Origin of the sequence: Bowmanella sp. JS7-9, assembly GCF_004329715.1 — a bacterium.
In the GTDB taxonomy this organism is placed as follows: domain Bacteria; phylum Pseudomonadota; class Gammaproteobacteria; order Enterobacterales; family Alteromonadaceae; genus Pseudobowmanella; species Pseudobowmanella zhangzhouensis.
This window is the reverse complement of the sequence record NZ_JXSY01000011.1, coordinates 1-57671: the sequence shown is the minus strand read 5'-3', so window position 1 is coordinate 57671 and position 57671 is coordinate 1. Positions and strand designations below refer to the sequence as shown.

Genomic DNA, 57671 nt, shown 5'->3' with positions numbered 1-57671 from the left:
AACCCGCGAGAGGTATTTTTGAGCATGCCATGCATAAGATGCAGCACAACAAACCTGACACCGTATTGATGGTGGGCGACAATCCGCATTCCGATGTGTTGGGTGGGCTTAACGCCGGCATGCACACTTGTTGGTACAATCCCGCTGGCCATTCGGCACCGGCAGAAATCACTCCGCATTTGCAGGTGAACTGTCATAGTCAGTTGCTTGCACACCTGACTCGTTGATCCGATAAGTAAAAGAATCAGTACTACACTGTCACCTTTGTCACAGAAACAGGAGCGTAATGTGAAAGTACTGATGGTGCTAACCTCACACGATAAGCTGGGTGATACCGGTGAAAAAACAGGGTTCTGGCTCGAGGAGTTTGCCGCCCCCTATTACGTATTACACGACGCCGGCGCGACGATTACGCTGGCTTCACCGGATGGCGGTCAGCCGCCGCTTGACCCAAAAAGCGACGACGAAAGCGCCCAGACTGATGCCACACGTCGCTTCAAAAGTGATAAACAGGCCCAGGAAAAATTAGCCAACACCTACAAGCTAAAAGATGTGCGCGCCAGTGATTTCGATGCGATTTTCTATCCTGGCGGTCATGGTCCGTTATGGGATTTAGCGACGCACCCATACTCTATAGAACTGATTCAGGGTTTTATCGGCCAGATGAAACCCGTCGCCGCGGTATGCCACGCGCCTGCCGTGTTGTTAAACGTTCAAATCAATGGCGAGCATTTGCTCAAGGGCAAAACCGTTACCGGCTTTAGTAACAGTGAGGAAGATGCCGTAGGTCTGACCGACATTGTGCCCTACTTGCTGGAAGATGAACTCAAAGCCCGCGGTGCGACTTATCAAAAAACCGACGATTGGGGTTCCCTGTCGATTGTGGATGGCTTGGTCATAACCGGCCAGAATCCCGGATCTTCTGAAGCCGTCGCGAAAGACTTGTTAGCTAAGCTGCGCTAGCCACCATTAAATTATGTGATTAAAAAAGCAGGCTTCAGCCTGCTTTTTATTTTTAACCTTTTCAGTTGCTGACAAACGCTGGCGCGGCATCTGATTCTCGTTATAAACCAAGCAGTTGCCTGGCCTTAGCCAATACAGGATCGGCACCGAAACTGTGGTTAGACAGCACAATCAATGTGTATTCCGTATCCTGATACATCTCCATCTGACTACTGACGCCAGGGAATGAGCCGTTATGCCCGACGACAGGTTTGCCCTTGCGATCCCATACGATAAAGCCGAAACCATAATTTTGCGCGCCAAATTCCGTTTTAGGCGTCATCGCCAATTGCGTTAATGACTTACCCAATAATTGATACTGCTGCAGGGCCCTGGAAAAGCGGAAAAGATCTGACACGGTAGAGTATCCGCCACCGGCGGGCCCGCCTTTTTTATCATGAATAAACAGATTATTGCGCCACTGATCATGTAATCCATCAAATGAATAACCAATTGCGGCATTTTCTACCGGAAACTGCAGATCCAGACTCTCAGTCAGGTTCATACCGGCTTTCGCAAAGACATTATCCCTTACCACCTGATAGTAAGACTGGCCCGTCAACTGCTCCAGCACCAGACCAAGAATATACATTCCCTCATTGCTGTAGCGGTATTGCGTGCCAGGGGTGAAATTGAGCTCAATGTCAGCCAATGAATTAAGGCACAACGATTTATCTGCGCTGACTGAGTCGTCGCCAACCGGGCAATTAAGCGCTCCAACGCCAGAGGTATGTGATAACAAATGCTGAATTTCCACCTGAGCCAGCAAGGTGTCCTGACGCTTAAGCGGCAATATATCGATGAGTTTATCCGTTAGTTTGAGCTTGCAGGATTCCACCAGTTGTAAAATCGCCACACTGGTGAACATCTTATTCATCGAACCCAGATTGAAACGGGTATCCAGATTAACCGGCACATTAAAACGCTTGGATGCCATGCCTACAGCCTTTCGCAGCAAAACCTCATCGCCTTGTGCAATCAATACTGAGCCGGAGAACACATCATTGGCTGCAAGAAAATCGACATAGGCAGCTAATTGCGCCATCGCCTCGGTTACTGTGGGTTTAACCTTGAACTGACTGTCATCCGTGTGGGCGCGGATGCGAATACGGGTAATTTTTTGTGGAAACGAGTCGGTATACGAAAGTTCAATACGATAGGGCATTTGCGTATTTGCAGATTGAACGTACACCTCCGCCGCGACAACCCCCTCATTCACCTCCAGGACACTGGCAGACAATAAATCAAAGCTACCGTGAAAGTGACTTTCTGCCGCCAGATAACCAGCATACATCTCCAAGCCAATCCTTTGCAGCGTGGGCTCGGCGAGTGTGGCGGCGGTAAATGCACGGATCTGGGAATAGTGATGAGAATTCATCGCCTCAAACAGGTGATTCGCCAGCATAACAGTCAGGCCTTGTCTTACCCCATTGCACCACTGGCAGACATTGCCTTCCGCCAGATCGAGTGCATTCTGGTAAAGGCGCTGGGCGTTGATTTGATCCCCCTGTTGCAACGCTTGCTGAGCGCGTTGAGCTAGCCTTTCTGGATCCTTGTTGTTTTCCTGCTGCGCAGCGGCAGATGCCATTCCACCGCTCACTATGGCAATGATCAGCATCACCTTGCTCAATAAAAAGGAGGATCTCACGCCTTCTTTCCTTTCCAATTATTTAATTCATTGATTATTAAGAAGGTTTTGGAAAAGGATTACAAGCAATTCGGAGATTTTAAGACTGCACGCTGGATTATCAGTCAATATCAATTGGCATCTCGTGAGTGCGGCAATCCCTGTGCTAGGCTGTAAATGAAACAACAATGTGAATAGCAACTATGCGACTAACGTTACCAAGCGTATTAATACTTTTTCTCACATTAGCGAGTGCGTCTGTCGTGCGGTCGCAATCTGTGCAACTTGTACCTGCTTATGCATATCATCTTAAACCTCCTTTCATTCTTGATATCACTGCTGAAAAAGGCCTGTATTTTGATCTGTCTACGGTGTTATCCACACCGGGAAAAATTGAATTTTATACCGTGTTTGTACCGCGCAAACGGATAGAGCGTATGTTGGAAAGTAAAAAGCTGGACGGGATTATTATTGGTGTTAATCCAACATGGTTTGGCGATCTAAACGAAAACAAATACCACTGGTCACCAGCCTTTTTCCATGATCGTGATGAATTTATTTCTCTACCGAAAAACCATTTCGAATACGTAGATGACGAATCACTCCAAGGGCACATATTGGCGGGTGTTCGCGGGTTCTACTACCACCATGTGGAGAGTTTAGTTCGCAACAACAATATGCAGCGCATAGACACAATAGGTGAGCACGAGGTATTGCAACTAATTTTGCGCGAACGAGCCGACATTGGCATTGTCAGCCGCTCCACCTTTGATTACCTGCGAACACACGAGCATCCCGAATTTAACTTACTGCATGTGTCAACCAAACCTCATGACAGCTTTGCCCGCCGCATCCTTATCATGCCAGAAAACAAAGAACTCGCTGAATATATCGATACAAGACTGCAATCAGAAGATTTCCGGCAACGATGGCAAGCCGTGCTGGACAGTTACGCGGTTAAAAACAATTATTAAGGCCAATTCGCAAAGTGGCGCGCACCACTGCCACAGAATCCTCACCAAAGCCATAGCGTTAAACTCAGAGGATAACCCACTGCCATGACAGCTAACCTTGAAGGATAGGTCGCTAGCTCTGTAACAGTTGCAGTTAAGCAGACATAAAAAGGCCCCGCAGTGCGGGGCCCTTATCAGTTACTTTCAGTCTTTAGAAGCTGAACGATACGGTCGCTTGAACGCGACGCGGATTTTCATGGCTACGGTATTCACCCAAAGCCGAACTGTTATAGCGTGGCTCAGGGTTGTAACCTGTTTGCTTATCAAATACGTTGAATACGTCCAAACGCAGTTTCAAAGCATAACCCTCTGAAATATCGATGTTTTGGGTGTAGTTCAAGTCCAATTGCATATGGCTTGGTGTTCTGCGGCTACCACGAGGCTCCAGATACTGGGTACTCGCCCACTGATGCTCCCAGGTGTGACCAGATTGGTAGTACGCCAGATAACCCAATGATGCATTCCATGGCAGCTCGTAAGCACCGAAGCTCTTTAACTGCCAGGTGCGGTCTGCGCGCAGATCGCCTGAAGTTAAGCTACCCCACAATTGGCCGTAAGAGGAGTCTCCAATGTTCGACGAACCAATGAATGTCCCTTGGTCATTATTGAAACGTGTGGAGTTGTCCTGGTCGAAGTTACCGTAGTAATGACTCCATACCAATGAGGTCGTTGAGAAGAACTTATCAGATTTGTAGTCAACTTCCAGACTTGCTTCCAGATACTTAGTGAAGGCACCATCCATCTGCGCGATAACATAGGTACGCTGGCCAACCAAGTTGTTAAGCGGAATGTACAGCTCTTTTGGATCGGGTGAGTCAAACGCTCCCGCATTGGCTGCAGCAACCAGGTCAGGATATAAATCTGCAAACCCGGCATACGCGCCCTGATAGTAGTCTGCATCATAAACGATGCGAGAGTCGTTGTTGGTATCTTCCCAATAATTCCAGCTACGACGATAGCGTAGGTGGTTACGAATGGTCCATGATTCGTCCAGCGCCATTTGGTGACCAACCATAATCTCCTGAATGGTTCTTGGATTCAGGTCATCTGCAAACAGCTTACCAGTAGAAGAAATGTTGGTTTCGGAATCAAGATAGTTGCCGCTTTCATCAAAATAAACCCAGGTAGTACTACCACCGGTATTACGATCCCACGAGGCTGCGCGAGCAAGTGAACTTACCGCTGGGTTATATCTTGCAAAGCTTGCAAACGCAGACGCATTTTCGCTGTATTCCCAGGTAGCGGTTAAGCGAGGCTGGAATGTCTCACCGAAGCCCACTTTTTTCATCACATAGGATTCACCGCGCGCCTCTTCCCAACCAGAGCTGGTGTCGGCTTTGCGTAAGCCCTGGCCAATAATCTCGTCTTGACTGATTAAGAAGCCAAGATCAAAAATCCAGTCTTGCCAATAAATCGTATCGTTAAACGCAATATTTTTTGACTTCGACTTTGACACCAGTGGGCCAGTCAGACCGCCAGCGCTGAAGCCGCGCGTTTGAACCGTCGCTCGATAAACCGTGCCAACAGGCGCAGATTCAGTGCCCGGTGCAACAATACCACCCGCGTCCTGATCTATGCCGCCCCAATAAGAAATCGTTCCCCAACCATTGGAGATACGATAAAGCTCTTCTGAACCTTCTTCAGCCTGAAAGCCAAAATACAGTTCATGGGTCATGTTGTCAGTTTCAATGACGTGATTCAGCGAGATTTCAAAGTTATTGCTTAAATAGGCGTTGTCGTTGATTGTCGAATTAGCACCAACTGCACCCAGCGCTTCACCATTGATACCATAGGCTGCAATAAGCGGCGCCGCACCGGCATTGTAAGCGTCGATCAGTGCTTGTTCGGTAGCATCAGCACCTGTTCTGGTTTCAAGAGACGGCACAACAAAGTAACCCTGGGATGCCAAGTCTGCTACGTTCAAGGTTCCACCAGACTGACCGCTAAACCCTAAATTGGTAATCGGGAACGAGCCCGTAGACTGCTTGGTATCGGCATAAGAAACGTTCAAAGTCGTACTGTCATTAATGATCCACGACCCATCAAATACCAGTACTTTAAAATCGTTAACGCCGTCGTATGCGGTAGAAACCGTATTGTTTTCGAAGATACCCTGGTTAGTGGTGGTAACTTCTGAATTACGATAGCTTGCGTTTATCAGGATGTCTTCGGTTGGCGTCCAGGTAAACTTACCGAAATATTCTTCACGTTCGTTAGTAATGTCAGGTACCGAGCCGCGCGCGTTTGTACCGCTTTCTTTAGAGTCATTGCGCGTGTAGTACGAACCGTAGAAATACAGCTGATCTTCAATCAGTGGACCACCGGCGCCTACTGTAATGTAAGCAATGTCATCTTCGGTACTCAGGCCATCTTCATCGTCTGCTTGCCATGAGCCTTTTTGCAGGCGATACGTCACATCACCTTTAAACTCATCGGTACCTGATTTACTTTCGGTATTCAGAGTCACACCGGCATTTCGGTTGAAACCAACGGCTCTGGCGCCACCACGCTCAACGGAAACATGGGCAACATCGTGAGTAGATGGGGAAGAAGCCAAAATACCAAACAATGGCACAGACAGGTTTGCACCATCAAATTTGTAACCATTATCCTGACCACTGGCACCAGCACTTGGCCCACGAACACTATCAGACGTAACCTGAACCCCCGGCATTAAGCGAATCAACGAGCTATATTCAACCGCGGTTGGCAATGCAGCTAACTTATCGGCACTAAGAGAGTTACCCAGTGCTGAGTTAGTAGATGTGGTCAAAGCCTGACCATATACCACGACTTTTTCAGTTTCAGCAGAGCCTAATTGAATGTTAAGTGGCGTTTTTTGGTCCAGCAGAACAGCAATACTGATAGTTCTCTTTTCACCACTAGGCGAGGTAAACGTTACTTCATAGTTACCCGGCGGTAATAATTGTAATCGGTAGTTACCGTTTGATTTAGATGTCACGGTGCGGGCTTTTGGCAATACATCACCTTTAACCTCGATAGACACGCCGGCAAGTGGTGAGCCGTCATTACCCATCACCTTACCTACAATCTCACCTACTTGTTGGGCCCATGCATTCGTTCCGACTAGAAGTCCTGCCAGCGTCAAAGCAGAAAGCGAGCTTAACTTCCTCGCTTTACCGCTCGTTTTTGTTTTCATTCTCTTGTTGAAGGCCATAGCTGATCTCCGGGTTATTGTTGTCTGAGTATCGTGTTTTTATATTAAGCAATGTACGGCTAAAAAATAACCTATCATAGTATTAGGCTAAGTAAAGAATTTTTTATTCCAATTCATCGACACTAATTACCCCGTCATCTCAAAGCTGAGCACAGTGTCAATTCAACACGAGGTTTTGACAGATGCCTAAGCCGAAATTAAGCGGCGCCATAAAGAGCGAAAACGCGCCACGAATGAGCGGCAACAACTAAGAAAGCCGCGGCCGAATAACTACCCTGTTTGCGCAAAAAATCCGATTGACGTTCGCCTTAGCTAAAAATACGCGTTGCCATTCTCAGCAATATTGAAAACGCGTCCATTTGCATCCGACATACCATCGATAGACGTACCAGCATGACGCAATTTCTTAACTGTTGGCTTCGCTCAACCCTATGTTTTTCTCAGGTAGAAGCGAATGATGAGGGTAATGAGCTGGTACCAGGTGAGTACCAAATGAGTGAGAAGATATGGGGTTTTATAAGACGCTATGACATCAATAAAATCTCACAAAGTCCCACACCCAATAAGACTTGGTGAGACTTTGTGAGTCCGAAATATTTTCTACTCAATATTCTGAATTTGCTCGCGCATTTGCTCGATCAGTACTTTGAGTTCTACCGCTGACTGTGTGATGTCGGCGTTAATGGATTTGGAACCCAAGGTATTCGACTCGCGATTGAACTCCTGCATCATGAAATCCAAACGACGACCGCAGGCTCCGCCTTTTTTCAGAATTTTGCGGGTTTCGCCAATGTGACTGGTTAAGCGATCCAGCTCTTCTGCCACATCGACACGCTGCGCCAACAGAATCATTTCCTGTTCAATACGGCCAGGATCAAGTTCCACTTTTGCTTCTTCGAAACGACTTTGAATGCGTTCGCGCTGCCACTGCATCACTGCGGGCATATGCTCTTTTACTTTAGCCACTTCCACTTCGATGCCATCTAAACGCTGTTCAATCAATGCTTTAAGGTTGGCACCTTCTGCAGCACGGGCGGCGATAAAGTCCTGTAAACAGGCATCCAGCGCGCTAAGCATTTCTGCCTGAATGCTATCCATGTCGGCTTCTTCAGCACTAATGACACCGGGCCAACGCAGAATATCAACCGGGTTAACGCCTGTGGACTGACCATGTGATTGCACCCAATCGGCAGCATGCAGCAATTGCTTGGCGAGATCTTCATTCAGGTTGAGCTTACCCACCGCAGCGTCATTGGCATTAAAGCGCAACGAGCATTCGACTTTGCCCCGTTGCAGTGCGTTGCGGAAGCGTTCACGTAATACCGGCTCTAAACCACGAAATTGCTCGGGCAGACGGAAGTAAGTTTCCAGAAAACGTTGATTTACAGAGCGGATTTCCCAAACTGCTGTTCCCCACTGGGCCTTATGTTCGCGACGGGCAAACGCCGTCATGCTGTAAATCGCCATATCCTGTTCCTGTTAATTGTTACGCCCGCCAGTATAGCAAGTTAGCCAACCGCTGTTGAGCATTGATTATGCACATCAATTTACTGAAAAATTATTTCAATTCATATAGTTAGCTTTTTAAGCATGCATCGAGATAAATCCATGCATAGATATGCGTGGCTCAAATGCGTGAATGCCGGCATAAGTCACTGAAATCACGCGGCATAATCGGCTATAATCGCCGCAACTTTTTTATGACTCAGGAATTAGCATGCGCCCAAGTGGAAGAACCGCCAGTCAGATCCGCCCTGTAACCTTTACCCGCAATTACACCTGCCACGCCGAAGGCTCAGTGCTGGTTGAATTTGGTAACACCAAAGTGTTGTGTAACGCCACCGTTGAAGAGGGTGTACCGCGCTTTATGAAAGGCCAGGGCAAAGGCTGGGTAACGGCGGAATACAGCATGCTGCCTCGTGCAACTCACACCCGTAGCGACCGAGAAGCGGCGCGCGGTAAGCAAGGTGGCCGCACGCTGGAAATTCAGCGTTTAATTGCCCGCTCATTGCGTGCTGCAGTTGACCTGACCTTACTGGGTGAAAACACCATTATTATCGACTGCGATGTGATTCAGGCCGACGGCGGTACTCGCACGGCATCCATCACCGGGGCCTGTGTTGCCTTGGTAGATGCACTGACCCATATGCGTAGTAAAGGCATTATTAAAACTAACCCTCTCAAGCACATGGTCGCGGCGTTATCTGTGGGTATTTATGAAGGTTCTGCAGTTGCCGATTTGGAGTACATCGAAGACTCGGCAGCAGAAACGGATATGAACGTGGTGATGACTGAAACCGGCAAGCTGATTGAAGTACAGGGCACCGCAGAAGGTGAGCCATTCAGTTTTGACGAAATGCAGGAATTGATGGAAATCGCTCGTCACGGCTTGCGTGAAATTTTCGATCTTCAGAAACAAGCACTGAACTAAGAGGTCGTTATGCAGGATTTTCAGCGCGATTTTATCGAGTTTGCTGTTGCACGTAATGTTTTGCGTTTCGGCCAGTTTACCCTGAAATCAGGGCGCACCAGCCCGTATTTTTTCAATGCCGGATTGTTTAACACTGGCGGTGATTTAGCGCGCTTAGGCCAGTTTTATGCGGCCGCATTGCAGCATGCTGGCATCGACTATGATGTGCTGTTTGGCCCTGCCTACAAGGGCATTCCTATTGCGACCACCACAGCCGTTGCGTTGGCCGACAAGCATGGCGTCGATAAGCCATATTGTTTTAACCGTAAGGAAGCCAAAACCCACGGTGAAGGCGGCAATTTAGTCGGCAGCCCTCTGCAGGGTAAAATCATGTTAGTCGATGATGTGATTACTGCCGGCACCGCCATTCGCGAGTCGATGCAGATCATTCAGGCAAACGGGGCACAACTGGCGGGTGTGCTGATTGCGCTGGACCGTCAGGAACGTGGCCAAGGCACCCTGTCAGCCGTACAGGAAGTGGAGCGGGATTTTGCGACCAAAGTTATCGCCATCGTTGGGCTGAACGATCTCATCACCTATCTGGCAGACAAACCAGAAATGGCCGAGCATTTAACCAATATCCGCGCCTACCGGGAGCAATATGGCATCTGACCCTTTTGCGGCAGCCAACCAGACGCTGGATGCTCTGGGTCTGCGTTGCCCGGAGCCTGTGATGATGGTGCGACTGAATATCCGCAAAATGCAGGACGGCGAGACCTTGCTGGTTATCGCCGATGATCCCTCGACCACACGGGATATTCCGAGTTTTTGTCGCTTTATGGATCACACCCTGCTTGCCAGCGAAACGGACAACAAGCCCTATCGCTACCTGATTAAAAAGGGATTATAAAAAAACCGCCAACTGGCGGTTTTTTGTTTATTACGGTTTTTTAAACTTCAGCACGAATCGATCACTTTCACCGATAGCCAGATATTTGTCTTTATCCTTGTCGCCAAGGGTCAACGACGGCGGCAGCGTCCACACGCCTTTGGCGTAATCTTTCGTGTCTTTCGGGTTATCTAATACCTGGGATTCAGCAACGAATTCAAAACCGGCTGCTGTGGCAGCATCAATCACACTTTGTGTCGTGATATAGCCATTGCCCGGATTTGGCTCTGCCGGGTTATCCCACTGGTGGTCCACCACGCCCAGAGTACCACCCGGTTTTAACGCCGCAAACATGGCCTTGAATGCCAGGTCATTGTGCGAGGAACCCATCCAGTTATGCACATTACGGAAGGTTAACACCATATCCGCACTGCCTGGCGGTGCAACTTCAAGGGCATCAGGTAATTCAAACGTCGTTACCTTAACATCACCAAAACGCTTGGTGTCGCTCACCATTTGCAGGAACTGCCCTAAATAACGGCGCTGATAGCTTCGTGACGGGTTCAATGAATAATGGGCCGCATAGTACTGGCCATGATCTTTCAACGCCGGTGCAAGCACCTCTGTGTACCATCCACCTGCAGGCCACATTTCCACCACTGTCATATCCTGTTTAAAACCAAGAAAATCCAGTACTTCCATGGGTTTACGGTAAATATCGCGGGCTTTGTTATTAGCATCCCTTTTTTCATGCTGCATAGCAGCCTGGATAGCTTGTGCAGTTGCATCGTCCAGTTTGGCTTGTGCGGCAGGTGCTAACAGCGTTGCGCCGATGATTAGGCTAAGTAGGGTTGTTCGCATGTTATGTCCTTATTGTTTGTAAATTTGGCCGTCTTTCATTACAAAAATCACATCTTGCATAGTCTTGATATCTGCAAGCGGATCACCGGCTACGGCGATAAGGTCAGCTAATTTGCCTTTCTCGATAGTTCCCAGCTGATCATCGACTTTAAGCAGTTTAGCGGCATGATAGGTCGCGCTGCGAATGGCCTCAATCGCCGGCATGCCGGCCTCCACCATTAACGCGAATTCCTCAGCATTATCTCCGTGGGCAGACACCCCGGAGTCAGTACCAAACGCTATCTTCACACCCGCTTTGTAGGCCCGGGCGAAGGTTTCCTGAATAAGTGGCCCGATACGCGCTGCTTTTGGCCTGACTAACTCCGGAAAAAATCCATCGATTTTGGCTTTCTCCGCCACCCAGGCGCCGGCCATGATGGTCGGGACATAATACGTACCGTGTTTTTTCATCAGCTTGATGGTGTCGGCATCCATATAGGTCCCATGTTCGATGGAATCTACTCCCGCTTTTATCGCACGTTGCATGCCTTCCGTTCCATGCGCATGCACGGCAACTGTCATACCGTAATCTTTGGCAGTGGCGACAATCGCCTCCACTTCATCTTGCATAAACTGAGGGTTTTGACCCGATTTAGCCACACTGAGCACGCCGCCTGTGGCGGTAATTTTGATTAAATCCGCGCCATCTTTATAACGTTGACGTACCGCTTTACGCGCCTCATCCACGCCATTTACTACCCCTTGTTTGGGGCCTGGGTCCGCTTCAAAGCGGCGCGATTGGCCATTAGTGGGGTCAGCATGACCACCGGTCGTAGCAATAGACTTCGCGGCAGTGTAAATGCGTGGCCCATCAATCATGCCTTTGTTGATGGCATTTCGCAGCGCAACCGTTTCGTTATACCCATCGCCTAAGTTGCGAATGGTGGTAAAGCCTGCCAGTAAGGTTTTTTCAGCGTACATCACGCCTTTAAGCGCATAATCCGCCTCATTAAGAGTAAAGCGCTCCATATATGACGCCTGACCATTATTTTGCGAGCTGATGTGCACGTGCATGTCCATCAGGCCCGGCATAACTGTGGCATCCCGAAGGTCAATAATCGTGTCCTGATCACTGGCCTTTTTAAAGCCCGACTCCACCGATATGATTTGGTTTCCCTCGATTACAATTGTCATGCCGGATTGCACCTGGTTATTGGTGGCATCAATCAACTTACCAGCATGAATCAGCGTTGCGGCATAGGCATTAGCGGTCAGCATAGCGGCACTTACAATGGATAATCGGAGTAACCTTCTCATTGGATATTGTCCTTACTGGTTTGTCAGCAACGCACGCAACTGACGTAATTTCACTTTCACTCGACGCATATTTTCCGGGCCCATACGAATCAATTGCTTTTGCACAGGCGACAAGGCTTCAATACGCTCATCAGCAAACTGATACATCACACTCTCAGTTTTAACTTCAATCGGGGTTGGCACTTCTGGCGTCGCCAACAGGTGCTCAACTGCGTCCATCAACACGTCCTCAAACGCCACACGACGTGAACCAATCTCCGCGTATTTTTCCTGCATGGCGGGTAACAAACTCTGGTACATCGCGATTAACTGCTGGTTGTCCATAGCATCCAACAACGCCACATAGCCGTCATAACGCTGATAGCTTTGCGCATCAATCCATAATCTGTCCGCCTGCTGGTATACCTGAAACTGCCCCTGCGGCGCTTTAAATAACCTGTGATTATTCGCCAGTTGTTGGTTAGCAATATTGTCGATTTGTACCACTAAGCGGTTAAACAAATCTGACGATACCACCAGACGGGCAATCTGCTGCTCAGCGGCATCAAGGGTCACAGCCTTTAGTTCCTCAAACAGCGATTTGTCATCGGTTTCAGGCACTGTCTGCGCAGGTGTGGCTTCAACAATCGGCTCTGGCTCTGCGTTTATTGGCGGCTCCGCCTCTACAGGCTCTGGCGTTGTCTCTGGCTCTGGTTGGATCACAGGCTCCTCAACCTCAGGCGCAACCGGAGATTGCTCCTGTGCTATTGGCGCTGAGTCGACTTTTTCAGGTTCAGCAGGTCGCCAAAAATACAAAACGGCGACAAGAATAACGAGTACACCGGCAACAATAATCGACCCCAAGGGTAACGACGCTTTGTCGGTTTCAGCATGTGACATTTTTTCTCCAACCCAAAAAACAATGTTGTGGTTTAAAAGACCACAGAAATTTCAATTAGTTGTATTAAACCAGAGCTATTTGCGCTGTACATAGGATTACGTCAAAAAGCACCAAAAACAGACGAGTAGACAGCGCATCTGATCCTATTTAGACTGGTCTGATTACATTTCGTTAACACTGATTATGTCGCTGATCCTGTTTGCCATTCCCGCCTTTTTTGCGTTGATTCTGCTCGAGCTTGCCATTGATAGCAGGCGAAAAACTGGTTTTTACCGTGTCAACGATAGCATTAACAGCCTTACCATTGGTGTTTACAGCCGGATTGCGGGCTTGGCGAGGGCGGCGATACCGCTTAGTTTTTATCCTCTGGTGCTGGATGCATTAGCCATTTATGAGGTTTCAGCAACCTGGTACTGGTGGGTCATCGCCTTCGTGTTATATGACTTTTGTTACTATTGGAATCACCGCTTTGGCCATGAAATCAGCTTCTTTTGGGCCTCACACGTAGTCCATCACAGCAGTGAAGAATACAATCTGACGACCGCATTACGGCAGACCAGCACGTCTTTATTAGGCTGGATTTTTTACCTGCCGCTTGCCTTGTTAGGTATTCCGGTTGAAATGCTCATTACCGTGGGGGCACTGAACCTGATCTATCAGTTTTGGGTGCATACCCGTCATATCCCGAAACTAGGCTGGTATGAATGGCTGTTTGTTACGCCGTCTAACCACAGAGTGCATCATGCGCAAAACCAATGTTATATCGACAAAAATTACGGTGGCGTATTTATCTTGTGGGATCGGCTCTTTGGCACATTTCAGGAAGAGCTGGATGATGAGCCACCATTGTATGGTATCCGCAAAGCTCTGAGTAGTTGGAACCCACTATGGGCAAACGTGCATGTCTATTCACAATTAGCCAAAGACAGCTGGCACACTGCTCGTTGGGGTGACAAATGGCGGGTATGGTTTGGTAGAACCGGCTGGCGGCCCGAGGATGTGAGTCAGTCTCATCCCATTGCCAAAGCCGACTTATCGCGCTTTAAAAAATTTGATATTCCGTTGAGTATTCACGAACGCCTCTATGCAACCTTGCAACACATAGGTATATTGCTGATTACGCTTGTTTTTTTACTAAATGTCAGTGCGCTGACGCCGATAATGAAATGGTCAGTCGCGGGTTTTATTTTTGTCAGTGGTATGACGCTGGCGGCCTTTATGGAACACCGTGTGTGGGCCCACGTTACTGAATGGATTCGGCAACTGGCAATGTTAGGCGTCATTATTTCTGGAGCCTTACCGACATGGCTAACGACAAGCCTGTTGGTAATTATTGCAATCAGTTTGCCAATGTTATGGCAGCGTAAAAGAACGTCAACGTTAGTACTGGAATAACAACTACTCTCGGGAACATTATGCGAATAAACGCACGAGTGATGATCGCGATGTGCATATTTGCATTCGCCAGCACAGGCAAAATTGCGACCGCAGCATCTGCTGTTTGTGGTGACAATTTACCTGCTTCATTCGAGCCGTATATTCAGCAGCTGAACACTGCCGTTGCTCAGGCGCCTGACGCCAGTAACCTGACCGATTGCAGTATCAGGGTGACCCTCATTCCATCTCAGGATGCTAGCGTTATCGCAAACATTCCATTGATGGTTATAGAGCGTGGACAGCCAATCTCTTCCGTCGATACTCAGCCCGACAATGAACAGGTGCTTCAGCAGGTCCTCAGCCAAACCAACTTCCGACTCGTTACCAATATGTTGAATTGGTCGACGATGAATAATCGCCTGTCGGACAATACCCGCGTCTATCTGACAGGAGAGTCAATAGCGCTTTACGCCGACCTCACAGCACTCGCGGATATGACGACGCGCGAAACATTGGCAAATATGCTTCGCCAGCAGCCACTGCCAGTGATGCAAAAGCCCGGATCTCAAATCCGTTTAATTAGTACTGACCAATTTTGGCTGAGTCCCTGGTTTTGGGGCATGGTCGTCATTACCGTCTTTTTAATCGTTGGTTATCGTTACTATCTGCTCGCGTTGCAGAGTGTGACGCTGGATTCAAAAAACTACGAACTGGATTTGAAAAATCAGGAACTGACATCACTGAAAGACCGCATTCAAAAGCGCAATCAGGAACTGGAATATCTGTCCACCCATGACAGCATGACCGGGTTATTAAACCGTCCGTTTTTCGAACAGATGGTAGAGCGAGAGCAAAATCGTGCCTACCGAAGCGGCCAGCCACTTAGTCTGTTATTGCTCGATTTAGATCACTTTAAGCAGATCAATGACAATTTTGGTCACACCGAAGGTGACAATGTGCTTAAGGAAACCGCAGCATTACTGCGTAAGCATTTGCGCAGCGTCGACCTGATTGCACGCTGGGGTGGCGAAGAGTTTACCATTTTGTTGCCTGACACCCCTGTGCATATCGCTTATGAACTTGCGGAGCGCCTGCGTCAGCATCTGGCCAATTTGTTGCTTCCCCCGGTCGGCCATATCACCTGCAGCATCGGTGTAACCGGTTTTGAAGCCAAAGAAAAATTTGAAAAAGTCTTCCTGCGTGCCGATCGTGCGTTGTATCAGGCAAAAGAGACCCGAAATGCAGTCGTTGCATCCGAACTTGAGACTATTTAAACAGATCGTAGTCGAATGGATACGGTCTAACTCAATGATTTAAAAGAAATTAATAAAATTCTCTCCGCAACTGTTGCCAATTGGCAACGGAATTTCAGCTACGTTTGTTCCACCACTTTCACCTTTTAACGCTAACAGTCTGATTTTAAACAATTTTTTTCGTTGGCATGTTTTTTGACTGTGCTCTCCCTTGTCAGAGGCGTTGCGCTGACGTCAGAAGAAGTTGTCTGGCTGGCATTATCAGCTAACTGTCAAAAGAGGTCGTCAAGCATGCAAAATACTCGTGTAGGTGTGATACCAAAAACGTTCGCTGCCAAGCCATTCCATGAAACCATTGGTTCAGCTTTCTTCACGCATTTCTCACTGCATTTTGGCGTGAGTCAGCGCCAAAGCCCGGTGCTATGCCGCAGTATTTTTGCATTCAGACACAAAGTCTATTGTGAACAGCTGGGTTTTGAAGAACCTAATAGCGCCGGTCTTGAGCGTGACGAGTGGGACCGGACTGCGATTCACTTTGCAATTAGCCACAACAAAACCGGTAAAATCGTTGCGTGCGCCCGCTTGCTACCCGCAAACGACGCCCAGAGCTTACCGATCGCAGAGTTTTGTGGCGACGAAGCCCTCGATTTAGGTGTCCACCCCAGTCAACTGCAATCCAGCAGTGCCTGCGAATTATCGCGATTTATTGTCGATAGCGAGTTCAGTTCGCCCAGAGCCGCGATCGAAGCTGGATTTGCCGAAGCATCAGTAGCAGTCGGACAGCTTCGCTATGTTTTAGCGCAAATGACCATGGAATATGCATTGCGTGCCGACTGGCCGCATATGTTCGTATTGTCTGAGCCACGTTTTATCCGGGTATTGCGTATTGCTGGCATGCCAATTAAGGCAATAGACGACTATGTTAATTTCAAAGGATTACGGCGGGTTGCCTATTCCTGTGTGAATGACTTTTTCGATGCTGCAGCGCCGGCCTTCATGCACGCACGACAGATTCTCAGCCAGCATCTGTTGGAAGAGTCCCAGACGTCCTTAATGTTTGGCTAAGTGCCAACCTCTTTATGGTACACTGTGCGTACGCTAACCCGCACAGTGTTTTCCCATGCAACAAATTACTCTTTTGGCCCCGGATGACTGGCATTTGCATTTTCGCGATGGCGATATGTTGCTCGAAACCGTGCCGGCCACAGCACGCTGTTTTAAACGTGCGATTGTAATGCCCAATCTGGTGCCACCGGTTACCACCGGTGCCATGGTGGCGGCATATCGTCAGCGTATCTTATCCGCTCGCCCTTCAGGCAGTGATTTTGATCCATTGATGACGCTGTTTCTGACCAACCAGACCACCGCACAGGATATTATTGAGGCAAAAGCTGCTGGGGCCGTGGCCGCCAAGCTTTACCCAGCCGGTGCAACGACCAATTCTGATGCTGCTGTATCACAGGTTGATGCCCTTCAGCCGATTTTCGAAGTGATGGCAGAGCAAGGCATGTTATTACTGGTACATGGCGAAGTGACCGATGCGCATATTGATATCTTCGATCGGGAAAAGGAATTCATCGATCGTAACCTCACGCGGATTGTTGCAAACAATCCCACGTTAAAGGTGGTTTTCGAACATATCACCACCGCGGATGCAGCAGATTTTGTCTTGGCGCAGGGTAATAATGTAGGCGCCACCATTACGCCGCAACACCTTATGCTCAACCGCAACGATTTATTAGTGGGTGGCATTCGCCCGCATAACTACTGCCTGCCAGTATTGAAGCGCAGCACCCATCAGGCGCGTCTGCGCGAAGTAGTTCAAAGTGGCTCACCCAAATTCTTTTTGGGAACAGATTCCGCACCGCACGCTAAACACCGCAAAGAGGCTGCATGTGGATGTGCTGGTTGCTACTCCGCATGGAGCGCTATTGAGTTATATGCGCAGGTGTTCGAAGAATTAGGCGCGCTGGATAAACTGGAAGGATTTGCCAGTCTGCACGGCGCAGATTTCTACGGCCTGCCACGCAATAAAGACTGTATTACTCTGGTGCGTGAACCCTGGCAAGTGCCCGCGTCCATCACCCTGCCAGATGGCAGTGATATCGTGCCGTTCCACGCGGGTCAGCAAGTAAACTGGCGCGTAATGGGTAACGAGTAAGCCACAGTACTTTAGTCGGGCTGGTACAGCCCGACGAATTTCCTTACAGTAGTCGCATAATCACAATAACAAACTGCTTATGCTCAACCTGACTACTGTACTGATTCTGGCCGTGGGATATCTGGTTATCCTGTTCGCGGTGGCCTGGTATGGTGACAAAGTCGCCATCCGTAACCGACAGCGCCCGTGGATTTACAGTTTGGCGTTGGGCGTACACTGTTCTTCCTGGTCGTTCTTCGGCACCACGCTACAGTCTTACCAGTATGGCTGGGCATTTACCCCTACCTATTTAGGCAGTGTATTACTCTTCGCATTTGGCTATCCGTTATTGTGGCAAATCATCAAAATTTGCCGCCGCCACAATATCGCCTCGCTCGCAGATTTCATCAGCGTACGCTATGACAAAAGTGCATCTCTGGCGGCGGTAGTCACCCTGTTGGCGTTATTAGGAGTTGTTCCGTATATCGCCCTGCAATTGGATGCAATTACCACCAGCATAAACTTTGTAAGTGACGGCTCACTTACAAGAATATCCGGTGGAACCGGGCTCGCAGTTACCATTGCGATGGCAGTCTTTGCTATTTTGTTCGGCACCCGGCAGGTTAACCTTACCGAGAAAAATCCGGGGTTAATGCTCGCGATTGCGTTTGAATCGGTAGTTAAACTCGCGGCATTCATCATAGTAGGCTTGTTTATTTGCTACGGCTTGTTTGATGGCGTGGTGGACCTTATTGCTCAGGCCAGCCAACAGCCAATCTCCAATAATGTCACCCAACGTGAAGGTGCCTGGCTGGTTTACAGTGGCCATATTTTACTTGGCATCTGCTCGGTGTTTTGCTTGCCACGCCAGTTCCATATTAATTTTGTTGAGAATAATGGTGAGCAGGAATTGCGTACCGCACGCTGGGCGTTTCCTCTTTATCTGTTTGCCATCAATCTGTTTGTGCTACCCATCGCCATGGCAGGCAGTGTCATTTTCGGCGAAGGAACAGTGCGCGCGGATACGTTTATTCTCGCGCTACCCATGCAGGCAGGTAACGAGAGTATGACGCTACTTGGTCTGGTGGGCGGGATTGCATCTGCCACCAGTATGGTGATTGTTGCGACATTGTCGGTTGGCATCATGGTTTCCAATAACCTACTGACACCTTTATTACTGACGCGTCGCCAGCCACAACCCTCAACCCAGCTCAACTCCGCTGTACTGCTGCGTATTCGACGGATCACTATTGTATTGGTGGTTGCAGCCGCTTATTTATATTTTCAGCGCATCAGTCAATCTGCCCCGTTAGTCAACAGCGGCGTGATCGCTATGTCGTTATTGGCTCAGCTAACCCCGGCATTGCTGCTGGGCATGTTCTGGTCGCGTGCCAGCTGGCTTGCTGCGTTGTCCAGTATCATTACAGGTATATTGGCCTGCGCCGTATTGCAGTTGTGGCCTAGCATCAAAGGCAGTTATTACTTTGACCCTCCCCCCGGGGACTGGCAACTCACTGAGGGGTTCCTAATTAGTCTGGGGTTAAACACGTTGGTTTTTGTACTGATAAGTCTGCTAAGCAGCAGAAAATCAATCAGCTCATTCCGCCAGTTTCATGCCAAAGGGGGCACCGTCAGTGCACTGAAGGCCGGCACCATCCTGGAATTAGCCGAAAAATTTTTCACCCATCCGGCGCAAGACGAATTTGCCCGTCGCCTGAAGGGCGTAGATGCGGATGACATTGCGCCGGCGGCAGTGCTGGCAGATTTCGAAAAGTCGCTGACAGCGGTACTGGGTAATACCGGCGCAAAGCTTCTGCTGGGGAGCGTGGCGCAGGATGCTCCTCCGGTAAAAGGTCTGGTGGAGATGGTCGAAGAGGTCGGGCAGCGTTATCAGTTCAATCTGGAACTGTTGCAATCCTCCATCGGCCACATTGATCAGGGGATTGCCGTGGTTGATAGCAATCTCAATCTGGTTGCCTGGAATCAACGCTATATCGAGTTATTTGATTTTCCCGACGCACTGATAAAGGCTGGGGTCAATGTTCGGGAGTTACTCCAATTTAATGCTGACCGGGGTCTGTTTGGCGACGGAGAAGATATTCAACAAGCTATCGATAAGCGTATCGCCTTTTTACGTCAGGGCAGTCGTTATAAATTTTTGCGTACCTACGCCCATGGCACCGTAATTGAAATCAATGGCAATCCCATGCCCGGCGGCGGGTTTGTTACCACTTATACCGACATCACTGAATATGTAGAAACCCAGCGCCAGCTTAATGCCGCAAAACAGGATCTGGAACAGCGGGTCGAAGAGCGTACACAGCAGTTACAACAGGCTAACCAACAATTACAGCTAGCCAAACAGGACGCCGAACGAGCCAATGACAGCAAAACCCGTTTTCTCGCTGCCGCAGGCCACGATTTGATGCAGCCGTTTAACGCAGCCACCCTGTTTGCGGCAACGCTGGAGCAACAAACCCGAAACACAGACTTGGCCGAAAGCGTACACGGCATGCAGCAATCGCTTAGCAGTGCCGAAGAACTACTGCGCATGCTGCTGGATATCTCCAAACTCGATACCGGCGTGTTACGCCCGGTGAAAACCCTGTTTAACCTTAATGAAATCCTTCAGCCACTGGCCAACGAATTTACCGTGATTGCGCGGCAAAAAGGTCTCACCCTGAAAGTCGTGCCGTGCAATGTGTATGTGTATTCGGACAAAACTTTGCTGCGTCGAATTATCCAAAACCTGTTATCCAATGCGGTGCGCTACACACGCAGCGGCAAAGTGTTAATGGGCTGCCGACGCAATGGAAAGCACCTTGGCATTCAGGTACTGGATACCGGACCGGGAATTCCGGCTGATCAACAGCAACAAATTTTCACCGAGTTTCATCAGCTCGACAAAGAGGCCGGCAGCCAGGGGCTCGGCCTGGGGTTAACCATCGTTGACAAAATCAGTCGTCTTTTGGGTCATGCAATCAACCTGACCTCACAGCTTGGCAACGGCACCTGTTTTACCGTTACCATCGAACGTTACGCTCCTGTGCTGACCCAAATAAAAGCTGATGTACCGTCTAAACCGGAAAGCCATACACCGCTTGCCGGTAAACATGTCGTGGTTATCGACGATGACGAGCAAATCCTGCAAGCCATGCAAAGTTTATTAACGGAATGGGGGGCACAGGTCGTGACAATCAGTGAGCACACTGATCTACAACGACATTTTGCAATGCAGGCCGATTTGATTATCGCGGATTATCATTTAAAACATGGTGAAAATGGTGTTGATTGGGCGATTAGCTTGCTACAACACTGGCCAGAGTCTGTGCCCGTCATATTAAACTCTGCCAACCATGACGAAGAAATACGTGCGCGGGCGATTGAGCATGGCTTCGCATTTTTACACAAGCCGGTAAAAGCTGGCGCGCTCAAGCGGTTAATTCGACGGGAGTTAGCTCTCGAGAGCTGAGGCGTTGTCAGTCAGATCCAGACGTTGCTTAAACAGAATACCCGCTTGCAGGCGATTGATGACGCCCAACTTTTTCAAAATAGCAGAAACGTGCTGTTTAATTGTGGTTTCCTGTACATTCATTTCATAAGCAATTTGCTTATTCAACAAACCGTCTGCCACCATACTTAACACCCGGAATTGTTGCGGCGTCAGTTGCTCCAGACGCGCAGCAAAATCAACGTCATCGGCACGGGATTTCCCTTCGATGCGACTAGCCAACTCTTGCGGCAGCCACATTTCACCATCTAATACTTTATTGATCGCCTGTTGAATCACATCAAGGCTAGCCGATTTAGGAATATAGCCACTGGCACCAAAATCGATCGCCCGGCGAATAACCTCAGCGTCATCCACTGCCGACACAATAATTATCTGCACACTGGGAAACGTAGTGCGCAGGTAACTTAAACCTGTTAAGCCTTTATTGCCTGGCATATTCAGGTCTAATAAGACTAACTCCACCATGCTCTGTTCACGCAGCAATGCCAGACAACTTTCAAAGTCCTGCGCTTCAAAAATTTCACCGCCCAACATGCTCCCCACAGCCTGCTTCATGGCGCTGCGAAACAAAGGGTGGTCATCTGCGATAATAAGTTGTGTATTCATACTGCATGGATTTCAGGAAAATTCTCAGGTCAGGTTACCTGTCATAGGACCGACTGTCATTAGCAAAAAAAGGCGGCCGAGGCCGCCTGAACAACAACTTAGAAACGGTATCCAACGGTGAGGTGGACTGTGCGGGGATCACCGTAGTAACCAATCAAAGTCTGGTCACCACCCAATCCCGGGCCATAACTGCCATCGGCGTTTTGTACGACGAAGTCATAACCACCGACCAGATATTCCTCATCCGTGATGTTCTTCATATGCAGACTACCAAACCAGTTACCATCGGTACTCTCCCAGGCAACACTCGCATTGAGCATGCCATAACCATCCTGATACAGCAGATCGCTGGTTTCAAATAAACGATAATCGTCACGGTAGTAGTAATTTGCATTGAACACAAAGTCACCCAAATCTGTGCTCAGTACATAATTGGCCGCCAGATTCATCGTGTACTTAGGTGTGCTAGCCAGACCAATTAACGGCGGGATAGCGTCATTCTTATCAATGCTGACATTGGTGTAACCCAGCGCTAGATCAAACGTCAGTGCATCTGTTGCAACGTAGGTAAATTCACCTTCGATACCACTGACAGTATTTTCCGCCACGTTACCCAGTAACTGTTGTAAATCCGTTGCGTCTTCACCTGGCAGAATGCCGATGTACTGGCGATCTTTGTGCTTCAACTGGAACAAGGTCACATTCGCGCGGAAGTCATTGCCCCAATCACTCTTAATACCTAATTCGAAGCTATCCACTACTTCCGGATCAGCAGCTGGCTCGTTAATCGTTGCACGAGGGTTAAACGTGCCTGACTTGAAGCCTTGCGCATAACTCGCAAACCACATGAAGTCACTGTTAACCTGATATTCAAGACCCACACGTGGAGTAAAGCGCGACCAGTCAGCTTTTTTCGGCGCATCCAGCACACCATCACCATTGGTGTCAGTACCCAATACCATTGGCACTAACTGGCCAGCGGGGCGCTCATAGCCTGGGATCCATCCACTCTCTGGATAAACATTGGTCAGCAAAACACCGTTAAATACAGAGGCATCTTTATCCTCTTTGGTGTAACGCGCACCTAAGGTCATCGATAATTTATCTGTCAGGTCAAAGCTGCCCTGAACGTATGCAGCCTGGCTTTCACTGTTATTACAGCCAGAGACTTCACGGGTCAGACCATCTGCACCCAACCCGCCATAGGCAAAGCGACCGAGGAAGCCAAGAATTGCCTCAAACTGACCACAAGACTCTCCATCGTACAGATAAACACCACCCACCAAACTCATACCTTCCGTGCGATACGTCGCCTGAATTTCATGCGTTGTGTTGTTGTCATCGTAAACCGCTGGCACATCAAAGATATCTAACTGGGTGTTATCAAAATCGATGTTAGTCGGCGAATAACTGTCGCGCTTGGAGCCAACATATTTCAGACCCAGATTATCGTTCACAGTCCAGTCAACCGTCAGGCTCAGGCCTTCCAGCTCGACTAAGTTCCAGGTAGGCAGACTGGTGTATGAGTCGTATACACTGTCTGGTACGCCTGCGTCCGTCAATAAGCTCGGTAATAAGCGATAACCGCCTTTAGCATTAGATTTATCTTTGGTCTTATCCCATGCCAAACGCATAAACAGATCGTCACTGGCATGATATTCCAGAGTCAGACGCGATGCGGTCAGATCTTTGTTGTAGTTTTCTTTATCCTGGCCATCCAGTGCTGACACCAGGTACTCACCATAGCCATCACGATTCAGATCAGCGTAGCCAAAACCCACAAACAGGGTGTCATCCACCAGTGGAATCTGGCCAGTTAATTTTACGTCCCGCTGGTTGTAGCTACCCACAGTGCCACGGGCGGTAAATTGCGTATCACCTGACATCGGCTTAGTGACGTATTTTACTGCGCCGCCGATGGTATTTTTACCGTACAGCGTACCCTGTGGACCGCGCAGCACTTCGATACGTTCAACATCCAGCAGATCCAGTACAGCACCTTGCGGACGCGCAACATACACATCATCGATATAAATACCGACGCCCGGCTCGTAACCCCAGAGTGGATCTTGCTGACCCACACCACGGATAAAAGCAGTCAGCGTCGAGTTAGTACCGCGACTGGTTTGCAACGTGGTATTTGGCGCAAACTGCTGAATCTCAGTCAGGGTTTCGATACCCTTTTCGCTCAACTCCATCGCACCGATAGACGTAATCGAAACAGGAACTTCCTGCAGACTCTCAGTGGTTTTTCGTGCGGTTACCTGAATTTTTTCCAGACCCGCTTCCTTTTTATTCTCTGCACTCGCCTGATCTTGTGCCATTGCGGCTGGGGCGGAGAGTAATGCACTGGTGACTGCCAGGGCACAGAGAGATTTGTTAAATAAATTGTTTCTCATGGCCGTTCCTTTGCTTATCGCTAAGCGGTTGTGTTTGCGTGATTTTTTAAGTGTGATTACGCACCTTAGTGACAGCACAATAGAGCATTTTTACAATTTTTTAACCTGTACTTAAGTACTATGTTATGGTGACGGCCTTTCACCTAAAGTGCCTGATATTCAGCGAAAAAGTCGGTGATTATCGCCTATATCCTTCACCGGCCGAGCGTAATATTTCGAACAAGGACATCAACTATGTTGAGTGTGGTTGGCCTGATTGGTGGGCTGTTGCTTCTGATTTTTCTGACAATTCGCGGCATGAACTTATTTATTGCTGCCCCCCTTTGTGCACTGATTGTTGGCCTGACCAATGGCTTGCCTGTCTTTGTTGGTGACGGCAATTTTGTAAATGCTTATATGGCTGGGTTCTCCGGCTTTATCGCCAGCTGGTTCTTTATGTTTTTGCTGGGCTCATTGTTCGGTAAATTCATGGAAGACAGTGGTGCGGCCGATGCTGTCGCGCGCTGGATTGTGGATCGTATTGGTATGAAGCACGCCGTGCTCGCCGTGGTGCTGGCCTGCGCGATCCTGACCTACGGTGGTGTTAGTGTGTTTGTGGTGGCGTTTTCGGTCTATCCCATGGCGTTATCATTGTTTAAAGATGCCAATTTACCACGCCGCTTTATCCCTGCCGCGCTGGCTTTTGGTTCTGTGACATTTACCATGACATCCGCCGGCTCACCGGAAATCCAGAACTGGATCCCAACCAAACATCTGGGTACTTCACCCTATGCCGCCTGGGAAGTCAGTTTATTGGTCGCGGTTCTGATGGCTACTTTTGGGTATTGGTGGCTGAAGCGCATGATTACTAAGGCCGTTAACAATGGCGAACAATTCGACGCGCGTCCGGAAGACCCACGAATTCCTGAACGGGATTATCCGCATCCCATCACAGGTATTATCCCTCTGTTTGTAGTATTGGGGCTGTCTTTTATCCTGCATGAACAGTTGGCACAGCTGGCGCTAATCGTCGCCTTAGGCGGTGGGGTAATGGCGTTACTGGTGATTAATTACCGCCATTTCCATAATCTCAGCAAAGCGATTAATGAAGGTACTACTGGGGCGTTGGTCGCTATCGGCAACACTGCAGCGGTGGTTGGATTTGGCTCAGTGGCGAAAAACACCGAAGCGTTTACCGCAGCGGTGCAACTTATGACGACTCTGCCCGGAAATGAACTGATTGGCGCAGCCATCGCCGTCAGTGTGATTGCCGGCTTAACCGGCTCAGCATCGGGCGGGCAGGCTATAGCCCTACCGCTACTGGGCCCCCATTATCTGGATGCGGGTGTTAACCCGGAGCAACTACATCGTATCGTGTCTATTTCCAGCGGTGCGCTGGACTCCTTGCCGCATAATGGCTATGTAGTCACCACTATTCGCGCCATCTGTCATGAGACCCATCAGCGTGCCTATGCGGCTGTGGGTGCGCTAACGGTGATCGTGCCCTTAATGGGACTCGCCATTGCAGTCGGCCTGTTTATTCTGTTTTAGGGGCGCACTATGAAGCGACATATCGCACTTCTACTACTCTGCCTGACCGCGTCGGCAGCATGGGCGCAGGACACGCTGCTGGTCGACAAGCGAGTATTCGAACTTGAGCAGTTCACCACCTATACCGGCAAAACCATTAAACAGGTCAAGGTCGGCTGGGAGGCCTACGGCCAGCTAAACGCGGATAAATCCAACGCCATACTCATTACTCATTATTTTACCGGCAGCTCCCATGCGGCTGGGAAATATCGCGCTTCGGATGCAGCCCCTGGTTACTGGGATGCCCTGATTGGCCCCGGTAAAGCCATCGATACCAACAAATATTATGTTATTAGCAGCGACACACTAGCGAATGTGAGTGCTTACAATCCGGATGTCATCACCACCGGACCAGCCAGTATCAATCCAGATACAGGCAAACCTTACGGGCTCTCTTTTCCAGTGGTGACCATTCGCGATTTCGTCAATGTACAAAAAGCACTATTGGACTCGCTGGGGATTCAAAAATTACACGCTGTTGTGGGCCCATCCATGGGCTCTTTTCAGGCGATTGACTGGGCGTCGGCCTATCCAGACAAAGTGGAACGGATGATTTCTGTGATTGGCAGCGCCGGTACCGATGCCTGGACCTCGATTTCTTTGCACCACTGGGCCATGCCCATCATGCTCGATGCTAATTGGCAGCAAGGTAATTACTACGGCAAAGAATCACCCAATGCAGGTTTGGTCGCGTCACTGATGATGATCACTCAACAGGCATTGGAACCGGATTTTATCAACCGTACTATTGCAGATCATTCGCCACTGGAGAACGCGCCACTACATGATGCCATGGCAGAGTTTAAGGCGGTTCGTTGGTTGCGTGAGCGCGCACAGAGCCGGGCGGCGCAAATGGATGCCAATCATGTAATTTACCTTGCCCGTGCTTCTCAAGCCTTCGTGGCCGGTTTCAGTGCATCAATGGATGAAGGCTTGGCACGCATTCAGGCAAAAACCCTGTTTATCCCCTCCGCCCATGACATGCTGTTGCTACCGGAAAATATCCGTTTGGCCCATGAGAAATTGCTGGCTCTGGGCAAACGCAGCCAAATCGCGCTGTTAAACGGGGGAATGGGTCACCTGGACGGCGTAGCCAGAATTACACAACAAGCGGACCTTATCCGCGACTTTTTAAACACACCATAAGGACAGCTCTATGCGACGTTCACTGGTACTTTCCGCGATATGTTTGTCTGCCGGCAGCCTGGCAAGCGTACCCAAAATGCAGTTAGACACGAATAGCATGACGTTATCCGGGCTTTCCGCAGGTGGTTACATGGCAGCGCAGATGTTAGTCGCCAACTCAGACCGGTTCAGCGGCGCGGGCATTATTGCCGCCGGTCCGGTTTATTGCGCACAAAACAGTTTGCTCACGGCGTTGGAGCACTGCGTGAATAAAATAGACAGCCCAATACCGGTGTCTGAGCTGGTTACAGAGATAAAACGCTGGGAAAGTAATAGCCTGGTTGCGCCATTGGATAACCTCAATAAGGCGAAGGTTTGGGTACTTCACGGCAGCAAAGATGGTCGTGTAATCGAACCGGTCACCGATGCGCTGGTAGAACAACTTAAGGCGCTGGCACCCGATATAAAGCTGACGTATAGCAAAGACAAACCCTACGCACACCATTTCCCCACCAGAGATAATGGTCACGCATGTGATACGTCTGAGGCACCTTTCATCGGTCAGTGTGGCTTCGACGCTGCTGGAGACATGTTCCGTTACCTGATGCCACAGACAAAAACGGCCAGTGACACCGCCAATGGCAAAGTATATGACTTCTCTCAGGCGGAGTTCATTGGGGATGATGTCAGTGGTCTGGCAGAAACCGGTTACGTTTATGTTCCGGCTCAGTGTGAATCTGGCAACACGTGTGGCGTGCATATCAGCCTGCACGGCTGCAACCAGTTTGCTGGTGCAGACAATGTCGGCCTCGCATATATTGAGAAAACAGGTATTAACCGCTGGGCCGATGCCAATAATCTGGTGGTGTTATATCCGCAGACACAAGCCTCTAACCTGATGCCATTTAACCCCCAGGGCTGTTGGGACTGGTGGGGCTATACCGATGAAAACTACGCCAATCAGAAAAGTGCGCAAGGCAGTGCAATTCTGAAAATGGTGGCGGCACTAAGCAAATAAAACAAAACCGGCGCAGGCCGGTTTTTTTATGGGTTAATAATGCTGTTCCAGTCTCTGCCGAGCAGCGCTAAGACATCCATTTCCGGGACAGGTTTCGAGAACAAATAACCCTGCATATAAGGGCAATGATTCACCTTGAAAAACGCGACCTGCTCCAGCGTTTCCACGCCTTCTGCCACACAACTCATATCCAGGCTTTCAGCCAGCAACAAGGTAGTGCGGATAATCGACTCATCGGATGCATCAACACCAATATCACTGACGAAACTACGGTCTATTTTCACCGTGTCTATGGGGAATTCTTTCAGATAGCGTAACGACGAGTAGCCCGTACCAAAGTCGTCCAACGAGAAGCGATAACCTGCGTCATACAAGGCTTCCATCGACACCTGCGCCTGAGAATGATCTTTCATCAGTGCACTCTCAGTAATTTCCAATCGCAGGCATTCCGGAGTTAAGCCATGTTCGGCAAGCAACTGGTCAAACTCCGCCGGGTTAATGCCCTTTTCCAAATGCAGCGCCGACAAGTTAACCGACAAATACGGAGTGAAGCCTTGCTGTCGCCACTGTGCCAAATCCACTAATCCACGCTTAATCGCGGCGAAGGTCAGTGGGACTATCAAGCCTAGCTCTTCAGCCATGGGAATAAAGCGTACCGGTGAGATAGTCTCGCCATCCAGATGCCAGCGTAGCAATAATTCCAGCCCGACGGTTTTACCACTGTCGATATCTACAATAGGCTGATAGAAGTTCACAAATTGCTGCAGGCTCAGTGCCTGTTTTAGCTTACTTTCCAGCTCCAGTCTGACCCGGGCTTCTTCATTCATTTCACTGGTGAAGAAACAGAAACGATTACGCCCAGCAGATTTGGAGTGATACATGGCAATATCTGCGGCTTTTATCAACTCGGCTGGGGTATTAGCATGATCCGGATACATGGCAATCCCGACACTGGCTGATACCGACACCTGATTGCCGTTAATATCGACCGGCCGATCGACCTCTTCGGTAATTTTCTGCGCTAGCGACTTGAGATGATCCGCATCGCCTAGTTCTTCAATCAATACAATAAATTCATCACCGGCTAGTCGACCAACCGTATCATCTACTCGCAGCGCCCCTTTCAGACGACGCGCAATTTCCAGTAACAGGAAGTCACCGGCATCATGCCCTAACGAATCATTAACCTGTTTAAAGCGATCCAAGTCGATAAACAAGGCGGCCAGACGCTGATTACGACGGGTAGCGTGTTCAATTGCATGTTGTATACGGTCGAGGATCAGATTGCGGTTGGGCAGGCCGGTCAGGCTGTCATAATTGGCTAACGTCTCCAATTCCTGCTGAGCACGTTTTTGTTCACTGATATCAGTCATGACTACTACGTAATAACCTACCTGATCGCCATCCGAGTTTTCCGCCGGTACCGCATTAATCCTAACCATCAAATGGTGCAGTGTATTGTCCAGGGTGAGTAATTCCTGTTCACCTTGCCAGTGGTCATTCACGCCGAGCAGTTCAATAATTCTCAGGTAAAAACGAATTTGCGTCGCGCTGAAGCAGGTTTCTATTTGCTTCTGCAGATCCTCTTCAGGGTCAATACCCAACGCGGTGCACATGGCTTTGTTGACGGCCATAGGGGCTTGCTCGGCATTGAGCAACATTACCCAATCGCGGGTGTGACTAAACGCCTCACCGAACAGCCGCGCTTTTTCGGTATCGGCAATATTGCGGGTGATATTGGTAAAGGTTCCGGATATGCGCTGAATATTGCCATCCAGAGTGTTTTCCACTGCGCGGCCGAGGTCACGATACCACTGCCACTCCCCACTGCTATGCTGCAAGCGATAGGTAACATCAAAACTATGTAACTCTCCCTGCAGGAAGCGATTCCAGTTATTTTCGAACTGCGGACGTTCGACCGGGTGAATCAGCTCACAGAATTCCGCCGGAGCAATACTGTCCTGCTTGTAACCTAATTCATCACGCAGGCGAGGCTGATACATAATATTATCGCCATCCCGCCAATCCCAGATACCACTGCCACTGGCCTTCAGTGCTAGCTGCAATCTTTCTTCACTGGCCGTCACCTCAAGATGCGATGCCTGTAACGCGCGCTCCTGCTGCAATTTAAACTGGCGCCATTGCCACCAAAATGCCAATAACACCAAACTATAAACCGTGTATGCGATAGGCGATGCAAACACCGGATACGCGACAGAAATACGCAACGTACTGGGCTTGCCCTCGGCTTTGGACAAGGGGTCTACCTGCATCACATCGAGAAAATAATCACCGGGATTCAAGCGTGGGATAATCAATTCGGCATCTTTGGATACCGGAAATTCAATATCTTCATCACCACGCAAACGATAGCGATACTGGATACTGCCCTCACGACCATATTGTAACGCCGAGTATTGTACTTTCAGTCCGACATCATCATGACGCAATTTAATTAACTGACCGTTCCAGTCGTCATAAAAACGATGTGCGCTATCACCTAACAGGCCAACATCCGTGATCACAACTTTATTACCCAGATTATTGTGAGCAGAGACGTCGTCGGGGTTAAACAGTGTGATCCCTTTTACACCACCAAATGCAATACGCCCATCTGACAATGAAATACCGGTACCCGCATTAAATTCATTACTTATCAGGCCATCCGAAAAGTCATATCGGGTGACGGTGTTGCTGTTTAAATCAATTCGTATAATGCCTGCATGAGAACTCATCCACAGATTGTTGTTGTCATCAGACAGCACATCATAGGCCGTTGAAAAGGGTAAACCGGTTTCATTGGTATAAAATGCGACTTCCTCACCGGTTGTTTTGTTGATGCCGACCAGCCCTTGCCCAGAATAGCTAATCCACAACCTGTTAAAACCGTCTTCGGCCACGCGACTTGGATAGTCCAACTGTTGGATCTGACGGTTTTGGATTTGGTGTATTTCGTCAACGGTGCCCAACCGGGTGTCATAAACTAATAAACGACCAGGCATAGAGACGTATAGGCGGTAAGGATCATCTTTTTCGGCCTGGAAAAAGCCTCCTGCTGCTGTTGCGCTGACACTTTCCGTAAGCGCTTCCAGTTTAATAACCTGACTTTTATCTGGCTCATAGCGGAAAAAACCATGTTCGTTGGCAAACCACACGTTGCCATCGGGTGTCACATGCATCCCCCATACGGCCAATTGCATTTCATCGCCACCAGAAAGCGTAATCGGCACCTGCATGGTATCCGTCGACGGATCCAGCAGGAACAAACCTTCACCGGCACTCACCCAAATTTTGCCATCCGGCCCCTGACCTAATTCCGGCCAGTACAACTTATCCCTGTCGACATGTGTATATTCCACCCGATTGGTCGCTAAATTGACCAGACTTATCCCTGCTGTGGTAGCAACCCACATCTTGTTACCCTCAACCATCAGGGTATCCGTTACCATGTCATTTGCGAGCAATGCACCTGCGTCATTCCGTTTATGGATCGTAGAGAATTGCAGAGCATTGCGCGGCCATAGAAAAGCTCCATCTCCACGAGTTGCAAACCATAAATTTCCCAGCGGATCACGAGCCATATCGCGAATATCATCATCGGAAAGGTTGTACTGGGAGTCAGACAAGCGCAGCACATAGGTGAGTTTTCGGGTACTGCGATGATAGGTAAAGAAACCTTTGTTGGTGCCGAGTAATATCTGATCGCCCTCTGGCAACATACGCCAGATATTTAACTCCTCCACCACTAACTCACCATTTCCACGGTCAGGAAACAGTTGAGTTAAGCGTTCTGCACTGATGCGATACAAGCCTTTGACCGTACCCACCCACAGATTGCCTTCAGGATCCATATACAACGACTTAGTATTCGCAGCGTCTTCCGTGATCTGATGATCTTTGTGCGGAACAAATAACTGTTCACCCGTTTGCATGGATACACGGAACAACCCAGCAGACGTTGCGACATACAACATTTCTCCTACTGGCAATAAAGCACGCACTATATTTCGGGAATCAATCAGGCTCTGGGGGAGAATAAAAACCCGCTGGGCGTCATAGGTTTGCTTGTTTAGCAGATAAACTTCGTCAGTAAACGCGACCAGAATGGTCTGCTCGTCATAATCTATCAGTACCGGGGTGCCCTGCATGATGCCGGGTGCGCTTGGAGATTCAACCCGGTATACCGATTTAGGCGCACTGGCATTTTGTTCCAGTACATATAAGCCATTATCCCCGGTACCTATCCAGATGCGCCCTTGCGCATCCTGCACAATTGATTCGATAGGGTTTTCCGTTAATCCTTCGGACGGTGCGCTAATCAATTTGGCACGATAGCCATCATAACGGTTGAGGCCGCCATCGGTTGCCAGCCAGGCCAACCCTTTGTCGTCAAACATCAGCCGCACTACGCTACTTTGCGACAGACCTTCCTGAGTGGAAATTCGTTTAACCGTTGGGCGAGTTTGCTCAGGCATCAGTGGTTCTGCACGGGTGCAAAATACCATCGCCAATCCTAACAAAATCCACCAGGTTTTCTTCACTGCTGCCACCAAAAACCACAAAGACACAAACACTTACGAAATTAGCATGTAACGCCAAAAAGCTGAATAGTAGCGCCAGACATTTCCCACTCTCACGTGTTAATCATAGTAATAACTAAACCATCTTGGATTTTTCACAAATGGAAGATTTTCGGGTTCTGGCGAAAACAGTATAGGCGATTAGTCGTAAAGCCCTGTCGAATTACAAGCGAATAGGCTAGCGTGGTTGCAATACTGATTCAGGAGGGTGTCATGCGCGCGATCATCGTCGATAAACCAGAAAATCAATATCAGGCCTCAGTGCAATTGGTTGAGGAATCTCAATTGCCCGATGGGGACGTCTCGGTTGATGTGGAATGGTCCACCATCAATTACAAAGATGCACTGGCCATTAGCGGTAAAGCGCCGGTGGTACGCAGTTTCCCGATGGTACCGGGTATCGATTTTGTCGGCAAAGTGCGTGAGTCCGGCGATAGTCGCTACAAAGCGGGGGATTATGTGGTGCTCAACGGTTGGGGTGTCGGTGAGGGCCATTGGGGCGGTTATGCCCAGATTGCAAGGGTAAAAGGTGACTGGCTGATCCCTCTGCCTGATGGCATAACCCCGCGCTATGCCATGGCTATCGGTACCGCGGGTTACACCGCGATGCTGTGCGTAATGGCACTGGAAAAGCACGGAATCCAACCTGACGATGGCGAGATTCTGATCACTGGCGCCACTGGCGGGGTGGGCAGTGTGGCAATCGCCCTGCTAAGTAAATTAGGTTATTCCGTCACCGCAGTGAGCGGCAAATCGGACGCCGCAGAGTACTTACACCAATTGGGAGCCAAACAGATCCTGCCGCGCGATGAATTCAGCGCGCCGGGTAAACCTCTGGCTAAAGAACGCTGGGCGGGCGTTATCGATGTGGCAGGCGGCAATACCCTGGCCAATGCATGTGCCCAGACCAAATATGGCGGTGCGGTGGCCGCTTGTGGACTGGCCGAGAGCATGCAATTACCCGCCACCGTCGCGCCATTTATTCTGCGTGGCGTGCATTTGATTGGGGTCGACAGCGTGATGTGTCCGCGCGAAAAACGCCTCGCAGCGTGGCAGCGGTTAGCAACCGATTTGGACATGCAATTATTGGATAAAATGCTCACCGAGATCCCGTTGGACGAAGTGATCCCTAATGCCAATGCATTACTGGCCGGCAAACTCAAAGGGCGGGTAGTAGTGAAAATCGCGGACTAAGGCAAAATATCGTTGCCACGGCACGCATGATGGGCTTTACCGTGGCAATTATGCTCAGGCCGCAGGCTCAGACGCCAGTGTGGAGCTGATATACAACTGCATATCATCGCGCAGAGCCTGATTTTCCTCGTTCCATTCCACATTCAGGCGTTTTAATACCCGCTTACTCAGGTGCATATTTTTTGCCTCGGCGTAGAGCCTCAGGTACAGGGCCAACACCTGTCTAAACGGCAAGTTGTCGCGCTGTGCCCAGGTTTTAAGCATTTCCAACAAGGTATCGCTGATACCCATTCGACGGCAACCAATTTGGGTAAACTGAGGCGAGCGCCAGACACTGGCAAGTGCTGCCAGCATAGTATCGGCAAAACGCTGTGACGGTACGTAATCCGGTTTTTTGCGTAAAAACACCGGAATATCCAAATATTCATCCCGCGCACCAGGGCTAGCCGCATCCATCGGTCCACCGCGTGAAAACATAACACGGCTTGCCGGTCGCATATGTGGCACCACCATAGTTTGCGTATCCCCTTCCACCAGGTCGCCGCCGGTATCCACCATAATCATGCCGGTGTAAGCCGTCAGTAATTCCAGCTGAGTGGATAACTCACCGCTGTGTGGATGCGATGACAGCAGATATTCCTGCATACCGGCAATTTTCACCAATGCCTGCGCCCATTTACCCTCAATTTCCGTCACTGGCATGGCGCTATCACCGTTTTTGAACTGGGCATCGCAACCTTTTGCCATCACCAAGCGCGGCAATCCCGGGCTGAAACACGGTGCATTGATACCCCAATCATGCTGCTGCCACTGCCACGGATTCGTCAGTTGTGCAAAGCCACATTCCGCGGCTAAATCCGCGATGGCGCCGGCAAATTCCGCCTGCGGATTAACCAGCACCAGACGCCCGCCGGTGGCATCCGTTAAGCGCCCGGCCAAATCGGCATTGACGCTATAGCCCACGCCAATCACATGAATTGTCACGCCATGCTGTTTACAGAGCAGCGTTACGGCCGCCATTTGCTCATCACACACATCAACATGCCCATCGGTGATGAGCACCAGATGATTTTCACGCTCGCCTGCATGCGGCAGTGACTTAATCGTGGCCAGCAGCGCCGGCATAACTTCGGTACCGCCCATATCCGCCTCGATGGTGGCGACAAACTGGCGTAGTTGCTTACGATAAGAGCCATTCAGCGGCTTTACCGACTCTTTAAACAGGCTGTATTTGCACCCAAATGAGGTCAGATTGACACCTGTACTGTCATCCAGATTCACCAACAACCCATCCAGCGCGCTACGCAGCAATGCGATGCTATCACCCAGCATGGAGCCGGAGCGATCCGCCACAATATGCAGGTTAAACGCCTGCGGCTCGCCAACCTGCGCATCAGCAATAGCGGGATACCCCAGCGTATAGCTATGCCCTTGCCACGTGGCTTGCAATAAACCGCAGGTTGCCGACGCGCTGAATTCCAGATAAATATCCCTATCCAGAACGCCCTGCATCGCCAGCCCATCCTCTCTTTGTTGCAGTGGATGGGAGCTGGCCAGCACTTTAACACCTTTATCCCGGATGTTCAGAGCGAACGGATAATGGGCAAACAGATTCACGTCCGGCATCAAATCGTTATTGCTCACCCCATAGCGCGGAAAAATCTGCGTAGGTAAGCGATAGATAAGTTTATTACCCGCATCTTGCGCCACCAGCGCCTGACCCAGCTGCAAGCTGATTTGAATGGACTCACCCGCCGCCAGATTACCCATATTAATGGCGTACACCCCATCTTGCAGCGACTCCACCAGCACACTACGGCGCTTTTCACGGATGGCCTGTTCATAGTCTGATGACGCTGTTTGTTTGCCCTTAATGACAGCTGCATACGTTCGCCCGTCGATGGTGACCTCACACCCCAACACCGCAGCAATACGCGGCAAAGTGAAGTGATAAATCGCCTCGACAGGCATGGCCTGTTGATTGGTGTAATTGAGCGTGTACCGGGTGATCGCCAGGATCGAATTTAATTCGACATCAATAGTGGCAGATAACGGATTAATCATGGGAGCCTCCCTGCATGGGCGTCAGTGATTGAATGATGTGGTTGGCCAGATCACGCAGTTGTTGATCAGTTAGCGTGCAGACCCCCCTGTCGATATCCAGCGCCACTCCGGGTGCAATGGCAATGCGCGAAATAACACTAATACTGCCGGCATCAATCTGCGGTGTGGGGATATCGGGTTGATTAAGCAACTGCGCAATCCGGCCAAGGTTTAAGCCCGCATCCTTGTACTGCTTAACCAACAGCAGTTGCTCAACATGTTTTTCGGTGTAACGGGGGGTTTTACGCGCCCCGAATGGCGCCTGCACCAGGCCTTTTTGAATGTAAAACCGAATCGTCCGCGCCGCTAAGCCGGTTAACGTCTCCAGTTCTGAGAGGGAATAATCCGCCATTTATTTAACACATTTATTTGACAGTCATAGTGTTATATATGATGGCGGATAAATGATCAAATATTTATTTAGGGATGCGCTGAGCGATAAGTGATGTTGGCATCAGCTGAGGAGTCAGCCAATTTATCCGGCGCCATACCAGTGGCACCGGCCAGTAATCAGGTCAATATAAAGGATTTACAGATCTTTACTCACATAGGCCAGCGCGGTCTCAAACGCTTGTTTTTGAAAGCTTTTTAAACCCGTCTCGGCAAAGTCCACGAACATGCCGTTTTCTTTTAACGCCGATTTGATCTCAGTAGGTGGCATCACAATCACTTCCACGCCGCTTAACAGCTCCAGCGCGGCTTCCAGCTTAAAGCCAATTGCTCCGCCAGCAAATTTCCCCTTCATCGGCCGCTGACGGATGATAATTTTTTCAATTTTGTAATCCTGTACCAGCTGCGCGAAGGATTTTTGAAAGTATTTAAGCTCATGGGCAGTGGCAGCCTTTTGCAAACTGACTTTGCGGGTGCGGCAATCGGGGATTCGGAACATGCCATTTTCCAGATTCAGTAAGGCAATGTTGGCATCATTGCCCGCCAGTTCTACACCACATACACGCATTATTTAGCTCCAAAGAATAATGTCAGCGCGAAGTATATCGGATTTACGTGACTGAGGCTGGATTTGATTTGACTACCACGCATGTCAGCAAAAAGTAGCTCAGAGGGGTTAAAGACTTAGAATTCAACTACAGTCAATGCAATGACATATTGAGGGTTTAGGAGGGAACATGCTCACCAACTATTTGATTTTGGCAGCACTGGTCATTTCGGCGGTATTGATTGCCCGTTGGTGGGTGCGGCGTCAGCGTTAATGTTTACACTGGCAGCCTAGTCTGCAAACCGCTCCTGCCTGAGCTTTTCAAGCGCGGCGGCGATACTCAGGCTGTCATCCTGTTGCAGATATTGGCGCACGGTACGCTCAATAAATTTGGGATGTTGTACATGCGTAGCGGCAAACACCTTGCATTTGTCTTTTAACTCCCGCTCGAATGCCTTTTTCGCCGCATTTTGCTGAAAAGCGTGAATAGCCTTATCAAAACTCTCACCCTGCTGGAGATACAGCTCGGCCAGACGGCCTTTAGGAATGCGGCTTTCCTCGTGGGCGTAATTTAGAGCGGATTTGTAATCCGCGAAGGTGCGTTCATGCACCGCATACACCTTAGCCACCACCGCCACTTGCCCGCTTTTGTGACCGTCGACTTCGTAACGAAACCCGGGATAATCCAGCCGCTGCTGCGCCTCTTCACCCAGGCGCATACCGGCTGCCAGCGAGATCCGAAAGGCCGCATCCATCTCGGCTAGTTCATCACTTTCCCACATCTGGTAGACCCGCAGTGCCTGTGCGTAATGCTGGTTTAGGTAGCGCTTAATAAAATCCACCCGCAGCGCCAACTGCCCGCTGGAACAGTTTTTCAGTACCCGCGCACATTCGCCGCAGGCGGGTACGCGAATAAAATCCGCACCGCTGTCGGCACGTTTATACGCCGCGATCTCGGCTAGCGGCGGCACAAAATCCTCACCACTTGTCACACACCCGCAGTAATAACAGGTATGGAAATCGGCGGCATTGACTGCACGCAGGGGCTGATAAAACTTTTCGTACGCCATGCACTACGAGGTTGATTGATTAGGGATGCTATTTTGCAAAGATTTCAGATAAAAATCTGAAAAATATCGGAAAAAATCGCAGGTTCAGACGGTTAAGTGAGTCGGCTGATTGCAATGCCGGCGAAGTTGCATAGGATAAAGCCACAAAATAACAACGACGGAATCGCCCATGCTGCAACGCACTCGTTTTCTCTCGCGGATAATGCTGTTTACTGCCTTACCAATTCTTGGCCTTACGGCTTGCCAGACTACCTCGCAAACCAAAGAAGAGCCAACTTCTGCGCAACTCACCCTGGAGCGTATTTATAAAGATCGAGAGTTCCGCCCGGAGCGCGGGACATATTTCCGCTGGCTGGATGACGGCACCGGCTACACCTTACTGGAGCCGCGTAAAAAAGAGGATAACAAAGCCCCAGGCGAGAACGAACACGGCGTTAAAGGCAATGACATCGTGTTTTATCAGCCCGATGGCAGTGGCCGCAAAGTATTAGTCACCATTGAACAATTAACCCCGCAAGGCGCGGATGTAGCGCTGACTATCGAAGATTATCAATGGTCGGACGATGGCCAGTGGTTATTGGTGTTCACCAACGGCGAAAAGGTATGGCGTTCGCGCAGCCGGGGTGATTTTTGGGTACTGAATCTTAACACCAATGCGCTGTACCAACTGGGCGGCAAGGAGCCTAAGGCCAAGAGCCTGATGTTTGCCAAGTTCTCGCCTGACAGCAGCAAAGTGGCCTATGTGCAGGACAATAACCTGTTCACCGAGACGCTCGGTAGCAGCAAGCGCACGGCGTTAACCAATGACGGCAGCGATACCATCATCAACGGCAACTTCGATTGGGTGTACGAAGAAGAATTTTCGATCCGTGACGGCTTCCGCTGGAGCCCGGATAGCAGCAGCATCGCGTACTGGCAGCTGGATAGTAGTGGTGTGAAGTATTTCACCATGATCAACAACACCGATGAACTGTATCCAACCCTGACCCGCTTCCCATATCCCAAAGCTGGCGAGACCAACTCGGCCGTACGTGTGGGTGTCGTCGCATTGAAAGACAAAAAGACCCGATGGGCCGAACTGGGTGGCGATAACCGCGATCGTTATATCCCGCGTATCAGCTGGGCAGGTAATAGCGAAGCGCTGCTGATTCAGGACGTGAATCGTGAGCAGAACACCAACAAACTGCGTTTATTCCACTGGCAAAAAGGCAGTGTGGATAACATCTATACCGACCAAGATGACGCCTTTTTAGAATGGTATTACCCGGCCGAGTGGATGAAAGATGGCAGCGCGTTTATTTTCCACAGTGAACGTGATGGCTGGCGCCACCTGTATCGGATTTCCCGCGATGGCAAAACCATTATCGACCTGACACCGGGTGAGTTTGACGTGGTGGATTTCCTGACATTAAACGAGTCCACTAACAGCCTGTACTTTACCGCGTCGCCAGACCATCCTGAGCAGCGCTTTTTGTTCAAAGCCTCGCTGGATGGCAGCAAACCGGTCGAGCGTATTACCCCAGCAGAGTTTGCCGGTAATAACCGCTACAGCTTATCGAAAGACGCCAGCTGGGCGGTACACACCAATAGCCGTTTCAATGTGCCGTCGATGACGCAGGTGATCAAAGTGGATGGTCACCAAAACGTAAAAACGCTGGTGACCAACGACGAGCTGAAAGCCAAACTGGCAAAAGAACAACTGCCGAAGCATGAGTTCTTCAGCGTAAAAGCCCGTGATGGCGTGGACTTGGACGGTTGGGTAATGTTCCCACCCAATATGCAGCAGGACAAAACGTACCCGGTAATCTTTTTTGTGTACGGCGAACCCTGGGGCTCAACCGTACAGGATGCCTGGGGCGGCAACAGCTACCTGTGGAACGCCATGATGGCACAACAGGGCTTTATTATGGTGTCGGTGGATAACCGTGGCACCCGCGCGCCCAAAGGCCGCGATTGGCGCAAATCTATCTATAAGCAAATCGGTGTGGTGACGGTAAGGGATCAGGTTGATGCACTGGACGCTATCGCCCAGCGCTGGCCACAAATCAATACCGACCGGGTAGGTGTATGGGGCCACTCAGGTGGCGGCAGCTCGACTCTCAACCTGTTATTCCGCCATGGCGACAAATTCCATGTGGGCGTCGCGCAGGCACCGGTGGCAGATATTCGTATGTACGACACCATTTATCAGGAGCGTTACGCGGGTAACCCAAATACCGACCCGGACAGCTACACCCAGTCGTCGCCGATTACATTTGCCAAAGACTTACAGGGTGATTTGCTGCTGGTACATGGCACCGGAGACGACAACGTGCATTACCAGGCGTCGGAATTGCTGATCAATGAACTGGTAAAACATAACAAACAGTTTGATTTGATGGTTTACCCCAACCGCAGCCACTCATTGCGAGAGGGCGAAGGCACCACCATGCATTTGATGCAGATGAAAACCGATTATTTTATCAAGCATCTCAAGCCATAAAACCAACAAGCCGCGCAAGCGGCTTTTTTTTATACAAATGCTTATTATTTTTTGAATTCGCTAAGGCAGAAAAATATTACGCACTACTTGCCCTGAATTTGCTTTTGAGAAGGGGAAGACACCGCCAACAATGCGTTTAATAATTTACGTTCCTCAGGAGAAAGCGCTGCCAGCGCATCCTTCAGGTTTCCCTGGTAGGTCTTAAGTGCCGCTGGGTCATTTTGAATAAACGTATCGAGCGTTTGCTCATACTTGACCAGCAACTGATTTACTTTGGACGCATTTTCCATTGATTGCTGATGCGCCTGATATGCTAAAAAGCACGTAAATGCCATCGTTGCCAACACGGGCACATTTATTTCAACCGAAAAACGAATCCAACTGGGCTTTTCCTGCTTTTCCATGTTGCTACTCCATGACTAAGGTTAATTTCATTTTTATTCTTTCCAGCGTTTGCTGCGCTTGCAACGCTTGTTCGATCTGTTGGCTGTGAATATCATTCAAAAACCATGCGACAGCCAAAAACATCAGTAATACCAAAGCGTGTTTCGATACTGCCTCTACAATTGCCGACTTTATTTTTTCCATCATCACAAGAACCCCTGACAATTATCGAGTTTTTTATAGGTTACCGCGTCCCCACCTGACATCTGATACAGCATGTGACTGGACATAGATTGCACCGCATAGCACTGATAGTTTTGCCCACTGGCGCTTTGCCATAACACTAAGCTATTAAAACCACTTTCCCGCAACGCTTGTAATGATTGGGTAAAGCGCGGATTTTGGTTTAGATAAGTGACCATTGCCGCTTCCATCTGCTCAATGCCTGAGGATCGAAACCCACCGCCCTCGGCCATATTTAACAAATACTTCGGATCGTCGTAATTTTGGAAGAAGTCATTAGCCTGGCTGACAACATCACGTTGATAAAACAACCGCTGTTCAAATAAGAATCCGATGCCTGTATGTGCCAGGAAGTTCGGCATCTTCACGCCAGAAACCCGGCCATGGTCCTGATACACCCCGAAAAATGCGCCAACATTGTGATCTCGTTTCAAAATCGTAATATTCGCGTCAAACGGCGCAACGATTTCACCCGTCTCAAAATGTTCCGGCAACCAACTTAAATAGGGATAAGCAAAATCATCGAATGCCCGTATTACAGTTGAGGCATTTCTTATAGAGGAATCAATATGCCCTTGTTGGTTAATGCCAAAAGCATCTTTTAATGAATCGACGTAAGCAAGATCCTTGTAGCTGCTGTACAGGCCATTTTCGAAATCCAGAATATATCCAAAGGCCTTGGTCTTTAATGCTTCGACTGAATCGCCATGATTAAACGTTTGAGCGAACTCCGCCATCATCAGGTGATAAGAATTTTTCGTGGTTACCGACTTAAACACCGGCACGACAAACAAGGCAAGGATGACTGGTGCAACGACCAACAAATAAACACGCTGGCCTTTCCAGAAGTATCCCCCAAATTTGATGGTTAGCAGAAATATCGCGATGAAGCTAATGGTTATGCTCAATGGCGGAATGACCGACAAACGAATGGCGTCATTACCAATATCAAATAATGGTCCGCCCGGCGAAAAGGCTGCCGTCGCTGCTGTAGATGTGACCATTTTGATAAATGTGATGTTTTCCTGCTGTTTGATCCATCTGGAAATGTAAGTACTCTCTGGCAGCCCAGGCATAAAATCATTGATGTAATATTGCCCCAGCAAATTTCTGGCGTAACTGGTAATAGTTGGATGCTTGGCAAAATCCACCCTGCCCAACGACTTATCCTGCAGTGCAAATTTCGACTGACTCACATAGTCCTGCCATATTGTTTGCACTTGTCGCTGGTACTTTTCGCGAATCGACTGCTTAATCGCATCAAAATCCGAAGCCTGCCAATTGTCAGGTAAATTAACACCGCTACGCTTTAAATAATCCAGCTGCAATCTGCGCGGTGCATCACTCACTTTAAAAACTTCCCAGCCTTTGTCTTCCGCCTCAATCACCTCATCCGTGAGGCGATAGGTTTCTTTCAATACCTGCCGTCTGCCACGTTGCAACGTCAGCTCCACACGATATTTAGTTTTAAATACCTTGTCGGACTCAATCTGAATATGCTCTGGTAAGACCCGAACACCTAATCCCTGTCCATTCTGATAAGTCACGCCATTGAAGTAGTTAGCCAATTGACTGCGAACACTCGCTTTACATGACTCGCCACACCCTTTTGTCTCGTACCTGTCTTTGTATTTAAGATAGGTATCACGTAGTGTTTTATTGCGCGACACTTCGTCAAATGCTTCCCGGACGAGCGCTTCTTGCTCGACGTATTGATTCCACTGTTCAGAGACATATTGGTTCGCCGCACTTGCCAGACTGTTTGCCTCTCGCAAGATATTGTCTTCACTTAGCGTGCGGTTCTGTGCAGTGAAAAAGCGGTTTTGCGTGTCGGTATAGAGGGCTAGCTCACGTTGATACAACGCATCAAATTCTCGTAGACGAGGTAATCCCTCATTTGCAAATCGTTCTTTTTGATTGTTACTGAGATAGGCATTGGCAATTGATTCGGTGTTACTGGCGATCAATTTATTAAAACTATTAGAGAAATACGCCAACGATGGGATAAGTGACACCACAAGGTCGCGTCGCTCAGGGTCCTTGGCAATTTGATTAAAATCACTGAAGTTCTCAATTTCGATTCGGTTTGCCAGATAACCTTCTTTGTAGGCAATCGACCTTACTGCACTGAGCTTTTGTTCATCAGTCGTTGATTGCACCCACCCATCAATAAGCAACCTTTGCGTTGGTATTAAAAGAGCCCACAGCAAGAAGAAAACAACAGGCCGATAAAGCCAGACGGCCAACATTTTCTGGCTTTTATTCTCCGGATCCCATTCATTTAATGGATTTTTGAATTTATGTAAGGGAGTAAAGCTGATCAAAGAGAATGCAATACCAAAACTGGATAGCACTCTGCCCCACAGTTCCAGTTGCTCTGCCGCCGGCTTCCATCCCCCTAAGACAGTATTCAGAGACTTTGAATACACATCCACCAGCGATAAATTGAATGCCAGCTCGAGACCGACATATAAAATAAATCCAATCGTAATAATCACCGCAAAGACATGGGAATAAACTCGAGCTGTCATTGCTGACGTCTCAAAATGATTGGTCCATCTTTCTTCAGGGCTTTGTCTGCATCTTTTGTGCGGTCAACGCACGCATAATATTCCGCGTCTTTTTCAGTGATATCTGCACACTGATCTTGAGTTACTTGTGAACCTGATGCTCGAGTCTGGGTTTGATTACCGGCTGTCTCTGCCACCTTTGCAACGGGAATAAAATTGACTTTTTCTTCGGTGCGCTCCGGCTTTGAAATACATCCGGAAATCAATGTGCAAAGCGTAAGGAGGACAAACGCATATTTGCTGTTCGAGTTATTTTCCATATCTACAATTCCGACGCGTTTATTGGGAAAGGCGATTATTTGCTTCGCTGCAAATAGCCTTTTCCGATTTAAAAATTTCACGGAATCGATAACTCACTGCATGTGGACGTAACGAGTTCACCGAACCTTCCGTGGCACGGACTTTTTACTCTACCGTCCTAATCAAATTATTTAAATCTTATTTTTCATTAAGTTAAGTAAAGATGTAGAAAATCTCGGGTTAGCGCATGTCAATTCAATACTTAATAATAAGGCCTGTTTAGCCCAGGATTCGTGCGCCTCGGTATGACTTACCTATTTTCACGATTACGTCAGTGCTCAGCGTGACATTATCCGATGCTACAGCAGTAACGTGCTGGCGGTTTACTGCAAAGGATTTATGAATCTGCACGAATTGTTCATCGGGCAGTTGCTCGAGCAGGGCTTTTAGACTGCTGTTGACCAACAGCATTCCATCCTGCTGCCACACTTTGACGTAATTGCCGTATGCTTCCAGATAAACCATATCCGCCAGAGCAAGACGCTGTTGATGGCGATCGACTTTAACCAAAATATGGCTCACAACCGGCTCTGCCTGTGGCGCCATGCGCGCGCGGACTTTATCCAGTGCCTGCGCGAGACGCGCTGCACTGACAGGCTTGAGCAGGTAATCGGTGACATCCAGTTCAAAGCCCTCAAGCGCGTATTCCTGATAGGCACTGACGATCACCACCTGCGGCTTATTCGCCAGCACCCGCAGCATATCCATGCCGCTTAGCGCCGGCATATTGATATCCAGAAATATCAAATCCGCGCGCTGGCCAGCCAGCCAACTTAGCGCCTCCGTGGCGTTATAGCACTGGGCTTTTACCCGCACATCAGCATGGCCCTGCAAATGATGTTTGAGCACATCATGGGCTAGCGGCTCATCGTCCACGATCAACACATTCAGCATGCTTCCAGCTCCACTGTTAGCTCGCTGCACCATTGCTGTTCGCTGTGCTGATGGGTCAACTGGTGCCGATTGGGATACTGTAAGGCTAACCGCCTTGCCAGATTACTCAGCCCCATGCCGCCTGCCACTTTACTGGCATCAGGCTGGCGTGGATTAACGCAGCGTAAACGCAGTTGATTGCCCTCAAGTTCACAGGTCAGCTTTACGCTAAACTCACCACTGGCCAACTCTGCCCCATGCTTAATCGCGTTTTCCACCAGCACAATCAAAAGTAAAGGCGCGATCTGAACGCTGCCTGCTTGATCTGGCCACTGACACTCAAAATGCCCGCGCACACCAAAGCGCAGGGTCTGCAACGCGATAAAATCCTGCAAATAGTGAATTTCCTGCGCCAGCGACACCCGATTTTTTTGCCCCTCGTATACGGTGTAACGCAGCATATCCGACAAGCGTAATATGCCCTCGGGCGCTTCATCCGCACGTTTTAGCGTCAGAGCATATAGGTTGTTCAGGGTATTAAACAAAAAGTGCGGATTAATCTGTTGCTGCAACAGTTTCAGTTCGGTCTGGGTCTTTTGCTGCTGCGCTTCATGCCAGCGTGCATCCTGCTGCTTGCGCTCATAGGCCAGAATCACCGGAGTGGTAATCGCAAACACCGCGGCCAAAGCGTGAAAGTTGTATTTACTAAACAAGTTCTGACCGCCGCCCGGGGTCAGGTTCGCCACATAGTCGGGCAGGTCATTAAGTGGCAAGGCAATTAACAGCGCAGCCAATATTGGAGTGAGCAGCATAGTCGCCACCAACACGCTGCTGATAAACACCAGCGCACCATATTGGCTCAATACCTTGCGCACCAGCACATAGCGGTTAAACAGATACAAACCAATCAGCACCAGCGCATACACCAGCATCTGCCAGCAATAGTGCAGAAACAGCGGGATATCCTGACCAATCACAGCAAAATCCACCACCGGCTCCACCGGCTGGTTCATCAACGCATCCTCGTGGCTGGCCAGCACGCCGGCGACGGTCAGCGCCCATAGGATCACCAACAGCGCAATCATGCTGTCCAGCGAAAACAGCGTATTCATCCAGCCGGATAAACGACTCTGCCGCCCATTACCCGAACGCCCCAGCCACCAGCACAATACGCTGGCCAGTGCACACATTTGCCATAAAGCGCTGATACGCCAGCCTTCATCCGCCGCACTATCGGCAAATAATCCTAAGGTAATCTCGACCAGCGCTGGGTAGACAACAAAGCCTGCTGCCCATATCCACAAGGCTTTTGGGGCCTGATGCCGGGTAGCCAGCCAATGGGCAATAAAAAACGGCGCACATTGCAGCAACAGCTGTAATTGCATTGAAAAATATTGCCCGAGCGCGCGCTCCGGCTGTAGTAAAAATTGCGTGTGGGCATACAGCACCACCACCGCCAGCAGCGGCATCAATCCCAATACTCTGGTTAATGTTGGGGGCATTCGCCACTCCAGATAATGATATGTCTGCCTATTGTGTGCCAAGCCACCAACACGCTTTATTAATAGATGACCAACGTATTGATTTACATGACGAAAGTAAAATTTTAACGCTGAACATCGCAATCGCCACCTTGGTCACTTCATCGTCGCACCGCTAGCCTGCCGACCTTACATTGGTGGCAATTCAATGGCGAGACACTTCTATGCTAACACTCAAACACCTGAATAAACGCTATGCGGACGGCACTCAGGCACTGAAAAATATCAGCGTCACCTTTCCCTCCGGCATGGTGGGGCTGCTTGGTCCAAATGGCGCGGGTAAATCAACCCTGATGCGCACAATCGCCGGCCTTCAGCAGCCGGACAGCGGCAACATACAGTTTGCCGACATCGATGTATTGGCTAAGCCGCAAGCCCTGCTTCAGCAATTGGGCTATCTGCCCCAACATTTTGGGGTTTATCCGAATATGAGTTGCCGCGCGTTACTGGAACATATAGCGGTGCTAAAAGGCCTGACAAAACCCGCCAGAAGAGAACAAATTGAATCTTTGTTAGCACTAACTAACCTGACTAAACACGCAAAAAAACGGGTAAGCACCTTCTCTGGCGGAATGCGTCAGCGTTTTGGGATTGCCCAGGCTCTGCTGGGTGATCCCAAACTCATTATCATGGACGAGCCCACCGCCGGGCTGGATCCACTGGAGAGGGAAAACCTCAACAATCTGTTAGTCAGCATCAGTCAGCAGCGTTTGCTGCTGTTATCCACGCATATCGTCGAAGACATCGAAAGCCTCTGTCAGCACGTGGCGATTATGCATCAGGGCGAATTTCAGCAATTCGCTGATGTGGGCACCCTGATTGCCCCGCTGACTCAGCGAGTGTGGCAACTCGACGCCCTACCCGATGAGCTGCAGGACATCATTGTGCTGAGTAAAACCTTTCGTCATGGCCACAGCGTGTTTCGTGTTTTTAGCGAACATGCCCCTTGTGCACAGGCACAACCGGTTGTCGCTACCTTGCAGGACGCGTATTTCCTGAGTCTGCATCAGGCAGGAGGTCAACATGTTGCTGGCTAATGAATGGCGCTTCGCCCTGCGCCAGCCCTTAATCTGGCTAGGCCTGCTGCTGCCGGCACTGTTTGCGTTTACCCTTAGCGTGGGCATGCAGGTCGTCGAAGATGACGCCATTGGGCACTTCCAACTGCTGTTGATAGCGCAACAAATGATGAGTCTGCCGCTGATCTGCGCCGGCTTTACGCCCGTGTTACTGTATCGGGATAGCCAGTGGCAGATGGACGAAATCATTCACGCCACCCCTACCAGCTTATTCCGGCGTAATCTCAGCCGACTGTTGGTGCTCGCCAGCTTGTTGGTTACCTCGGCTTTGCTCAGCAACCTGGTGATTTTATTCAACCAACCCTCGCTTAGCGGGTTATTCAGTGCGTTATTCACTTACACCCTGTTTTACAGCGTACCGGCCGCATTGCTGCTCACCACCCTGGCCCAGGCTGTGTCGCTGCGCCTCTCAGCCGGCGTCAGCTACCTGCTGTTTGGCGGACTGTGGATGGGTTATTTGTACCTGGCCAGCCTCACCGGCAATCCAATCCTGGCCGGCAGTACCATCAGCAGTGAGCTGTTGTATGCCTGTATGTTATGGCTCGACCCGTTCGGCATCACGGCGCACATTAAGGCCCTGAACGGCCATAGTACCGACACAAGCCTCGCCATCTGGATGAATCGTTTGCTGTTTACTGCATCGGCGGCTGTGGGCGGGGTGTGGTTATGCCAGTTTGCAGCGGTTAAACGCGCAATAAAAAGCCGCCGCGAGCGTGAAAGTACCGACGTTTTGCAGAGCAGCAAGGTATACAAGGCTGTCAGTACACAACCACCCGGTTTCAGCCATTTACTCACCCTGTGGGGGCAGACTGTCAGGCATTTACTTTCGCAGCGCATCAATATCGTCCTGCTACTGGGCTGGTCGGTACTGGTATTTAACACGGCGGCGTCATCCGCTGCTTATGTGGAGCCGTTTTCCATCCATGCCGCCAGCAGTAACGATGCGCTGAGAAGTTACGCATTTGATATGTTGCCGCTGTTGGGTTGTGTCCTGCTGGCCTGGTGGGCTTGGCAGATTGGTCGGCGCGCCCAGAGGGCGCACTTTGCCGAAGTGCTGGCCGCCACGCCACTGCGATCTATTTGGTTGGTGTGGCTGGATGCACTCACGTTGGCAACCATGCTGGCGTTATTGCTGCTGCTCAGTGCGGTGGGCACTGGCTTCGCCGAACTGTTTTTGCAAAGCAGCGTCTCACTGCAAAGTTATGGGGTAGCCTTGGGCGCAAATGGCCTGAGTCTGCTGGTTATCGGCATGCTGTTTATTGCGCTGCAACATAGCCTACGCTCCTCCGCACTGGCGGCGGGCGGTATGGCAATAATTCTGCTGTTAAAATTTACCCCTATCATGGCCTGGCTGGGCATGCCACACACGTTATGGAATCCGGGCTGGACACCACTGCAACCCGCCGATGATTTCTGGGGTTATACCGCCAGCGCCCAGGCGTTCTGGCCTTACATGCGCGCCTGGTTGCTGTTTGCCTGCACGGCGCTAATATTCGCCAGCGCGCTAAGCCACCGTGGTAGCGGCTTGCCGGTAGTCCGTTCAACGCAAAAAACTTATTGGCTGGCACTGCCCGCATTACTGTGCGTTGGCGTGTTCTGGCAATTGCATCTGCAACTCACTGAAGAGCGGCCACTGTACAATTCGGTCAAACGCGAAGCGTTTAAAGCCAACTACGAAAAATCACTGGGCCAATGGCGCGATGCACTCCAGCCGGTCATCAGCCATATTGATGCCAGGATAGACTTTTACCCTGAGGCGCAAAACGCTGAGCTAGCACTGCGCTATACCCTGACCAATCCGCACAGTAAGCCTATCCGCGACATCCTCATCGGCCGTGCGGCGTTTTACCATGCCGCTGAGTTGGCCGTTCCAGATGCCGACATACTCCACAGCTACCCTGAATTAAACCAAACCATTTACCGCCTGCGGGTGCCAATGCAACCTGGTGAAACCCGCCAGTTCAGCGCTGCATTCAGTTACCAGCAGCCCGAACTCTGGCCGGTGAGCGGACAACAATTTGTGACACCGGCAATGAGCTACCTGCGTTCGGTGCCACTCATCCCCACCCTTGGTTATCAGACCACCTATGAACTCACGGATGAGCATCTCCGCGCTGATCATGGTTTGCCTTTGTATAAAAAAGTGCCCCCTTCAATGCTATTTGCCAACGCCGATGCACCGCGAGGCAGCTATGACTGGATCACCCTAACCAGCACACTGAGCACCAATCGCGACCAAGTCGCGCTAAGTCAGGGCAAATTAACCGACCACCAGCAACAAGGTGAACGCCATACCTACACTTACCAAACCCGCTCGCCCATACGCGCGATTCCGGCCTGGTTTAGCCTGCCTGCGCTGGTCACCCGCAGCGAGCACAATGGTGTAAACCTGAATGTATTTGTCGATCCTGCCAGTGCGGCCGTGCCGCTGCATATGCAGGCAATGACAGATACACTCGACTGGTTTGCGCAAAACCTTGCACCGTACCGCGCGTCGCAACTGAACCTGATCGCCATGCCTGAGATTGGCTTAAGTGGCTATGCACTGCCGCAACTGATATTGATTAATCACGATCACGGCTTTCGCGCCCACCCCAATGCCAAGGCGGGCTTTGATCAGCGCTATCGCCGCACGGTGCACGAAACCGCACACCAATGGTTTGGCCACGACATCGGCAATGGTGAGCCACAAGACAGCGCGTTTCTTATCGAGTCACTGGCAAAATATGTTGAACTGGTAGTGATTGAACAGCGCTACGGACAACAAGCCATGCAGGCGTTGGTCGATTACGAGCAGCAGCGCTTTGATCAAGCCCACCGCAATCATTTTGGCCCGTTGCCGGCAATGGTGGATGCAAGCAAGAGCTTTCAACAATATTCCCAGGCCACTGTAGTATTTGCGCGGCTGCGCAAGGAGCTGGGTGACGAGGTTATTCTCAACGCATTGCGCGCGCTGTGGCAACACCACAGTTACCCCAATCCGCCCGCTAATGCGATGGATTTTGTGCGGTATATTCAGGAGTTTGCTGGGGAGGAGCATCAAAAGCTGATTGAGCGACTTTTGCTGGAACGGACTGAGGAGTAATCAACCGGGATCGTCTTCCCATAGACATCCTGGTTTTCACGACAACCACCAATAACTAAATAGTACGGTTAACCACTACTCAGCCTGGCAACTTAACCTATATCACTACACATCATGAGCAAATCAATACTCATCCCTAAAATTTGTATCTTGCAAACCATCTGTTTATATTTTGAACAACACTTTGAACTGGAACGGACGCCATGAAAACAGCCCTTCGAATCGCTGTGGTTGCAACGTTTGTTAGTCATTCTGCCGGTGCAGATACTCAAACATCAGTTGTGAAATACCTTCAACAGCTTGATACATCCGTCTTCTCCACTCTAAAACCAAGTACCTGTGCAGCGGAATCCGACCATCTTACTGAGTCCTTATGCCGCACAGCACTCGCCATGTATGCCCTTGATAATGCTGAATATGTCGCTGGCTCAGAGCAGTTGGAAGAAGCGATTGAGAATATTCAGGCTGTGCATCTGGCGAATCTTCCTGTTTTATGGGAGACACATTTCAATCCCGACGCATTAGCAACCCGTCAAAAAACAGTTCAGGATTTAATCGATCCGAACGACAAAGTCCAATTAGAAGAATGCTTTAAGAAGCAAATGGCATTGACTCAAGTAGCAGAACGACAGGCGTCGCCTGGCTCCGCCGACGATGCCATTAAAGCGCAGCAGCAAGCCATGATGCAAAAGCTGCTGGAAATGAATCAAAAGCTTGATGGCAAGGCTTATATGCAAATGAGCGACGCGGATAAATCAGCGATGGACGAAAACATGCGTCGCCAAACCAATCAAATTACCGCTGAGTTCAGGTCCGCGCTTTTAGAAAGAGGCCAGCAATCATTTCAGCATCCTAATGCAGTCTCTGCAGATTGTATTGGTCAGTCGGGCATGTTTAAAAAAATGACCACGTCCGTCACCAAGACACCGTTTGGTGAGTTTCAGGATCAGTATTTATCTTTGAACGCATCACAGCGGCAAGATTTCAAAAGGCGCTGGATGGCGGGGGAACAGGTTTCACTGTCCACGTTAAATCTCGATGGCATGGCATCAGCACAAAATACCAATAATCTGGGCAATGCCAACGTCGCGCCGTTTTTGTTCAAGTTGAATGCGGCTGGCATGTTGCCATATCAACCGGTTTATATGTATCTGCAACAAGCCAAGAAAAGCCTGCAAAGTGGCAATGCTGATGACGCGCTGCCGAATTTACAAAATGCGATTCAAGTGGGCGCCAGCCTGCTGGCAGGCACACCACAGCAGCAAAGAAGTGAATTTAATCACACCAGTTTCCATGATATTCGCCAGCAACTAACCCTGATGAACGCGAATATCCGCCGCGAGATGAGTCGACAAATTGCTGCGAACCCAATGGGTGCCGCGGTAATGATGCAAAGTGGCATGTTCAGAACAAACGACACCCTGCAAAATGAATTGAATGCTCTCAGATCGTCTGCAGGTGCAAACTTTCTTCCCACAGAAGCGCTGAATAATTTTCTGTTAATTGCCGCAGGCAACCAATCAGAGGCATTAGCTTCCCTGCAGACAATGGTGCAACACTTTAAAGGGCATCCGGAGATTAACGCGATTGAGGCAGAAACCCTTTGGTATGCCGTCGCTTACAATGTGTTTGTAGAAAATGCGCCCTCACAGGTGGAGTCCATCCCAGTCAAGACCTTACTTGCCCGCTCCGTTAACTCACAAAATGAGCTTAGAATTTCAAAGGCATATGAGTTAGCACGGCAAACCGACAATACCGTGCTGCAAGAGTTAACTGGCACGATGCTGACGCTGTTTAAAGTGGTAACAGACCAACCTCAGAACTTACCTGACGAACTTGCACAAAAAGCCGAGGAATTCCAAAAGGCGATCTCCAAAGGGCAACGCCAGCAGATGATTTACTTTACCAGTGAGATTGCACCTGCACTTGAATATCAGCCATTAAATTATTTGTCACCGGAATGATGCGCGTATTCTTCGTCCTGACATTATGTTTGCTGGCATGCGGGCGTTGCTATGCAATTTGTGTCAATCAACAGGCTTCGTCCCTCGACGTCGCTGGGATATTCAGCCACACATTAGATGCCGAACAAGTTCTCGTGTCCAAACTTGACGAGCTGCAGCAATGCAACGCGCCAGAACGAAAAATTATCGAAGCAAAATTCCAGTTAGGGACGTTTTGGTCACAGTTTGGGGTTGAAAATGACAAAGCGTTGGCATTGCTGCGCGATGTTAAGCGCCACTATCAAACCTCGATTCAGTATAATCGGCAGAGGTACAGCAAAACCCTGTTATCTCTGGCCTATAGCCAATATCTCAATGGTCAGTTCCAACGGGCCCTTGCCACTATCAGCGAATTGTTAAGCCTGGTGAAGGAGTACCCCGACTTACAAGATTCAGTTAACCAAAACGCCGGTTCCATCTCGCTGCTACTGGCCATAGCACTGGACGGTAAAGCTCAGGTTGATACCCAGTTATATGATCCCGCGGCCGATTTAAAAGTATTTAATCATGGTTACGATGGTGCACGAGCATTCGATTACACCAGTACTCAGGGACAAAACAGTAATGTGAAAGCCCGGCAGGAGCTGCTGCGTATTACGCGATGGCTGCAATTTATGCACTTCACTGGTGAGCGGCAAATATCTGATGATGCATTAACAGATATTGACCAAGAGATTGCTCGCAGCATTGGAAATCCTTACACAGATGAACTGATGCTCAGTTACGCGCTGGCACGATTACCCTTTGTTGGGCAGGCGCGCTGCCAATCGGCGCAAGGGAAGTTTATTCTAGCCAAACACCGTAATAACCAGATTGAATCGACCATAAATCAAATTGCCGCTCTGGCGTTGATGGCTGAATGTGAAAGCAATAGCAAATTGAAACACAGCTATCTCAACGCCTACCTGAGCCAGTTAGATAATTTTTATCGAAAAATGCCACCGGATTTTTCAATAGATGTTTTATTAAAGTTGAAACAAAGCTCGGAGCGACTGGTGGATGTGCTCGACTGGTCGCAACTCATCAATGGCTGGCAAACACTCACAACGCTCATACAACTTAAAGCGATAGGCTCAGCGGCAAAGTCGCCGGCAAGAACGCAGGAATCTGGCCTGGCTAACGAGCACGCAAGAAAGTTATTCGTTGAACGTGAAACCTTGACTAACCGCTACTTCTCCCTGCATCAATCCGTTGGCAACAATATTGCTCAACTACTTGCTGATACAGAGACTCAGCTAGCTCAGATTGATAGAGAAATAGAGGCTAAATATCCCAGCTTGCTGCGTTCGACTGCCAAACGCGCAATTTCCACCGACACCATTCAGACATCGTTAGACATGGATACACAATTGTTGCTGTGGACAACGACGTCAATACGCATTTGTGGAGTCCGAGTAGATTCAAGTAACGTGATTGGACAATGCGCGCCATTCGATGCAAAGCTCTTCAGGCAACAGGTGATCAACCTGCGCCAGGCATTACTCACCGCTGATGAAGATTTCCATCAAACGTCTGCGGCCGTGTCAAACAGCCTGTTATTAAACGCGCTTATCATGCAGAAAAAGACCAACCTCCTGATCAATTCTCAGGAACTGCTAGCCGGCATTCCCACTAACGCATTAACTGTGGGTGCTGAAAATGCCCGCCATTGGTTAGGGGAAAAATACAACGTACTGAGGTTACTGAATCTGGCTACGTTGACACAGCCGAACGAAGAAAATCAATCGTTCACTTTTGATGCACGCTTCGCTGTCGCCAATCCGGTGTTTAACAATCGCCTGATTGCGAGCAATCCCAATATAGATGTCGATAGCTTTTTCCGGTCTGGGAATGACTCGCTGGAGACCCTTGTCCCACTGGTTGAAACGGAAGAAGAGGCCAGACAGTTTGTGGCTGGCGCCAAAAACATGAACTTGTTACTGGGCTCCCAGGCCACTGAAGCGCAAGTCACGGCTAATCTGCAGAAAAAGTGGGATATCGTTTTATTTTCGACCCATACACTGTTCCCCAGTCCCAATAATTACCTCGAATACCCCGCTCTGGCGCTAACGCCCATATCAGCCGAACCTGGCAATGATGGCTTGCTACAGGCATCCGATATCGCCAGGCTAAACGTACGGGGAGCCTGGGTTGTGTTAGCAGCCTGCGACACCGCCAACGCCATAGGAAAAGGCAACACACTGGGTTCTTTGCTGGAGTCTTTTAGTCTGGCCAATGCAAACAGCGTATTGGCGAGCCACTGGAAGGTGAATAGTTTGGAGACGCAAAAATTTATGCTGCTTTTATCAGAAAATATGACGAATGACGCTGACCCTGCCGACGCGCTTTGGAACACCAGAAAGCAACTGATGCAACAGTATCCCCCCAGGGTCTGGAGTGCGTTCGACCTTTATTTGTGAGCCAGTGCAACTTGTGTGTAGTTGCTGAGCATATAGGACATGAGTCGGGATTGAAGTTGCGTCACTTTGTCATCTTCTCCCGCATTCACTAACGCATAGAAGGCCATCAACTCATAACCTTTCAGGTAACTGGCCAATCCCAACACGAATTTCTTATTTTCAGCTAAGTCGGTCGCCGTCATACGATCAGTTAGCTTGCGAAGCAATGCTTTAATTTCCTCCCGGTCTTCGACATAAACCAGGGTGGAATGAATTACCTTTTCGTTCTCACGCCAGACTAATCGGTTTTCACCGGCTGTGAGCTCGCTTGAGTTTAACTGGAAGTTTGCTAATGCCTTATCTCGATCACGCCCTTGAATATACACGTTTACTTCACTGCTGTGCGCTTGTGGGCATGTCGCATTAACCAGATTAATTAAACCAAAGCCTTGCGGCAGGTGTAAGGTTGAGGGCAGTCGACAATGGCTGTCACTCCGCGTTGCCCCACCAATGACATTGGTTGATAAATACCCCTCTAAAGATTGATTGAAATCCACCGGTTTGACGATTTCCCACAGAGACTTACCCGCCCCTTTGCCACTTAATCCCATTCGGGAGAGTCTGCTCTTACCCGGCAACCAGTATGAGAGATAGATTTCACTGTCTTCATCTGCAAACAATACATCTTTTATGCTCAGCCGCTGCCCGTTATAAACCGGCACTTTTTCACCGTTTTTTAATATCCAGGCATCGCCAAACAGCGCATCTATGTAGACATGCTCTTTATCCATAGCTAACAACTGCCAGCTAAAGACCAATAAAAGCACCGTCAACAATCTAGTCGTCATGTCGAGCTCCAAGAATGATAAAGGTACCGATTACACAACTAATCATGTACGGCAGCATCAGATAAACCAGAGTATTCAATTGACATAAAGCATAGACAGCTTGTGCTTCAAATATGGGAAAACCAATGACACAAACCACCAGCAACAATGACCAGAAGTGGTGATCTTCGTTCAGAGTCAAACCGACTTGCGCAACAAGCTTTTTTATCAACAGGCAAAGCAAAAACAACATCAAAACGGGGGATACCGAATGAATCAATGTATGGGAAGCACCGGCGGCCACTGGAAAGCCAACGTTATCATTTAACAAACTTTCAAGAATCGCCGCATGATAATACACGCCCGGTACGGCACCTGCTTTTTTAGTCACGTCCATAAAACCAATCATACTTAGCATCGAGCCAATCACGTCGGACACGGAACTCAGTCCATTATGATAATGGTCGCTTTCCGGGGACCAGGTGGATGAGATCAACACATACTTGCCATCTAACATGGAGGACCAACTGGAAAAATCATCCGCCATTAAATCGAATGCCGAAAACTGCGGGAAATAAGACGGTAATGGCGGCGCATAAAAAACATTTGGCTGGACCAACAGATCACAGGGGGGCATCTTATCGAAAAGCGCCAACTCGCAATTTGGCGTATCTCCATGTTTGAAGTTAATCATCGCATCGGACAGCGGCTGACTGAACTCACCGCGCCAGTAGGCAGCCAATGCCAAACTTGGTGTCAGCATACCTCCCTCATTCTGAATAAGTTCAATTCTGGATACCGCGTTTTGAGTACCTGGGGTCAGCCCCAGATGAAGATGGCCCCACGGCTGTTGCAGGCGCGATAATCGATACTCGTCACGTTTTGAGAGTTGAAACACACTGGGATGGTAGCCCTGCACAATTCTCTCCGACCCCCGCCAGAAAGGCACCACTCCCCAGGTCAAACGCTGTGCATAATCCGCCTTAAACGCGATCGGGGTCGATTGCTTATCCATCAGGGCATAATCAAGCACGATTTGCTTGGGCTTGGCGTGGGCCAACAGGGTATCAACAAGTTGAAATATCCCTGCCGCCTCATCCGCATTGTCACCCAACTGCGCCATGGACAGCGCATCAAACTCAATCACCACAATATCTTTTGAGCTTGTTTGCAGTTCAGCGATTTGTTCGGACTTTGCCTGTCGAGCCAGGTGGCTGAATATGTCGAGGTCGAGGGTAAAGCTGAATATCACGGCCCAAATGGCCAGAATGCCAAGCGGCGACAAGAAACTTTCAAAAATACGCCAATGCAAACCTTTGGTTTTTTGAACGGTGTCTTTTTGAGATAAGGACACCTTGCCCAGACTACCCTTCGCCTTTTTTCGCATTGTCGCCACAGTCCTTATGGTTGATTTTTAAACAGCCTAGATCGGGATAGGGTGGCAAGTAAAGTGACGGCTCTAACGAATACTCATCTATATCCGTGCTGCGACATTATGATTCTAAAGTTTCATCCTCAAGGAGCACAAATTTGCAAAAGCAGCTTTGAACAGAAAAGCTCGTCTGCTTACACGAGAGCTGTATGGAAGTAGCAAAATAAAAGGCAAAAATCAGCCTAAAAACTGATCTTATTAGGATTACTCGGCGCATCCTGCCCTCACCCTGCGGGCCGCACTGAAGTGCGTTCAAAAATGCCAATGTGTCGGATCATCCCGGCAAAACTGTCGAACCCTAGGTTCTCATCCACAAGGTACCGTAGATACAAAAAACCAACATTGCTGGTTAAGGCTGAGATGATAAGCAAAGGATTACTCGTATCATCCTGATACTCGCCCCGTTGGGGTCGTCGTCGCTTTGCTCCGACATGCA

41 protein-coding genes (1 of these 41 running past the window's edge) are annotated in these 57671 nt (G+C 49.5%); 20 read left to right on the top strand and 21 right to left on the bottom strand.

All coding sequences use genetic code 11. The features are described from left to right. A protein-coding gene (yjjG, locus tag TK45_RS05695) for a pyrimidine 5'-nucleotidase (RefSeq protein WP_131257678.1) crosses the window boundary here: on the top strand, positions 1 to 227 show its end. Its footprint begins 466 nt before the window's first position; the window shows 227 of its 693 coding nt (coding positions 467-693); the start codon falls outside the window, past its left edge; the stop codon is at positions 225 to 227. 61 nt (positions 228 to 288) lie between these two features. After that, complete coding sequence (locus TK45_RS05690) at positions 289 to 963, top strand: type 1 glutamine amidotransferase domain-containing protein (RefSeq protein WP_131257677.1); 675 nt, start codon at positions 289 to 291, stop codon at positions 961 to 963. A 100-nt stretch (positions 964 to 1063) separates the two neighbouring features. Here TK45_RS05690 and TK45_RS05685 read toward each other — a convergent pair whose 3' ends face one another. After that, entirely contained in the window at positions 1064 to 2650 is a 1587-nt protein-coding gene (locus tag TK45_RS05685) for a serine hydrolase (RefSeq protein ID WP_131257676.1), read from the bottom strand. Between the two features lie 182 nt (positions 2651 to 2832). On the opposite strand from TK45_RS05685, the gene TK45_RS05680 reads away from it, so the two are divergent. Beyond that, on the top strand, positions 2833 to 3603 hold the full coding sequence (locus tag TK45_RS05680; RefSeq protein WP_131257675.1) for an ABC transporter substrate-binding protein: 771 nt from the start codon (positions 2833 to 2835) through the stop codon (positions 3601 to 3603). Between the two features lie 190 nt (positions 3604 to 3793). Here the strand turns inward: TK45_RS05680 and TK45_RS05675 are convergent, their stop codons facing one another. Together TK45_RS05675 and TK45_RS05670 are read right to left on the bottom strand one after the other, a co-directional pair. Beyond that, positions 3794 to 6802, bottom strand: a complete 3009-nt coding sequence (locus TK45_RS05675; RefSeq protein WP_165490713.1) for a TonB-dependent receptor — start codon at positions 6800 to 6802, stop codon at positions 3794 to 3796. A 618-nt stretch (positions 6803 to 7420) separates the two neighbouring features. After that, positions 7421 to 8287, bottom strand: a complete 867-nt coding sequence (locus tag TK45_RS05670) for a YicC/YloC family endoribonuclease (RefSeq protein WP_131257673.1) — start codon at positions 8285 to 8287, stop codon at positions 7421 to 7423. Positions 8288 to 8537: 250 nt separating this feature from the next. Between TK45_RS05670 and rph the strand changes: the two genes are divergently transcribed. The 3 genes from rph to tusA are packed head-to-tail and all read left to right on the top strand — an operon-like array spanning position 8538 to position 10140. Then, positions 8538 to 9251, top strand: a complete 714-nt coding sequence (gene rph / locus TK45_RS05665) for a ribonuclease PH (protein ID WP_131257672.1) — start codon at positions 8538 to 8540, stop codon at positions 9249 to 9251. 9 nt (positions 9252 to 9260) lie between these two features. Continuing rightward, positions 9261 to 9902 carry an orotate phosphoribosyltransferase gene (gene pyrE, locus TK45_RS05660; RefSeq protein ID WP_131257671.1) on the top strand — a complete coding sequence of 214 codons (642 nt, stop codon included), beginning with the start codon at positions 9261 to 9263 and terminating at the stop codon, positions 9900 to 9902. Beyond that, positions 9892 to 10140 carry a sulfurtransferase TusA gene (tusA, locus tag TK45_RS05655; RefSeq protein ID WP_131257670.1) on the top strand — a complete coding sequence of 83 codons (249 nt, stop codon included), beginning with the start codon at positions 9892 to 9894 and terminating at the stop codon, positions 10138 to 10140. Before pyrE ends, tusA begins: the two co-directional genes overlap by 11 nt. Positions 10141 to 10170: 30 nt before the next feature. Here tusA and TK45_RS05650 read toward each other — a convergent pair whose 3' ends face one another. From TK45_RS05650 to TK45_RS05640, 3 genes are read right to left on the bottom strand one after another with little or no spacing between them, the layout of a single operon-like run. Beyond that, positions 10171 to 10980: a class I SAM-dependent methyltransferase gene (locus tag TK45_RS05650; protein ID WP_131257669.1), complete on the bottom strand. Its 810-nt coding sequence runs from the start codon at positions 10978 to 10980 to the stop codon at positions 10171 to 10173. 9 nt (positions 10981 to 10989) lie between these two features. Then, a complete protein-coding gene (locus TK45_RS05645; protein WP_131257668.1) occupies positions 10990 to 12276 on the bottom strand; it encodes an amidohydrolase family protein in 1287 nt (428 codons plus the stop codon). A gap of 12 nt (positions 12277 to 12288) precedes the next feature. Continuing rightward, positions 12289 to 13155, bottom strand: coding sequence for a DUF3014 domain-containing protein (locus TK45_RS05640; protein ID WP_131257667.1), 867 nt, complete (start codon positions 13153 to 13155; stop codon positions 12289 to 12291). A 184-nt stretch (positions 13156 to 13339) separates the two neighbouring features. Here TK45_RS05640 and TK45_RS05635 point away from each other — a divergent pair, with 184 nt between their 5' ends. From TK45_RS05635 to TK45_RS05615, 5 genes are all read left to right on the top strand, one after another. After that, entirely contained in the window at positions 13340 to 14551 is a 1212-nt protein-coding gene (locus tag TK45_RS05635; RefSeq protein ID WP_131257666.1) for a sterol desaturase family protein, read from the top strand. Between the two features lie 20 nt (positions 14552 to 14571). Beyond that, positions 14572 to 15807, top strand: a complete 1236-nt coding sequence (locus tag TK45_RS05630; RefSeq protein ID WP_131257665.1) for a GGDEF domain-containing protein — start codon at positions 14572 to 14574, stop codon at positions 15805 to 15807. A gap of 270 nt (positions 15808 to 16077) precedes the next feature. Beyond that, on the top strand, positions 16078 to 16851 hold the full coding sequence (locus TK45_RS05625; RefSeq protein ID WP_131257664.1) for an acyl-homoserine-lactone synthase: 774 nt from the start codon (positions 16078 to 16080) through the stop codon (positions 16849 to 16851). Between the two features lie 55 nt (positions 16852 to 16906). Then, positions 16907 to 17947, top strand: coding sequence for a dihydroorotase (gene pyrC, locus TK45_RS05620; RefSeq protein ID WP_131257663.1), 1041 nt, complete (start codon positions 16907 to 16909; stop codon positions 17945 to 17947). A 79-nt stretch (positions 17948 to 18026) separates the two neighbouring features. Beyond that, complete coding sequence (locus tag TK45_RS05615; protein ID WP_131257662.1) at positions 18027 to 21398, top strand: PAS domain-containing hybrid sensor histidine kinase/response regulator; 3372 nt, start codon at positions 18027 to 18029, stop codon at positions 21396 to 21398. Here the strand turns inward: TK45_RS05615 and TK45_RS05610 are convergent. Next, positions 21381 to 22046 (bottom strand): response regulator transcription factor, encoded by a 666-nt coding sequence (locus TK45_RS05610; protein ID WP_131257661.1) that lies wholly within the window; start codon positions 22044 to 22046, stop codon positions 21381 to 21383. The genes TK45_RS05615 and TK45_RS05610 overlap by 18 nt on opposite strands. A gap of 98 nt (positions 22047 to 22144) precedes the next feature. After that, positions 22145 to 24445, bottom strand: a complete 2301-nt coding sequence (locus TK45_RS05605) for a TonB-dependent receptor (RefSeq protein ID WP_131257660.1) — start codon at positions 24443 to 24445, stop codon at positions 22145 to 22147. Between the two features lie 234 nt (positions 24446 to 24679). Here TK45_RS05605 and TK45_RS05600 point away from each other — a divergent pair, with 234 nt between their 5' ends. From TK45_RS05600 to TK45_RS05590, 3 genes are read left to right on the top strand one after another with little or no spacing between them, the layout of a single operon-like run. Then, positions 24680 to 25975 (top strand): GntP family permease, encoded by a 1296-nt coding sequence (locus tag TK45_RS05600; RefSeq protein WP_131257659.1) that lies wholly within the window; start codon positions 24680 to 24682, stop codon positions 25973 to 25975. 9 nt (positions 25976 to 25984) lie between these two features. Further along, positions 25985 to 27160 (top strand): homoserine O-acetyltransferase, encoded by a 1176-nt coding sequence (locus TK45_RS05595; RefSeq protein ID WP_131257658.1) that lies wholly within the window; start codon positions 25985 to 25987, stop codon positions 27158 to 27160. 10 nt (positions 27161 to 27170) lie between these two features. Next, positions 27171 to 28157, top strand: a complete 987-nt coding sequence (locus TK45_RS05590; protein WP_131257657.1) for a prolyl oligopeptidase family serine peptidase — start codon at positions 27171 to 27173, stop codon at positions 28155 to 28157. Between the two features lie 26 nt (positions 28158 to 28183). Here TK45_RS05590 and TK45_RS05585 read toward each other — a convergent pair whose 3' ends face one another. Then, the gene (locus tag TK45_RS05585; protein WP_131257656.1) at positions 28184 to 32725 is read right to left on the bottom strand and encodes an EAL domain-containing protein; all 4542 of its coding nucleotides are present in this window, start codon (positions 32723 to 32725) and stop codon (positions 28184 to 28186) included. Positions 32726 to 32950: 225 nt separating this feature from the next. On the opposite strand from TK45_RS05585, the gene TK45_RS05580 reads away from it, so the two are divergent. Then, entirely contained in the window at positions 32951 to 33931 is a 981-nt protein-coding gene (locus TK45_RS05580; protein ID WP_131257655.1) for an MDR family oxidoreductase, read from the top strand. A 54-nt stretch (positions 33932 to 33985) separates the two neighbouring features. On the opposite strand, the gene TK45_RS05575 is transcribed toward TK45_RS05580, so the two are convergent. The 4 genes from TK45_RS05575 to TK45_RS05560 all read right to left on the bottom strand — a co-directional run bounded on the left by TK45_RS05575 (position 33986) and on the right by TK45_RS05560 (position 38041). Beyond that, positions 33986 to 35995, bottom strand: a complete 2010-nt coding sequence (locus TK45_RS05575; RefSeq protein ID WP_131257654.1) for a VIT domain-containing protein — start codon at positions 35993 to 35995, stop codon at positions 33986 to 33988. Next, complete coding sequence (locus TK45_RS05570; protein ID WP_131257653.1) at positions 35988 to 36386, bottom strand: MerR family transcriptional regulator; 399 nt, start codon at positions 36384 to 36386, stop codon at positions 35988 to 35990. Before TK45_RS05570 ends, TK45_RS05575 begins: the two co-directional genes overlap by 8 nt. Positions 36387 to 36563: 177 nt before the next feature. Next, positions 36564 to 36992: a DUF3010 family protein gene (locus TK45_RS05565; protein ID WP_131257652.1), complete on the bottom strand. Its 429-nt coding sequence runs from the start codon at positions 36990 to 36992 to the stop codon at positions 36564 to 36566. Positions 36993 to 37261: 269 nt separating this feature from the next. Then, a complete protein-coding gene (locus TK45_RS05560; protein ID WP_131257651.1) occupies positions 37262 to 38041 on the bottom strand; it encodes a hypothetical protein in 780 nt (259 codons plus the stop codon). A 169-nt stretch (positions 38042 to 38210) separates the two neighbouring features. Here TK45_RS05560 and TK45_RS05555 point away from each other — a divergent pair, with 169 nt between their 5' ends. Then, positions 38211 to 40523, top strand: coding sequence for a S9 family peptidase (locus tag TK45_RS05555; RefSeq protein WP_131257650.1), 2313 nt, complete (start codon positions 38211 to 38213; stop codon positions 40521 to 40523). 83 nt (positions 40524 to 40606) lie between these two features. On the opposite strand, the gene TK45_RS05550 is transcribed toward TK45_RS05555, so the two are convergent. From TK45_RS05550 to TK45_RS05525, 6 genes are all read right to left on the bottom strand, one after another. Then, on the bottom strand, positions 40607 to 40927 hold the full coding sequence (locus TK45_RS05550) for a hypothetical protein (RefSeq protein ID WP_131257649.1): 321 nt from the start codon (positions 40925 to 40927) through the stop codon (positions 40607 to 40609). 4 nt (positions 40928 to 40931) lie between these two features. After that, entirely contained in the window at positions 40932 to 41117 is a 186-nt protein-coding gene (locus TK45_RS05545; RefSeq protein WP_131257648.1) for a hypothetical protein, read from the bottom strand. After that, positions 41114 to 43681, bottom strand: a complete 2568-nt coding sequence (locus tag TK45_RS05540) for a hypothetical protein (RefSeq protein WP_131257647.1) — start codon at positions 43679 to 43681, stop codon at positions 41114 to 41116. Before TK45_RS05540 ends, TK45_RS05545 begins: the two co-directional genes overlap by 4 nt. Continuing rightward, positions 43678 to 44061: a hypothetical protein gene (locus tag TK45_RS05535; RefSeq protein WP_131257646.1), complete on the bottom strand. Its 384-nt coding sequence runs from the start codon at positions 44059 to 44061 to the stop codon at positions 43678 to 43680. Before TK45_RS05535 ends, TK45_RS05540 begins: the two co-directional genes overlap by 4 nt. Before the next feature lie 178 nt (positions 44062 to 44239). Beyond that, positions 44240 to 44914, bottom strand: a complete 675-nt coding sequence (locus tag TK45_RS05530) for a LytTR family DNA-binding domain-containing protein (protein WP_131257645.1) — start codon at positions 44912 to 44914, stop codon at positions 44240 to 44242. Beyond that, positions 44908 to 46395 (bottom strand): sensor histidine kinase, encoded by a 1488-nt coding sequence (locus TK45_RS05525; protein WP_131257644.1) that lies wholly within the window; start codon positions 46393 to 46395, stop codon positions 44908 to 44910. The genes TK45_RS05530 and TK45_RS05525 overlap by 7 nt, the downstream gene beginning before the upstream one ends. Before the next feature lie 203 nt (positions 46396 to 46598). Here TK45_RS05525 and TK45_RS05520 point away from each other — a divergent pair, with 203 nt between their 5' ends. The 4 genes from TK45_RS05520 to TK45_RS05505 all read left to right on the top strand — a co-directional run bounded on the left by TK45_RS05520 (position 46599) and on the right by TK45_RS05505 (position 54997). Next, a complete protein-coding gene (locus TK45_RS05520; RefSeq protein ID WP_131257643.1) occupies positions 46599 to 47471 on the top strand; it encodes an ABC transporter ATP-binding protein in 873 nt (290 codons plus the stop codon). After that, a complete protein-coding gene (locus TK45_RS05515; protein ID WP_131257642.1) occupies positions 47458 to 50595 on the top strand; it encodes a M1 family aminopeptidase in 3138 nt (1045 codons plus the stop codon). The genes TK45_RS05520 and TK45_RS05515 overlap by 14 nt, the downstream gene beginning before the upstream one ends. Positions 50596 to 50798: 203 nt before the next feature. After that, positions 50799 to 52559, top strand: a complete 1761-nt coding sequence (locus TK45_RS05510) for a hypothetical protein (protein WP_131257641.1) — start codon at positions 50799 to 50801, stop codon at positions 52557 to 52559. A gap of 134 nt (positions 52560 to 52693) precedes the next feature. Next, positions 52694 to 54997 carry a CHAT domain-containing protein gene (locus TK45_RS05505; RefSeq protein WP_165490712.1) on the top strand — a complete coding sequence of 768 codons (2304 nt, stop codon included), beginning with the start codon at positions 52694 to 52696 and terminating at the stop codon, positions 54995 to 54997. Here the strand turns inward: TK45_RS05505 and TK45_RS05500 are convergent. Then, positions 54988 to 55824, bottom strand: a complete 837-nt coding sequence (locus TK45_RS05500; RefSeq protein WP_131257639.1) for a hypothetical protein — start codon at positions 55822 to 55824, stop codon at positions 54988 to 54990. The genes TK45_RS05505 and TK45_RS05500 overlap by 10 nt on opposite strands. Next, positions 55814 to 57190, bottom strand: a complete 1377-nt coding sequence (locus TK45_RS05495; protein ID WP_131257638.1) for a CHASE2 domain-containing protein — start codon at positions 57188 to 57190, stop codon at positions 55814 to 55816. Before TK45_RS05495 ends, TK45_RS05500 begins: the two co-directional genes overlap by 11 nt. Between the last annotated feature and the right edge of the window lie 481 nt (positions 57191 to 57671).

Excerpts from the sequence above, each read along its gene's own strand:
- TK45_RS05610 (WP_131257661.1), bottom strand. The coding sequence starts at position 22,046 with ATGAATACACAACTTATTATCGCAGATGACCACCCTTTGTTTCGCAGC.
- TK45_RS05645 (WP_131257668.1), bottom strand. The coding sequence starts at position 12,276 with ATGAGAAGGTTACTCCGATTATCCATTGTAAGTGCCGCTATGCTGACC.
- TK45_RS05575 (WP_131257654.1), bottom strand. The coding sequence starts at position 35,995 with ATGATTAATCCGTTATCTGCCACTATTGATGTCGAATTAAATTCGATC.
- TK45_RS05570 (WP_131257653.1), bottom strand. The coding sequence starts at position 36,386 with ATGGCGGATTATTCCCTCTCAGAACTGGAGACGTTAACCGGCTTAGCG.
- TK45_RS05550 (WP_131257649.1), bottom strand. The coding sequence starts at position 40,927 with ATGGAAAAGCAGGAAAAGCCCAGTTGGATTCGTTTTTCGGTTGAAATA.
- TK45_RS05565 (WP_131257652.1), bottom strand. The coding sequence starts at position 36,992 with ATGCGTGTATGTGGTGTAGAACTGGCGGGCAATGATGCCAACATTGCC.
- TK45_RS05590 (WP_131257657.1), top strand. The coding sequence starts at position 27,171 with ATGCGACGTTCACTGGTACTTTCCGCGATATGTTTGTCTGCCGGCAGC.
- TK45_RS05615 (WP_131257662.1), top strand. The coding sequence starts at position 18,027 with ATGCTCAACCTGACTACTGTACTGATTCTGGCCGTGGGATATCTGGTT.
- TK45_RS05600 (WP_131257659.1), top strand. The coding sequence starts at position 24,680 with ATGTTGAGTGTGGTTGGCCTGATTGGTGGGCTGTTGCTTCTGATTTTT.
- TK45_RS05510 (WP_131257641.1), top strand. The coding sequence starts at position 50,799 with ATGAAAACAGCCCTTCGAATCGCTGTGGTTGCAACGTTTGTTAGTCAT.
- TK45_RS05670 (WP_131257673.1), bottom strand. The coding sequence starts at position 8,287 with ATGGCGATTTACAGCATGACGGCGTTTGCCCGTCGCGAACATAAGGCC.
- TK45_RS05540 (WP_131257647.1), bottom strand. The coding sequence starts at position 43,681 with ATGACAGCTCGAGTTTATTCCCATGTCTTTGCGGTGATTATTACGATT.
- TK45_RS05640 (WP_131257667.1), bottom strand. The coding sequence starts at position 13,155 with ATGTCACATGCTGAAACCGACAAAGCGTCGTTACCCTTGGGGTCGATT.
- TK45_RS05525 (WP_131257644.1), bottom strand. The coding sequence starts at position 46,395 with ATGCCCCCAACATTAACCAGAGTATTGGGATTGATGCCGCTGCTGGCG.
- TK45_RS05650 (WP_131257669.1), bottom strand. The coding sequence starts at position 10,980 with ATGCGAACAACCCTACTTAGCCTAATCATCGGCGCAACGCTGTTAGCA.
- TK45_RS05675 (WP_165490713.1), bottom strand. The coding sequence starts at position 6,802 with ATGAAAACAAAAACGAGCGGTAAAGCGAGGAAGTTAAGCTCGCTTTCT.
- TK45_RS05520 (WP_131257643.1), top strand. The coding sequence starts at position 46,599 with ATGCTAACACTCAAACACCTGAATAAACGCTATGCGGACGGCACTCAG.
- TK45_RS05580 (WP_131257655.1), top strand. The coding sequence starts at position 32,951 with ATGCGCGCGATCATCGTCGATAAACCAGAAAATCAATATCAGGCCTCA.
- TK45_RS05595 (WP_131257658.1), top strand. The coding sequence starts at position 25,985 with ATGAAGCGACATATCGCACTTCTACTACTCTGCCTGACCGCGTCGGCA.
- rph (WP_131257672.1), top strand. The coding sequence starts at position 8,538 with ATGCGCCCAAGTGGAAGAACCGCCAGTCAGATCCGCCCTGTAACCTTT.
- tusA (WP_131257670.1), top strand. The coding sequence starts at position 9,892 with ATGGCATCTGACCCTTTTGCGGCAGCCAACCAGACGCTGGATGCTCTG.
- pyrE (WP_131257671.1), top strand. The coding sequence starts at position 9,261 with ATGCAGGATTTTCAGCGCGATTTTATCGAGTTTGCTGTTGCACGTAAT.
- TK45_RS05495 (WP_131257638.1), bottom strand. The coding sequence starts at position 57,190 with ATGCGAAAAAAGGCGAAGGGTAGTCTGGGCAAGGTGTCCTTATCTCAA.
- pyrC (WP_131257663.1), top strand. The coding sequence starts at position 16,907 with ATGCAACAAATTACTCTTTTGGCCCCGGATGACTGGCATTTGCATTTT.
- TK45_RS05515 (WP_131257642.1), top strand. The coding sequence starts at position 47,458 with ATGTTGCTGGCTAATGAATGGCGCTTCGCCCTGCGCCAGCCCTTAATC.
- TK45_RS05530 (WP_131257645.1), bottom strand. The coding sequence starts at position 44,914 with ATGCTGAATGTGTTGATCGTGGACGATGAGCCGCTAGCCCATGATGTG.
- TK45_RS05605 (WP_131257660.1), bottom strand. The coding sequence starts at position 24,445 with ATGAGAAACAATTTATTTAACAAATCTCTCTGTGCCCTGGCAGTCACC.
- TK45_RS05635 (WP_131257666.1), top strand. The coding sequence starts at position 13,340 with ATGTCGCTGATCCTGTTTGCCATTCCCGCCTTTTTTGCGTTGATTCTG.
- TK45_RS05680 (WP_131257675.1), top strand. The coding sequence starts at position 2,833 with ATGCGACTAACGTTACCAAGCGTATTAATACTTTTTCTCACATTAGCG.
- TK45_RS05630 (WP_131257665.1), top strand. The coding sequence starts at position 14,572 with ATGCGAATAAACGCACGAGTGATGATCGCGATGTGCATATTTGCATTC.
- TK45_RS05625 (WP_131257664.1), top strand. The coding sequence starts at position 16,078 with ATGCAAAATACTCGTGTAGGTGTGATACCAAAAACGTTCGCTGCCAAG.
- TK45_RS05560 (WP_131257651.1), bottom strand. The coding sequence starts at position 38,041 with ATGGCGTACGAAAAGTTTTATCAGCCCCTGCGTGCAGTCAATGCCGCC.
- TK45_RS05555 (WP_131257650.1), top strand. The coding sequence starts at position 38,211 with ATGCTGCAACGCACTCGTTTTCTCTCGCGGATAATGCTGTTTACTGCC.
- TK45_RS05500 (WP_131257639.1), bottom strand. The coding sequence starts at position 55,824 with ATGACGACTAGATTGTTGACGGTGCTTTTATTGGTCTTTAGCTGGCAG.